Raw genomic sequence first — 54,804 nt, forward strand, 5'->3', positions numbered from 1 at the left:
ATAACTCATTGAATCTCAAGGAGTTTTTCGTTTCGACTGCGCCGGAAGTGGGGCGAATTATAGGCTTCCAGAATCTGCCGTCAACCGTTAATTTCGCTTTTCTATCAATCACTTGCAGATCGGTTAAAAAACATCCAGATCCGCCTCTAACCAGGATCGAAACACCATTCCTCTATATAGAAGAAATGGTCAGAGCACCCCCTCCTCCTTCAGCGTAGCAACCGCTCCCGCCTCCAAACCCAATACCCGCTGTAATACCTCCAGCGTGTGCTCACCCAATAAAGGAGGCGCTCGGCGATACTCGACCGGGGTCTGCGACATCCGAATAGGGCTCGCCACCTGGGGTACCATCCCTGCCAACGCGTGCGGCAACTCAATCGCCAACCCCCGCGCCTTCACTTGCGGATCATCAAATACCTGCGACAGATCGTTGATCGGCCCACACGGCACACCCGCCAGCTCCAACTGGGCCACCCATTCAGCCGTAGTCTTGAACACCGTCGCCTGTCGGATGAGGGGAATCAGCACCGCCCGGTTCGCCACCCGCAGCTTATTAGTAGCGAATCGCGGATCATCAGCCCACTGCGGCTGCCCCGCCACTTCCGCGAATTTGCGGAACTGACCGTCATTACCCACGGTAAGAATGAAATCACCATCAGCCGTCGGGAAGTCCTGATAAGGCACGATGTTGGGATGCGCATTGCCAAGACGCTTAGGCGCATTGCCAGTGGTCAGGTAGTTCATCGCCTGGTTAGCCAGGCAGGCAACCTGCACATCCAGCAATGCCATATCGATATGCTGTCCACCACCATCGTGATCTCGATGAGCCAGTGCCGCAAGGATCGCCACGGTCGAATAGAGACCGGTCAAAATATCCGTCAACGCCACACCAACCTTCACCGGTCCAGCGCCCTCATCACCCTCAGGCCGGCCAGTCAGGCTCATCAGCCCGCCCAGCCCCTGGATCATGAAGTCATAGCCCGCACGCTTGGCATAGGGACCGGTCTGACCGAACCCGGTGATCGAGCAATAGATCAGATCCGGATTGATCGCCTTCAGCGACTCGTAATCCAATCCATAAGCCGCCAGGCCACCGACTTTGAAGTTCTCGATCAGGATGTCCGACTTGGCTGCCAACTCCCGTACAAGCTTCTGCCCTTCGGGACGCGTGAAGTCGATGGTCACCGATTGCTTGTTGCGGTTAGCCGACAGGTAGTAAGCCGCCTCTGACGTGTTCTCGCCATAGGCGTCTTTAAGGAAGGGCGGCCCCCAGGCGCGAGTGTCGTCACCATTGCCCGGGCGCTCGACCTTGATCACCTCGGCGCCAAGGTCGGCGAGGATCTGCCCGGCCCACGGTCCGGCCAATACTCGCGATAAATCCAGTACCCGCAGATGCGACAGCGCGCCCATGGTCGCTCTCCTATTAATAGAACGCCTGCAGACCGGTTTGCGCACGTCCGAGGATCAGCGCGTGAACGTCGTGGGTTCCTTCATAGGTATTCACCACTTCCAGGTTGACCAGATGACGGGCCACGCCGAATTCATCGGAGATACCATTGCCGCCCAGCATGTCGCGAGCCATACGGGCGATATCCAGTGACTTGCCGCACGAGTTGCGCTTCATGATCGAAGTGATCTCAACCGCCGCAGTGCCCTCATCCTTCATACGACCCAGACGCAGGCAGCCTTGCAGCGCCAGAGTGATCTCGGTCTGCATGTCGGCGAGCTTCTTCTGGATCAACTGAGTAGCGGCCAATGGGCGACCGAACTGGTGGCGATCCAAGGTGTATTGGCGGGCGGTGTGCCAGCAGAACTCAGCAGCACCCAGCGCCCCCCAGGAGATGCCATAACGTGCGGAGTTGAGGCAAGTGAACGGACCTTTCAAACCGCGCACGTCCGGGAAGATGTTTTCTTGCGGCACGAATACGTTGTCCATCACGATCTCACCGGTGATCGAAGCACGCAGGCCGACCTTGCCGTGAATCGCCGGTGCGCTCAGACCTTTCCAGCCTTTCTCCAGCACGAAGCCACGGATGTCGCCAGCATCGTCCTTGGCCCACACCACGAACACGTCGGCGATCGGGCTGTTGGTGATCCACATCTTCGCGCCGGTCAGGCTGTAACCGCCGTCGACCTTGCGAGCCCGGGTAATCATCGCGCCCGGGTCGGAACCGTGGTTCGGCTCGGTCAGACCGAAGCAGCCGATCCATTCGCCGGACGCCAGTTTTGGCAGGTATTTCTGTTTCTGCGCTTCGGTGCCGAATTCGTTGATCGGCACCATCACCAGCGAGGACTGCACGCTCATCATCGAGCGATAGCCGGAATCGACACGCTCCACTTCACGGGCAATCAAGCCGTAGCTGACATAGTTGAGGCCGCTGCCACCGTATTGCTCTGGGATGGTTGCGCCCAACAGGCCGACCTCGCCCATCTCGCGGAAGATCGCCGGGTCAGTCTTCTCATGGCGGAAGGCTTCGAGGACACGCGGTGCGAGGCTCTGTTGAGCGAACTGCTCGGCGGTGTCGCGGATCATGCGCTCTTCTTCGGTGAGCTGTTGATCCAGCAGCAGGGGATCGATCCAGTTGAAGCTAGCTTTACCGCCCATGAGTGTGTCCTCGCAAATCGGTGAATTAACGTGGCATTGATCCTAGGCGCGGTTCGTCGTCACGGCAAACGAGGATTTCGCATTCTGTTGTGCTAATTTCTCACTCCGAAACGTCGCTGAATGCCTTTTATGCGGCGCATTAGTGAGGTTGATGTACATGCGCAGAAAGATCCCCAGCACAACTGCCCTGATCAGCTTCGAGGCCGCCGCTCGCCATGAGAGCTTTACCAAGGCTGCCGAAGAGCTTTCCCTCACACAGGGGGCCATTTGCCGACAGATCGCCAGCCTTGAGGAGTTCCTTAGCGTGGAACTGTTCCGACGCTCGCGACGCGGAGTGAAGCTGACCGAGGCGGGACTTTCCTACAGCCGCCGCGTGGCGACCCAACTCGATGCGGTTGAACGGGACACGCTGTCGGTGATGGGCCAACAGGGGACCAACGTGATCGAGTTGGCGGTGGTGCCGACCTTCGGCACGCAATGGCTGTTGCCACGACTGAAGGACTTCCAGTTCAAGCATCCCGAAGTGACCGTCAACCTGACCAACCGCACCCGGCCGTTCCTGTTTGCCGACACCGAGTTCGACGCCGCGATCTACTTCGGCGACGCGGATTGGTCGGGTACCGAATCCCACAGGTTGATGGGCGAGAATCCGATGCCGGTGTGCAGCCCCGCCCTACTCGGCAACAAGACACACCTGACAGCCCAAGAAATCGCCGATCTACCTTTACTGCAGCAAACCACTCGTCCCTATGCCTGGCGACAGTGGTTCAACTCCCAGCACTTGAATATCCCTCGCGACATGACGGGGCCACGCTACGAGCTATTCTCCATGCTCGCCCAAGCGGCCATGCACGACATGGGCATCGCGCTGATTCCGCCCTTCCTGATTCAGCGGGAATTGAGGGAGAAGCGCTTGGTGATTGCCAACCCGCAGGCCCTGTCCAGCATCAAAGCTTATTACCTGATGATTCCGGAGCGAAAGGTCGAATCAGCGTCTCTCAAGGCATTTCGCGATTGGCTGGTGAATCAGGCGAATAGCTACAGCCTTGAAGGATAAAGGCTCTCCGCCGTAGCTGACCTCGTAGTCAACAAATCAAAAGCGCTACAGATGTAAGTATTTGTCGCATTTTCACAGACTGTATCCGAAAGTCGTACAGACGTCCCAAAAGCGCCTGAAAACGTGGCTTTGAGCCTCCATGCACGACTCATTACGGCCTATTCACGTCGCCGATGAGAAATTTTTTCAAATTCAGCCAGAATCCTTGCAAGGCAAGGCCTGCAAGGGATTCAACCGGCCATCTGCGACATTCGGTCACGGGATGACTTGTAGTTAATTTTCCGTCACCCGTCATAATCCCTTGAAGGGCATAAAGTTCGCCTGCAAAATGCCGCGCCCCGCCCTGATTTGGCGGGATCGTGCTGATCGGCCGCCCCAGTCGCACCATCCGCAGTGCCTGGGTTTACTCAATAAGATCACGCAGGAGATTTGACGTGCACATTGGTGTTCCTCTCGAAACCCAGACCGGTGAAACACGGGTTGCTGCAACCCCTGAAACCATTAAGAAGCTGATCGGCCAAGGTCATAAGGTCACTGTGCAAACCGGCGCCGGCGTTAAAGCCAGTGTTGTCGACAGTGCTTATGAAGCGGCGGGCGCAACGATTGGCAGTGCCAACGATGCGTTTGGCGCCGAGCTGATTCTCAAAGTGGTCGCCCCAAGCGACGCCGAACTGACGCTGATCAAGCGCGGCACGGTGCTGGTTGGCATGCTCAACCCGTTCAATAACGACACCATCGCCAAAATGGCCGAGTGCGGGATTACCGCGTTTGCCCTGGAAGCGGCGCCGCGCACCTCTCGGGCGCAGAGTCTCGATGTGTTGTCGTCCCAGGCGAACATTGCCGGCTATAAAGCCGTGTTGCTGGCCGCTCATTACTATCCACGCTTCATGCCGATGCTGATGACCGCTGCGGGCACCGTGAAAGCGGCGCGCGTGCTGATCCTCGGCGCAGGTGTGGCCGGGTTGCAGGCGATTGCTACGGCGAAACGTCTGGGTGCGGTGATCGAAGCGTCTGACGTGCGTCCGGCGGTGAAGGAACAAATCGAATCCCTCGGCGCCAAGTTCGTCGATGTTCCGTACGAGACCGATGAAGAGCGCGAGTGCGCCGTGGGTGTCGGCGGTTACGCGCGGCCGATGCCGGCGAGCTGGATGCAGCGCCAGGCCCAGGCCGTGCATGAACGCGCCAAGCAGGCTGACATCGTGATCACCACCGCGCTGATTCCGGGCCGCAAGGCGCCGACGCTGTTGAGTGCGGAGACCGTGGCGCAGATGAAACCAGGGTCGGTGGTCATTGACCTCGCGGCGGCTCAGGGTGGCAACTGCCCGCTGACCGTGGCCGATCAGGTCGTGATCGAGAACGGCGTGACCCTTTGCGGCCCGACCAATCTGGCCGGTGAAGTCGCCGCAGACGCTTCGGCGCTGTATGCGCGCAACCTGCTGGACTTCCTGAAACTGGTGTTCACCAAAGAAGGCCAGTTCGACGTCAACCTCGAAGACGATATCGTCGCCGCGTGCCTGATGTGCCGCGACGGCCAAGTCATCCGCAAAAACGCCTAAGCAGGGATTCAGACGATGGAAGAGCTTATCTCCCCCGGTATCTACAACCTGATCATCTTCGTGCTGGCGATTTATGTCGGTTACCACGTGGTCTGGAACGTTACGCCTGCGCTGCACACGCCATTGATGGCGGTGACTAACGCCATTTCAGCCATTGTGATCGTCGGTGCCATGCTCGCCGCTGCGCTGACCGTCACGCCGCTGGGCAAAACCATGGGCACCCTCGCCGTGGCGCTGGCCGCGGTCAATGTGTTCGGTGGCTTCCTGGTCACCCGCCGCATGCTTGAGATGTTCAAGAAGAAAGCCCCGAAAGCAAAAGAAGAGGCGCCGAAGTAATGAGCATGAATCTCGTCACGACGCTCTACCTGATCGCGTCGATCTGCTTCATACAGGCCCTCAAAGGCCTGTCGCACCCCACCACATCGCGGCGCGGCAACCTGTTTGGCATGCTTGGCATGGCGCTGGCCATCCTCACCACCGTCGGCCTCATCTATAAGCTGGGCGCTGAGCTGGCAACTGCCGGTATCGGCTACGTGATCGTCGGCCTGCTGATCGGCGGCACTGCCGGTTCGATCATGGCCAAGCGCGTTGAAATGACCAAAATGCCGGAACTGGTTGCGTTCATGCACAGCATGATCGGTCTGGCCGCGGTGTTCATCGCCATTGCCGCAGTGGTCGAGCCGCAGTCGCTGGGCATCGTTAAACACTTGGGCGACTCGATTCCGGCGGGCAATCGTCTGGAGTTGTTCCTCGGTGCAGCCATCGGTGCAATCACCTTCTCCGGTTCGGTGATCGCGTTCGGCAAGCTCTCGGGCAAGTACAAGTTCCGTCTGTTCCAGGGTGCACCGGTACAGTTTGCCGGTCAGCACAAGCTAAACGCCGTGTTGGGTCTGGCGACTCTGGGCCTCGGTGTGACGTTCATGCTCACCGGCAACCTCACAGCGTTCGCGCTGATGCTGGCACTGGCGTTCGTGATGGGTGTGCTGATCATCATCCCGATCGGCGGCGCCGACATGCCGGTGGTGGTGTCGATGCTCAACAGTTACTCAGGCTGGGCAGCGGCGGGTATCGGTTTCTCGCTGAACAACTCGATGCTGATCATCGCCGGTTCGCTGGTGGGTTCGAGCGGTGCAATCCTCTCGTACATCATGTGCAAGGCGATGAACCGTTCCTTCTTTAATGTATTGCTTGGCGGTTTCGGTAACACGGTTGACGCTGGCCCGGCCGGTGCGAAAGAAGCGCGTCCGGTGAAATCCGGCTCGGCAGATGACGCAACGTTCCTGCTGACCAACGCCGACACCGTGATCATCGTGCCGGGCTACGGTCTGGCGGTGGCCCGCGCGCAGCATGCTCTGAAAGAATTGACCGAGAAGCTGACACACCGTGGCGTGACTGTGAAGTACGCGATCCACCCGGTTGCCGGCCGTATGCCTGGCCACATGAACGTGCTGCTCGCCGAGGCCGAAGTGCCTTACGATCAGGTGTTCGAGATGGAAGACATTAACTCCGAGTTCGGTCAGGCCGACGTGGTGTTGGTACTCGGCGCCAACGACGTGGTCAACCCGGCCGCCAAGAACGATCCGAAGTCGCCGATTGCCGGCATGCCGATTCTCGAAGCGTTCAAGGCCAAGACCATCATCGTCAACAAGCGCTCGATGGCCAGCGGCTATGCCGGGCTGGACAACGAACTGTTCTACCTGGACAAGACCATGATGGTGTTCGGCGACGCGAAAAAAGTCATCGAAGACATGGTCAAAGCGGTCGAGTAACTCGCCGCTGCAATACCGAACGCCCCGACTTGTCGGGGCGTTTTTGTTTGTGCAAAACGTCGGACACTATGCCGCGTTGTTGCAGATCCGGTAACGGTGTTTTACTTCAAACCCGCTAAATAGACGCCTCTTTTGCGACCTTGGTAGCGGGACAGGCGCCTGGGAAATTCACTAGACTGCGCATCCTGCTACTCGCTTCCCGAGATAATAATCCATGTACCGTGACCGTATTCGCCTGCCTTCGTTGTTGGATAAAGTGATGAGCGCCGCCGACGCCGCCGCTCTGATTGAGGACGGCATGACCGTCGGCATGAGCGGATTCACCCGCGCCGGCGAAGCCAAAGCCGTCCCTCACGCGTTGGCCGAGCGAGCCAAGGTCACGCCGCTGAAGATCAGCCTGATGACCGGCGCGAGCCTGGGTAACGACCTCGACAAGCAACTGACCGAAGCCGGCGTACTCTCACGGCGCATGCCGTTTCAGGTCGACAGCACCTTGCGCAAGGCGATCAACGCCGGCCAAGTGATGTTCATTGACCAGCATCTATCGGAAACCGTCGAGCAACTGCGCAACCAGCAACTGAAGCTGCCGGACATCGCGGTGATCGAAGCCGTGGCGATCACTGAACAGGGCCACATCGTGCCGACCACCTCGGTGGGTAACTCAGCGAGCTTCGCGATTTTCGCCAAACAGGTCATCGTCGAGATCAACCTGGCGCACAACGCCAATCTCGAAGGTCTGCATGACATCTATATCCCGACGTATCGTCCGACGCGCACGCCAATTCCACTGGTGAAGGTCGACGACCGCATTGGCAGCACCGCGATTCCGATTCCGCCAGAGAAGATCGTTGCCATTGTCATCACCCAGCAAGCGGATTCGCCGTCGACCGTGTCGTCGCCGGATGCCGACACCAACGCCATTGCCGATCACCTGATCACCTTCTTCAAGCAGGAAGTCGATGCCGGGCGCATGACCAACAAGCTCGGCCCGCTGCAAGCCGGGATCGGCAACATCGCCAACGCGGTGATGTGCGGCCTGATCGACTCGCCGTTCGAAGAACTGACCATGTACTCCGAAGTGCTGCAGGATTCGACGTTCGACCTGATCGACGCCGGCAAGCTGAGCTTCGCCTCGGGCAGCTCGATCACCCTGTCCGAGCGACGCAACAGCGACGTGTTCGGCAATCTGGAGAAGTACAAGGACAAACTGGTGCTGCGTCCGCAGGAGATTTCCAACCATCCGGAAGTGGTGCGGCGTCTCGGGATCATCGGGATCAACACCGCGCTGGAGTTCGATATCTACGGCAACGTCAACTCTACCCATGTCTGCGGTACGCGGATGATGAACGGCATCGGTGGCTCCGGTGACTTCGCGCGCAACGCGCATCTGGCGGTGTTCGTGACCAAATCGATTGCCAAGGGTGGCGCGATTTCCAGCGTGGTGCCGATGGTCAGCCACGTCGACCATACTGAGCACGACGTTGACATTCTGGTGACCGAGGTGGGTCTGGCGGACCTGCGTGGGCTGGCCCCAAGAGAGCGCGCGCGGGTAATCATCGATAATTGTGTGCATCCGGACTTTCGTCAGGCGCTGGATGACTACTTCACCGCTGCCTGTGCAATCGGCGGTCACACCCCGCATATCCTGCGTGAAGCCTTGAGCTGGCACATTAACCTGGAAGAAACCGGACGCATGCTGGCGGTGTGATTCGCACAGATATTCCACCGACGCAAACACAGTTTGCGTCGGTGGATTTTTCAAAAGCGCTTTCTTTGCAAAAACTGTACTTCTGTACTGGTCATTTCCTACAGCATTTACCTACAAATACTCGCTCTCAGTGCGAAAATGCACCGAGTTAGTGCGGACAGGTACAGTTTGCTCAATTTTGACCCGTACACCCCCTTTAAACAGTTAACTGGTCACTCACAATACAGTTGAACTGTATCTAGAGAGACTAGGCAAACGAGAGGATCATGGGCACCAGTTAAACCACTACCTAATCCCGCCACAAGCGGAAGGATGTCAACCATGGAACGTACACTCAGTTCCGAACTGTTCTTCGAAGACAAAGCTGCAAAAACCCAGGCTTCCCTGCCTCTGCGCGTTATCGCCAACCTGATGTTGTGGCAGCGCCGCATCTCCAGCCGCCACCAACTGGCTCGTCTGGATTCGCGTCTGCTGGCTGACGCCGGTATCAGCGAAGCACAACGCTACGAAGAGCTGAGCAAGCCGTTCTGGCGCTAAGTAGCGTCGCTGGCTCTGGTCGTTAGACCCACCGCCAGCAACCCGAATTGAACAAACAAAACCCGTCGCGGGAAACCGCGACGGGTTTTGTCGTTTCAGGCGAGGAAAACATGCATTACAGGTGGCGGCTACAAACAACAGTACAGTTATAAGATTACCAAATCTGAACCAGTACAATTTAACGCTGGTGTATCTGCCCCGTTGCCTGCATCGGGTTCAACATGACTGTCCGACTTCGCCGGCAAAAAGGAATCAGTCATGAATGGCTTACAGGATGTTTCAGCAGTTTCTTTACAACCCGCCCTTCGCCGCAACCTCGTAAAACGCCTGTTGAGCCGCTTATGCCAAGGCCTTGAGCGAGCCAGGACGCGGCGTCTATTGACGCAACTGGATGGGCGGGATCTCGCGGATCTGGGTCTCAGCCACGCCGATCGGCTGAATGAACTGGAGAAACCCTTCTGGCGCTAGCATTCTGCCCACTGTGCGAACTTCGTCTGCAGGCCTAATATCCACGCAGAACGTGGCGAATGCTGTGCCATTGGCGTCTGACTCCTCAGATACCGAGCCACCTCTCAATACGGTTTATCCACAGGAGATACATCATGTCCCGTCTTCGCCTGCTCAGCGCTGCCGCCCTGCTGGCCGTGGCTGCCAACGCCAGCGCCTCCAGCTTCATCGTGACCACCGACGCCGTCGTTGGCGCGCTCAAATCTTCTTCCGACGCTACCTCCGATGCCACCTCGTCGTTGCGTGACAACAAAACAGTGCTCGCCGCCCGTGACGACGCGGCCAGCTTCGTTGCCAGCGAAGGCCAGATCCGTGGTGTGAAGCTGGAAAGCGCGCTGGATCTTATCCGCCATCAAGCGCCGCAGTTGAGCGCGACCGATGCACAACTGGCCCAAGCGATTCTTGCGATCTGAATCAGCGTGGCATGAAGGGACACGCCGGTCGTGTCCCGATGCTTTTGGCGCTGGCTCCGGCCCGGGCATTGCGCTAGCCTTGCGGCTCGCTAACAGTTACCGAGTCTTATGCACTTTCTTCAAAAACTGCTTATCCCTTCCGTATTGTTAACCGCCTGCTGGGTGACACCGGCCAATGCCTTCGATGTCTCCACGCAGAACACCGTAGTGAGCCTTTGGGCGACCGGCATGGTGTCTTCCGCGCCATTCGACCGTAAACTGGTGCTCGCCGCTCACGATGACGCGGCTGCGTTTGTTGCCACTGACGGTGAATTGCGAGGCGCTCGACTGGAATCAGCACTGCATTACCTGCGCAAAACCCGGCCGAAACTTCATGTAAGCGACCGTGAACTGGCGCAGGCAATTCTCGTCCAATAGCTATCCTTGTCCTTCCGGAGTCGTTCCATGCGTAGCCCGCTGATCGCTGCCACCCTTGGCCTGTTTTTGTTGGCCGACGTGGCCCAGGCGCACACCCTGGTAGCCACCAGTAACATCATCGTTCGTGCCTCCCAGCGCAGCATCGATTTCACGTCCGATACCACCACCTCGATTCGCGACTCGAAAATCATCCGCGAAGCTCACGACGATGCCGCCAGTTTTGTCGCCAGCAACGGTGATATCCGCGGCGCACACCTGGAAGCCGCGCTCAACACCTTGCGCACTCGCGTGCCGGAAGCTCGCGACGCCAGCGATCAGGTACTCGCCGAAGCCATCCTCGCACTGTGAAATCACTCGGCGCCTGGCTGCTGGCCGGGACGTTGTTGCTGCTTGGCAACAACGCCCACGCCGGCCTGCAATTGCGGCTCAAGACCGATGGTCTGACGCCCGCCCAACAACAGGCCAGCCAGACGCTGATAGATGAAGCCATGCGCGCGCTGCCGCCGAGCTTCATCGAGCGGCTGGACCGGCGCATCGACGTCGGCTGGACCGACGACATGCCCGGCAATGCCTACGGCCAGGCCACGCTGGTCGCCGAGCTCGATCTGAACCGCAAACTGCTCGACAGCCTCACAGATGGCAGTGCAGCGAAAGAAAAAACCAATCGCCCCCACGGCACTGTGCGCCAGGAACTGCTCGCCACGGTGCTGCACGAAATCACCCACATTTATGACCGCGCGCGTTTGTGGCCGAGCGCCGAACGTACGCTGATCCAGCGCTGCACCCGGCTTTTCAACAGCGCCGGGCTGATCGGTATTCCCGATGAGTGCCGTGGCCAGAACGGCCGCCGCTTCACCCTCAGTGATGACCCGCGCCTGCTCGACCTCGCCGGCTGGCAGCAATACGTCGGCCGTCGCGGCGAACGCGAGCAACACAACCGCCAGATCGCCCGTAGCCCGGATCTGTACGAGATCTCCAGTCCGAAAGAGTTCGTCGCGGTCAACATGGAGTATTTCCTCCTCGACCCGAGCTACGCCTGCCGCCGCCCGGCGCTGTACCGCTATTACAAGGAACACTTTGGCTGGGCGCCGCCTGCCAAGGACACTTGCAGCAAGAGTTTCGCGTTTCTCAATGCGGGCAACGACTTCGCCAAGCAGCCGCTAGGACAAGTCGATCCGGAGCGGGTGTACGCCGTCGACTACCTGCTCGCCGAGGCCAATCAGAACTGGGTCAGCCGTTGGGGCCACAGCATGTTGCGTCTGGTGATCTGCGCACCGGGTCGGCCACGTGGCCCGGATTGCCGGCTCGATCTGGACCAGCATCTGGTGCTGTCCTACCGCGCCTTCGTGGGCGATGTGCAACTGTCGAGTTGGGACGGCTTGGTCGGCAAATACCCCTCGCGGCTGTTCGTCTTGCCACTGGCGCAGGTCATCGATGAATACACCAAAACCGAGCTGCGCAGCCTTGCATCGGTGCCGCTGAACCTGTCACGCAGCGAGATTGAAGGCGTGGTCGAACACGCCGCCGAGATGCACTGGAGCTACGACGGCAACTACTTCTTCCTGTCCAACAACTGCGCGGTGGAAGGCCTGAAGCTGTTGCGCAGCGGCAGCAACAACGCTCAGCTCGTCGGTCTGGACAGCATCATGCCCAATGGTTTGCTGGAAGTGCTTAAAGGGCGCGGCCTCGCCGACACCAGTGTGCTGGACGATCCAAAAGAGGCCCTGCGCCTGGGCTATCGCTTCGACTCGTTCCGCGATCGCTATCAAGCGATGTTCGCTGTACTGAAGAAGCAATTACCGATCAAACAGAACAGCGTCGAGGAGTGGCTATCGTTGTCGGCCGAGGAACGCCGTCCGTGGTTTGATCGCGCCGACCTGCGCACCAGCGCCGCACTGCTGCTGTTGGAGCAGGCCAGTTTTCGTCGGCAACTGCTGCTGGCTCAGGACGAGGTCAAGCAGCGCTACCTCGGTGAACGCGAGCTGGATAACGGTGGGATGGACAAGGCCAACGCGACTTTGCAGGAAATCCTCGCCAACAGCGGCTTCCTCAGTCGTCCGGCAGAATTGCTCGATTCCAAGGGTTACGGTTTGCCGCAACCGAGCGAGTTCAGCCGACTGCAAGCGGAAAGCAGCCAGCGGCAAAAAAAGCTCTTGGCGCTTTCCGGCGATCTGGACACGGAGGTGCGCAAGCTGCTTGAACCCAAGCGTGCGGCCGAGATTGCCGCGAGCGAAGCCAACGTGAAACAGATTGGCGAGCATTTGCGCAAACTGCACAAAGCCTCGGGCGGGCTGGAGTTGCCCTGACGCGAAAGATCGCAGCCTGGGCTGCGATCTTTTTTATTGCCTGTGAATCAGTACAAAACCCCATCCAGAATTTCATAAATGATCCCGGTACCCACCGCGATCAGCACGATATCGCGCCCGGCCCGGCGCCATTCGTAACCTGGATAGACCGGTAAACGACCTAACGCACGACCCTCCAGGCGCTCACCGTAATAACCGTGGGGCAGCGGCCGGCCTCGTACCAGATGGATGCCCGGAGGCGGCGGTGCGCCGCGCACGAAGTAGCCATGGTTGTCGCGAATGGTCTGGCGTACCGGGCCGAAGTCGCGCGGCGGGCCACCTCGGTGGTTGTTCTGTGGGCCACGGTGATCGTTGCCGCGATTATCCCCACGGTTATCGTAATGGCCCTGCTGCGGGCCGCCGCGGTCGTGATCATCGCGCTGATCGGCGCTGGCCAGCAGCGGTGTCGCGCTGATCATCAGCACGCCCAGACTGGCAATCAGACGTTTCGGCATTTTCATGGGAGTTTCCTCACTGCACTAACAGCAAAAAGGGATTCAGAACGCGGTTCTGAATCCCTCGGTCTTGCTTGATTAGTCTGTGCCGCGAGGTGCTAATTCCTCTGTATCAGGAACTTTACCTTCAACTGACGCGGGCCTTACGCACGCCTTCAGCCAGCGCCGAGCACAGGCTCAGCACGCCGTCGATCGCCTGATCGGGCGTCGTGGCATTGGCAATGTGATCGATCAGCGCCGACCCCACGACAACACCGTCTGCCAGACGCGCAATGGCCGCCGCTTGTTCCGGCGTACGAATGCCGAAACCGACGCTGATCGGCAGATCCGTGTGGCGGCGCAGGCGAGTGACCGCCTCTTCGACGTGTTCCAGCGTCGCGGCACCGGCACCGGTGACACCGGCCACCGAGACGTAGTAAACAAATCCGGAACTGCCGTTAAGCACCTTCGGCAGACGCGCGTCATCCGTGGTCGGAGTCGTCAGACGGATGAAGTCCAGACCGGCAGCCTGGGCCGGGTCGCACAGCTCTTCGTTGTGCTCCGGTGGCATGTCGACCACGATCAGACCGTCGACGCCTGCCTCTTTCGCGTCGGCAATGAAGTTCGGCACGCCATACATGTGGATCGGGTTGAAGTAGCCCATCAGCACCAACGGCGTGTCGCTGTTGCCTTCACGGAATTCGCGAACCATTTGCAGGGTTTTCGCCAGATTCTGCCTGGCACCCAGCGCACGGATGTTGGCCAGTTGGATGGCCGGGCCGTCAGCCATCGGATCGGTGAACGGCATGCCCAATTCGATCACATCGGCACCGGCTTTCGGCAGGCCTTTGAGGATCGCCAGCGAGGTGTCGTAGTCCGGGTCACCGGCGGTGACGAAGGTCACCAGCGCAGCGCGATTGTGTTCCTTGAGTTCAGCAAAACGGGTTTGCAGGCGGCTCATCAGTGTTTCTCCTGCTGCGACTGTTCCATATGGTGCATCACGGTCTGCATGTCTTTGTCGCCACGACCGGAGAGGTTGACCACCATCAGGTGATCCTTCGGCAGCTTCGGTGCGCGTTTGAACACTTCAGCCAGGGCATGAGCGCTTTCCAGGGCAGGAATGATCCCTTCCAGGCGGCAGCATTTGTGGAACGCGGCGAGGGCTTCATCGTCAGTCACCGAGGTGTACTGCACGCGGCCGATGTCATGCAACCAGGCATGTTCCGGACCGATGCCCGGATAGTCGAGACCGGCGGAAATCGAGTGCGCGTCAATGATCTGGCCGTCGTCGTCCTGCAGCAGGAAGGTACGGTTGCCGTGCAATACACCCGGTACGCCGCCGTTGAGGCTGGCCGCATGCTTGCCGGTTTCGATGCCGTAACCGGCCGCTTCAACACCGATGATTTCAACGCTCTTGTCGTCGAGGAACGGGTGAAACAGGCCCATGGCATTGGAGCCGCCGCCGATGCAGGCCACCAGGCTATCCGGCAGGCGACCTTCCTGGGCTTGCAGTTGGTCGCGGGTTTCCTTGCCGATTACGGCCTGGAAGTCGCGAACCATCGCGGGATACGGGTGCGGCCCGGCCACGGTGCCGATCAGGTAGAAAGTGCTGTCGACATTGGTCACCCAGTCACGCAGGGCTTCGTTCATCGCGTCCTTCAGGGTGCCGGTGCCGGCGACCACCGGGATCACTTCGGCGCCCAGCAACTTCATGCGGAACACGTTGGCCTGCTGACGTTCGATGTCAGTGGTGCCCATGTAAATCACACAGTCCAGACCGAAGCGCGCAGCCACGGTGGCAGTTGCCACGCCGTGCATGCCGGCGCCGGTCTCGGCGATGATGCGTTTTTTGCCCATGCGCCGCGCCAGCAGGATCTGGCCGATGCAGTTGTTGATCTTGTGCGCACCAGTGTGGTTCAGCTCTTCACGCTTGAGGTAGATCTTGGCGCCACCGCAGAACTCGGTCAGACGCTCGGCGAAGTACAGCGGGCTCGGACGTCCGACGTAATCGCGCTGGAAGTAGGCCAATTCTTCTTTGAATGCAGGATCTTCCTTGGCCGTTTCGTATTCGCGGGCCAGATCGAGGATCAACGGCATCAGGGTTTCGGCGACGTAGCGGCCACCGAACGAGCCGAACAGGCCGTTGGCGTCAGGGCCGTTACGCAGATCGGCGTGGTGCGAAGTCTGGGTCATGGTTTGCTCCAGGGGGTCAAAAGACAATGACGACCACTCTACCCCTGACCTTCTATGCTGAAAACCGATAAGATCGCCGCAACCTGTCAGGAAAACTCACAGATACCATGAGCCATGACCTTCCTCCGCTGAACGCTTTGCGCGCCTTCGAAGCCACCGCACGCCTGAACAGCGTCAGTCAGGCGGCCGAACAACTGCACGTCACCCATGGTGCGGTCAGTCGTCAGCTCAAGGTGCTGGAAGAGCACCTAGGCCTCAGCCTGTTCATCAAGGATGGACGCGGCTTGAAACTCACAGATGCAGGCGTGCGTCTACGCGACGCCAGCGCTGAAGCGTTTGATCGGTTGCGCAGTGTTTGCACCGAATTAACCCAAAGCACGGCCGACGCGCCATTTGTGCTCGGTTGTTCCGGAAGCCTGCTGGCGCGCTGGTTTATTCCACGCTTGGGACGACTGAATGCCGACCTGCCGGATTTACGCCTGCATCTGTCGGCCGGTGAGGGCGATCTTGACCCTCGACGTCCCGGACTCGATGCTTTGCTGTTGTTCGCCGAGCCACCATGGCCGGCGGACATGCAGGTGTATGAATTAGCTGCCGAGCGCATCGGCCCGGTGATGAGCCCACTATTCAGCGGCTATCAACGCCTGCAAAGGGCATCTGCCAAGGCTTTGCTCGATGAGCCAGTGCTGCACACCACATCGCGCCCGCAAGCCTGGCCGAGCTGGGCACAGCAAAACCACCTCGACGCCAAGGCGTTGAAGCTCGGGCAAGGTTTCGAGCATTTGTATTACTTACTGGAGGCCGCAGTGGCAGGTCTTGGCGTGGCAATCGCGCCGGAGCCGCTGGTGGCTGAAGACTTGAGGGCCGGTCGCCTGGTTGCGCCATGGGGCTTCTGTGAAACCCCGGCGCAACTGGCGTTGTGGCTACCCAAACGCGCCGCAGACGGGCGCGCCCGGCAACTGGCGCAATGGCTCAAAAACGAGCTGCGCCAGCCGGATCATTCGCCGCGCTTGAACAGCAAGTAGGCCGCGAGCAGGCCCATTGCACCGACCGCCACACCGGCAGTTGTCCACGGATGTTCCTGAGCGTAATCACGGGTGGCGAGCCCGGTCTCGCGGGTTTTCACTTTGACTTCTTCATAGGCATCGCTGAGCAGGTGGCGCGAGTGTTTCAGCGCACTTTCGGCGTTGCTTTTGAGCGCCTTGAGGGTCTTGCGCGACTCGTCCGAAGCGTCGTCTTTGAGGCTTTCCAACGATTTGAGCAGACTCTCGATCTCGGCTTCCATGCTTTGCAACGAGGCTTTACGTAAAGAGGTGTTGGCCATGGTGGCTCTCCTGCATTGGTGATGAGTGGCGTGTGTTGATTGGGACTTCAGCGGTTTGAGAAAGTGCAGAAAATCTGAACTTCGCTTGCGTGTAGCCGCCGAAATCAACAGTGCAATTCACTGCTAGTCTCAAATCCACACGCCTAGGAGATCGTCATGAGTGACCATCACACGTACAAGAAAGTCGAGCTGGTCGGTTCTTCCACCAACAGCATTGAAGAGGCCATCAACAACGCGCTGGCCGAAGCGAACAAAAGCATCAAGCATCTTGAGTGGTTCGAAGTGATCGAAACCCGCGGTCACATCAAGGACGGCAAGGCCGCGCACTTTCAAGTGACGCTCAAAGTCGGCTTCCGGATCGCCAGTAGCTGAGTTGGGTCTACACTTCTGAACTTGCGCGCTGGCCGAGTGCCATAGGAATGGCAAAGCGCTACAGGGTGAGCGCATCGGGCCAATGCTCCGATGCCCGCCTCTATTAATCCGACCAGGAGTGCGACCGATGAAGAAGTTCATATTGGCAGTAGGTTTGTTGAGCCTTGCCGGTGGTGCGTTTGCTGCCGGCAAGCCTTGTGACGAGCTCAAGAGCGAGATTGCGGCGAAGCTGGATGCCAAGGGGGTTGCCGGGTATTCGCTGGAGATCGTCGATAAGGGTGCGGCGGCTGGCGGCGATGTGGTCGGCAGTTGTGAAGGCGGCACCAAGGAAATCGTCTACAAGCGCGGTTGATCGTGCCTGAAATGCAAAAAGCCGACGCTCATGCGTCGGCTTTTTTGTGGTCAACACGTTTCCAATGGGGGACGGTGCACCGTCTCAGCCCTTCATCACCTGCGCCAGCAACTCGTAGGAATGCAGACGATCAGCATGCTCGTACAGATCGCAGGTGAAAATCAGCTCATCGGCCTGCGTCTGCTCAACCAGCATTTCCAGTTTGGCGCGGATCTTCTGCGGGCTGCCGACCATTGCCAGACCGAGGAAATCGCCCACAGCCTCGCGCTCGTGGGGCAGCCACAGCCCGTCCATGGTTTTCACGGGAGGGCGCTGAACCAGACTTTGCCCACGCATCAGCGCAAGAATGCGCTGGTACACCGAGGTCGCCAGGTAATCCGCTTGCTCATCGGTATCAGCGGCCACCAGCGGCACACCGAGCATCACATACGGCTTGTCGAGCACTGCCGACGGTTTGAAGTGATTGCGGTAGACGCGGATCGCCTCATGCATCAAGCGCGGTGCGAAATGTGAGGCGAAGGCGTAGGGCAAACCGCGCTCGCCGGCCAGTTGTGCACTGAACAGGCTGGAACCAAGGAGCCAGATCGGCACATGGGTGCCGGTGCCGGGCATCGCGATGACTCGTTGCTCCGGGGTGCGCGGGCCGAGGAAGCGCGCCAACTCGGCAACATCTTCGGGGAAATCGTCGGCGCTGCCGGAGCGCTCGCGGCGCAGGGCACGGGCAGTCATTTGATCGGAGCCGGGCGCGCGGCCCAGCCCCAAGTCGATCCGCCCCGGATACAGGCTTTCCAGCGTGCCGAACTGCTCGGCGATCACTAGCGGTGCGTGGTTGGGCAGCATGACGCCGCCGGAGCCGACGCGGATGGTCGACGTACCACCGGCCAGATAACCGAGCAGCACTGAAGTGGCGGAACTGGCGATGCCGTCCATGTTGTGGTGTTCAGCCACCCAGAACCGCGTATAGCCGAGTTTCTCGACATGCTGCGCCAGGTTCAGCGAGTTGCGCAGCGATTGCGCGGGGCTGCCGTTCTCGCGCACTGGCACCAGATCGAGGGTAGAAAATTTTACGTCTGAGAGTTGCTTCATAAACCTGCTTCTCCGAGTGAGGAGGCAGGTTTTTCTTGCGAACGAAAACCTGCCGAATCATAAGCGTGTTTTGTGCAATGAGGGCATATACCCGAGTTTCAATAGCAGAACGAAAAATCCTACTAAAAAAGTCAACGATTCAGACGAGCTGAACTTTGTCCCGGCGTCTATCCTCAGAAGCCTTGCAAGCAAAATTCATAACGGCGCGGTGTTCCGCGCCCGATCTTGAGGAGGCAGCATGGCTATCGTTAAGAAAGCATCCGCACATTGGGCAGGTGATCTGAAAACCGGTATCGGCTCGATTTCTACTGAAACCGGCGTCCTCAGAGAAGCACCCTACGGTTTCAAGGCCCGTTTCGAAGGCGGTAAGGGCACCAACCCGGAAGAACTGATCGGCGCCGCACATGCCGGTTGTTTCTCCATGGCGTTTTCGATGATTCTCGGCGATGCAGGCCTGAAGGCCGACAGCATCGACACCGACGCTGAAGTCACCCTCGACCAGGTCGATGGCGGTTTTGCGATCACGGCGGTGAAGCTGATTCTCAAGGCGAAGATCCCGGGAGCCAGTCAGGCGCAGTTTGAAGAACTGAGCAACAAGGCCAAGGAAGGGTGCCCGGTGTCCAAGGTACTCAATGCGAAGATCACCCTTGAGGCATCGCTGGTCGCATAAGCAGGCGTTGGCTGAGCCGACGTCTTCGCGAGCAAGCCCGCTCCCACAACAGATCTTGTGAACACCAAAGATCCTCTGTGGGAGCGGGCTTGCTCGCGAAGGCGACCTGAAAATCCCCACGAAGCCTGAGCCGATTAACAAGACCTGTGAGCGAAGTCAGAACTCGCTGAGCGATAGTATGGTCGAATAAATGACAGCAGCTTCAGCGCACATCCGTGCGCGCTGCCTCAGGGAGCTTCAATCATGAAACGTATTGGCTTGGCGATTCTTTGCAGTGCACTGGCCACCTCGGCTCTTGCCGCACCCAAAGACTGTGAAGAATTGAAGAACGAGATCGAAATCAAAATCCAGGCGAATGCCGTGCCCTCCTACACGCTGGAAATCGTCAGCAAGGAAGAGGCCGCAAAACACGACATCGCCATGGTCGTAGGCTCGTGTGAAAACGGCACCAAAGCGATCATCTATCAGAAAAACGACAGTTGAAGTCGATCAAGGCACGCAGTTGACCTGCCGTTCTTCGGCAACGATCTGCCCTTGGTGATTGATCAACCGGGCGCTTGGCGTAAATGCCAGTGACCTGGCTTCAAGACGATAACGTTGCCCGGCCTCGAAATGATCGTAACGCACGGTCAGGTAACACAGCCGCTCCTGCGGATCGGTGTTCATGCTCATGCCACCGCCGAACACCTCGAAATCAAAGCGAACCGTCAACTCGTGACTGCCCGGCGTGACCTGGAAAAACCGTCCGTCCGGCATTCTCTGTTTGTCCAGCCGTTCCGCCATCAGCACTTTGCCGCCAGGGGTGGGCATGGCGAAGTCGACCCAGGCCTTACCAGGGTCAGCCGCTGGCATCGGGCTCTGGCAGCCGGCAACCACACTTGCAGCAAGCAACAACGTCAACCTGCGCATGATCAATGTCCTTTGGATGGGACATTGAGCATAGCGCCGATCAAGTCTTCTGACAGCCCGCCGGAGTGCCCTGCCCCACAACCTTGCGCTGCTCGTCATAGAGCTTGGCCCAAGGTCGGAAACCGATACTGCCGGCCTGCAATTGATAACGCTGGCCGGCGTTGAAACCGTTGAATTTCACGTTCAACTGGCAATCGCGCCAGAGCGGCTCGGCGTCGGGACCAATATTGGTGGCCTCCACCGGAAACTGATAACGCACCGTCAGCTCATGACTGCCGGGCTGCACCTCGAAATAGCGTCTGTCGATGGCAGCCTTGCGGTCGACTTGCAGCGCTTGCAGTGCCGTGTCCTGCTGCCGGGCATTCAGATCGATCCAGGCCTGCGAGGGGTCAGGATCCGGCACTCCAAATCCGGCACATCCGGCCAGCGTCAGCAGGCCTCCTGTCAGCATCAACATACGCATAGCGCAGCTCCAATGGGCGGGATAGTCTTGCGGGCAGACTTTCCAGGGGTTTCTTATTTTGATCAGGCCGCTTTCAAGCCATCGGTTACTTGATCGCGTTTTTCGGATTTTGTTTCCGGGTGTGATGTTTTTGTTGCTCAACGGTTGCGCCAGCGTCAGCTACTACGGCCAGTTGGCCAGCGGTCAATGGCAATTGCTGCGGGCCCGCGAGCCGGTGGCCGAGGTAATTGCCGACCCAAGCCGCGACGTAAAGTTACGCGCACACTTGGCGCAGTCACAAAAGGCCCGCACCTTCGCCAGCCAGCACTTGCACCTTCCGGATAACCAGAGCTATCGCCTGTACGCCGACATTGGAAGGCCGTTTGTGGTGTGGAATGTGTTCGCCACCCAAGAGTTTTCGCTGACCCCGCAAAACCACTGTTTCCCGATTGCCGGATGCGTGGCCTATCGCGGTTACTACAGCCAGAGCGCGGCCCGGGGCGAAGCCGCGATCCAACGCCTGCAGGGCATGGACGTGTCGATCGGCGGCGTCGAGGCGTACTCCACGCTGGGCTGGTTCAACGACCCGATCCTCAATTCGATGATGGGTTGGGGCGACGAGCGGTTGGCCACACTGATTTTTCATGAGTTGGCCCATCAGCGCTTCTATGTGAAGGACGACACCGAGTTCAACGAGTCCTTCGCCACGTTCGTCGAGCAGGAAGGCACCCGGCAATGGCGGGCGTTTCGCGGATTGCCAGCGGATAACGACTCAAAACTCAAACAGCGTGACCAGTTCATTGCACTGGTGCTCGATACCCGTTCACGTCTGGAAAAGCTCTACGCCCAGTCATTGCCGGCCGAGCAGATGCGTGAGCGCAAAGCGGCGCAGTTCGAACAGTTTCGCCGGGATTACCGGGTGATGCGGGATAGTCAGTGGGCCGGGGACAAGCGCTTTGACGCCTGGGTCTATGCGCCGCTGAACAATGCGCGGCTGTTGCCGTTTGGACTGTACGACCAGTGGGTGCCGGCGTTTGCTGCGCTGTTCAGGCAGGAGGGAGGGGATTGGGTGAGGTTTTATTCAGAGGTCGAGAGGCTGGGGAATTTACCGGTACTCGAGCGTAAGGCGGCATTGAAAACGCTGGCAGATTCTTGATTTCTGGCTGGCTGAACGGGCCTATTCGCGAGCAAGCCCGCTCCCACACTGGACTTGTATACGACATACATGCCCTACAGGAGCGGGCTTGCTCGCGAAAGCAATTTCATCTGTTGTGCAAAAACGCCTGATGCAACTCATCCAGCGTTTCAAAGTGATAAGCCGGCGCTTCAGCGTTCAACTCTTCAAAACTGCCAAACCCATAGCCCACCGCCGCCGCATCCAGGCCATTGCTGCGCGCACCGATCAGGTCATGTTTACGATCGCCGATCATCAGCGTGTCCGCCGGATTCAGCCCTTCCTCGGCGATCAAATGGGCAATCAACTCGACTTTGTTGGTCCGCGTGCCATCCAGCTCACTGCCGTAGATCACCTTGAAGTGCCGGGCAAAGTCGAAGTGCCGGGCGATCTCGCGGGCGAACACCCATGGCTTGGACGTCGCGATATACAGCTGCCGCCCTTGGCCACTCAGGGTTTCCAGCAACGGCGTGACACCGTCGAACACGCGGTTCTCGTACAGTCCCGTCACCTTGAAACGCTCGCGGTAGAAATTCACCGCCTCCCAGGCCTTGACCTCGTCGAAATCGTAGAACTGCATGAACGCCTGCAACAGCGGCGGGCCGATGAAATGCTCAAGTTTTGTCAGGTCCGGCTCGTCGATTCCGAGCTTGCCGAGGGCGAACTGAATGGAACGAGTGATGCCCTCACGCGGGTCGGTCAGGGTGCCATCGAGGTCGAACAGTACGGTCTGGTAATGCATGAGAAATCCTGAGCAGGTGTAAGTCGATTCAGAGCTGGTCGTAGCCTTCAGCCAGGTGCAGATCCTTGAGCTTCACGTAATTCGCCGCGCTGTAGGTGAAGAAGGCGTTTTCCTTGTCGGTCAGCGCACGGACCTGTTTCACCGGGCTGCCCACATACAGAAAACCGCTTTCCAGACGTTTGCCCGGCGGCACCAGGCTGCCAGCGCCGATGATCACATCGTCCTCGACCACCGCGCCGTCCATGACAATGCTGCCCATGCCGATCAACACGCGGCTGCCAACCGTGCAGCCGTGAAGCATGACTTTGTGGGCAATGGTCACGTCGTCGCCAATCAGCAGCGCGAAGCCGTCCGGGTTGAACGGGCCGGCGTGGGTGATGTGCAATACGCAACCGTCCTGCACGCTGGTGCGCGCACCAATGCGGATGCGGTGCATGTCGCCACGAATGACCGTCAGCGGCCAGACGGAGCTGTCTTCACCGATTTCGACATCGCCGATCACCACCGCCGAGCCGTCGACAAATGCGCCGTTGCTCAACTGCGGGGTGTGATTCTGGTATTTGCGAAGGGACACGATTAGTTCTCTCTCTGTCGCCGATAGCTGCGGTGAGTGTCGATTGTAATTAAGATGGGCGCATGTTTCTTCCAGCCAAGGTGCCAACCGTGAGCGTGAACAACCCTCTTCTGCAGTCCTACGACCTGCCGCCGTTCTCCACGATCCGTGCCGAACACGTCCTGCCGGCCATTGAAACCATCCTGGCCGACAACCGCGCCGCCATCGCCGACATCCTCAAGACCCAAGGTCAGAACCCGACATGGGCCGGCCTGGTACTGGCAATGGACGAACTCAATGACCGCCTCGGTGCGGCATGGAGCCCGGTCAGCCACCTCAACGCCGTGTGCAACAGCGCCGAACTGCGTGATGCCTACGAGTCATGTCTGCCAGCCCTGAGCGCCTACTCCACCGAGATGGGCCAGAACCGCGAATTGTTCCAGGCCTATGAAGCCCTGGCCAACAGCCCGCAAGCTGCCGGTTTCGACGTGGCGCAAAAAACCATTCTGGAACACGCCCTGCGCGACTTCCGCCTGTCGGGTATCGACCTGCCGGAAGCTGAACAGAAGCGCTACGCCGAAGTGCAGAGCAAACTGTCCGAGCTGGGCAGCCGCTTCTCCAACCAACTGCTCGACGCCACCCAGGCCTGGAGCAAGCACGTCACCGACGAAGCCGCCCTCGCCAGCCTGACCGATTCGGCCAAGGCGCAAATGGCTGCCGCCGCACAGGCTAAAGGTCTGGACGGCTGGCTGATCACCCTGGAATTCCCGAGCTACTACGCGGTGATGACCTATGCCCAAGACCGTGCGCTGCGCGAAGAAGTCTACGCCGCCTACTGCACCCGCGCCTCGGATCAAGGCCCGAATGCCGGCCAGAACGACAACGGCCCGGTGATGGAAGAGATTCTGGATCTGCGTCAGGAACTGGCCAGGCTGTTGGGTTTCGCCAGTTTCTCCGAGTTGAGCCTGGCGACGAAAATGGCCGAGTCCAGCGATCAGGTGCTGAGCTTCCTGCGCGACCTGGCCAAGCGCAGCAAACCGTTTGCCGCGCAGGATCTGCAACAATTGCGTGCCTACGCCGCCGAACAGGGCTGCGCCGATCTGCAAAGCTGGGACAGCGGTTTCTACGGCGAAAAACTCCGTGAACAACGCTACAGCGTCGCCCAGGAAACCCTGCGCGCGTACTTCCCGATCGACAAGGTCCTGGGCGGCCTGTTCGCCATCGTTCAACGCCTGTACGGCATCGAGATTGCCGAGCTCAAAGGCTTCGACACCTGGCACCCGGACGTGCGCCTGTTCGAGATCAAGGAAAACGGCCAGCACGTCGGCCGCTTCTTCTTCGACCTCTATGCCCGTGCCAACAAGCGTGGCGGTGCATGGATGGACGGCGCTCGTGACCGTCGTCGTACCGTCGACGGCGTGCTGCAAAGCCCGGTGGCCAATCTGGTGTGCAACTTCACCCCGGCCGACAGCGGCAAGCCTGCGCTGCTGACCCACGATGAAGTGACCACCCTGTTCCACGAATTCGGCCATGGCCTGCACCACCTGCTGACCCGTGTCGATCATGCCGGCGTGTCAGGGATCAACGGCGTGGCGTGGGACGCCGTCGAGCTGCCAAGCCAGTTCATGGAAAACTGGTGCTGGGAGCCGGAAGGCCTGGCGCTGATTTCCGGTCACTACGAAACCGGCGAGCCGCTGCCACAGGACCTGCTGGAAAAAATGCTCGCGGCGAAAAACTTCCAGTCTGGCCTGATGATGGTGCGTCAGCTGGAGTTCTCGCTCTTCGACTTCGAACTGCACGCCACCCACGGTGACGGTCGCAGCGCCGCGCAGGTGCTCGAAGGCGTACGCGACGAGGTGTCGGTGATGCGTCCACCGGCCTACAACCGCTTCCCCAACAGCTTTGCGCACATCTTTGCCGGCGGTTACGCGGCGGGTTACTACAGCTACAAGTGGGCCGAAGTGCTGTCGGCGGATGCTTTCTCCAAATTCGAAGAAGACGGCGTGCTCAACGCTGAAACCGGCCGCGCTTTCCGCGAAGCGATTCTGGCGCGTGGCGGTTCGCAGGCGCCGATGGTGCTGTTCGTCGACTTCCGTGGTCGCGAGCCGTCGATTGACGCACTCTTGCGCCACAGCGGCCTGAGTGAGGACGCGGCAGCATGAGTGAGGGGCCTGTGATTACCAAGAAGCGCTTTATCGCCGGGGCGGTTTGCCCGGCGTGCAGCGAGCCGGACAAGTTGATGATGTGGAACGAGGACAGCGTGCCACACCGCGAATGCGTGGCCTGCGGTTACTGCGACACGCTCAACGAGCAAGGGCTGTCGGTGCCCAAAGAGCTGGGCACGCGGGTCAACACCAGCGCGCTCAAACCGCCAGCGGACAAGAAAGTCCAGGCGGTGCAGTTCTTCCCGAATCCAAAATTGAAGAAGAAACCCGACGAGCAACACTGAGTCAGTGCCACCTTCCACCGATTGCGGTGGAAGGTGGTAACTATGTACCGCCCCTCTTTCACGCTTCCTGCTTAGGCTGGCACTTTCAGCCATCGCTCAAGGAAGACGCCATGCTCCACACCAATCCCCTTTTACAACACTGGACCCTGCCACCGTGGTCGGCGATACGCGCCGAACATCTGCTGCCAGCCATCAACGCGATCGTGACCGATAACCGCCAGGTCATTGCCAGGGTGATCACCAGCCAGACCGAGCATCCGGGCTGGGACGATCTGGTCGTGGCCATCGACGAAGCCGATGCACGTCTGAGTGAGGCCATGGCCGTTATCGAGACGCTTTCGACGGTCAAATCCAACGATATCGACTGGCTCAGGGAAAGCGCGTTGTGCAGCGTCGTTGCCGCTCAGTACAGAGCCGACAAGACCGCTGACCTGGCGCTGTACCGCAGTTATCAACGACTGGCGAAGAGTTCGGTCGCCACCGGTTTCGACGATCAACGCAAAGCGTCGCTGGCGAAAATTCTGCGCAAATTCCGGTTGTCCGGCATCGAACTGCCGCTCGCACAACAGCGCAAACTTGCCCGTTTGAATGGCGAGATCCGGCTTACGGAGCAACGCTTTCGAAGTCATCTGGAGCTGGCCAACGCCGCGTGGAGCCAACGCATAGACGATGTCACTCAGCTCGAAGGCTTGTCAGCAGCAGTGAAGGCGCGCCTGGCACTCAACGCCAAAGAGGCAGGACACGAGTGCTGGCGGCTGACGCTGGAGCAAAACACCTACCGGCAAATCATGACCCACGCGCAAAACCGGGCGCTGCGTGAGGCCTATTTCACGGCCTGGATCAACCGGGCGTCCGATCTAGGCCCACAGGCGAAAAAACTCGATAACGATCCGGTACTCAAAGTGCTGATCGCATTGCGTCACGAGAAAGCCCAATTGTTGGGCTTCGAGAATCTCGTTCAGTTGCGTCTCGAAAACCGCATGGCCACCTCTGCTGCACAGGTTGAAGCTTTTTTGCGCCAGCAAGTGGCGTTGAATACGCCGGCCCTGCGGCGCGATGCCCAAGCCCTGAAAGCGTTTGCGCACACCCAAGGGATTGTGGACATCCAGGCGTGGGATGAAGACTTCCTCGCCGAGCAATTACGCCTCCAGCAGTTGAACGGTGCGCTGAAAGGCTTGCGTGAGTACTTCCCGCTGGAGGGCACGTTGCGCCGACTTTGTCTGTTCAGCGAGCGCATGTTCGGGATCAGCATCGTCGAACAAACGACCGTCAGCCACTGGCATGAAAGCGTACGGCTATTGGAAGTCAGTGAACATGGGCAGGTGATCGGGCATATCTATGTCGACCCCTATCACCGTGAAGACGCGGCCGACTACGCCTTCACCTCCGTCTTGCGCACCCGTCGAATCAATGCCGAGGGACGGCCGTCACTGCCGATTGCTTGCCTCTACTGCAATTTCAGCCCTGCCACCGACGAGCACCCGTGCCTGCTCTCCCATGAAAACCTGCGGGTGCTGTTCCACGAATTCGGCCATTGCCTGCAGCATGTGCTGACGCGCTCGCCCCATCGCAACTTGTCGGGGGTTTCCCAACTGGCGCGTGATACCGCCGAATTTGCCGGGCAGTTGTTTGAACACTGGTGCCTGTCGTCCGAGTTTCTGGTGTGGCTGGCGGCGCATTACCAGAGCGGCGAACGCCTGACAGAAGCGCGGGTCAACACCGCGCTGGCCGCCATTGGCGCCCACACCAGTCGGACCACCGCGATGTTACTGATGACGGCGCTGTTTGATCTGGAGTTGCACCACACTCATGGCGATGGCCGAAGCATCGAACAAGTGTTCGAGGATGTACAACGCGAAATTCCTCATCTAGGAATGTCGGGTTATCACCGCTTCGCCTATGGCTTTGACTATTTAGTGACCGGTTACGAGGCGTCAGTCTATGCCTACAAATGGTCTGGCGTGCTGGCAACTGAAGTGTTCAAGCGGTTTCAGCGAGACTGGGTGTTCGACGCACAAACGGGGCGGGATTTTCGCGAGGCGTTCTTTTCCCCCGGTGACTCACGTTCGTTGCTGAGCGCGGCGCAGGCGTTTCTCGGCGAACCGGTCAACGCGCAATTTTTTGCAGCCGCGCCTCAATGAATTCTCCGCTCACTTGAGATTGACGGTCTGAAACCAGCTCTTCATCGAGCAGGTGGCGAACGCGCTGGTGCTGCAATCACCATTGGCCAGCGCAGTGCGCAGTTTGTCGACATCGGCCTGCATCATGTAGCGAACACCATCCTTGAAATGGCCGCTTTCGCCGAAACCACCTTGGGTCATCTCGTTCAAGGCATCCTCTTTGCTCCAGCCTTGCACCACCACGCGGTACATCGCTGCCATCAGGCCGGTGCGGTCAGAACCGTGTTTGCAATGCATCAACACCGGGCCCTTGGCTTCGGCGCTCTGGATGGCGCGCAAAGTCTTGAGCACATCGCTGTCATCAACGTGATTGGTGCGATAGGACAACTGCACTTGATTGATGCCTGGCTCGGACAGCCAGCGACTATCGGCCTCCGGCAAGAAGTTGATCACCGTTGCCACTTTGAGATTTTTCAACAGCGGCACTGCGCCGCTATCGGGCAATGCACTGCGATAGAGGGTCGGCGACATCTGGAACAGGTTGTATTGCACCTCGACCGGCTGCGCCCACTCCTCCGGACGGGAAGGCACGGTATCAGCCGCCTGGGCCGGGATCAGGTGCAGCATTGCTACAAGCGACAAACACAAAGCGGGGAAAAGACGCACTCGAGACATGCTGGGTAGACCGTGTCGGGTTTTTGAAGAATTGAAGCTTCAAGGTTTGCCGGTCAAAGCCCCGTGAGCCGTCTGTCAAAGAAATGTGAATCGGCATCAATCCGGTGAAAAGCGGGTCAGCCATTTCGGCTTTTTTCGACTGAAACGATTCATCTCAATGCTTAGGCTGCTACCATTTGTCACATCATGTTGCAGCTCTCCGGATCATCCCGGCCACGTCGCGACGAAAAATCCTCAAGCCGTTCGCAGAAACGGCTGACCACCCTTGATGCCCGATGAGGTGCCCCCCCATGTCTGATGAAGATCGAGACAACCCGCGGCGTGAGTTTTTGCGCAAATCCCTGACCCTGATTCCCGTCGTCACCCTGGCCGGTACCGGTCTGGGCAGCAGCGTGCTGCAAGCCGCGCCTGAAGCTGCGCCCGCAACGCAACCGGTTCGCGCTGACGCCGACGATTATCAGCCAAGCTATTTCACCGCCGAAGAATGGGCCTTCATCCATGCCGCCGTGGCGCAACTGATCCCCAACGACGATCAAGGCCCGGGAGCGCTGGAAGCTGGCGTGCCGCAATACATCGATCGTCAGATGAACACCCCGTATGCCGCTGGCGCCCTTTGGTACATGCAAGGCCCCTTCAACGCCGACGCGGCGCCGGAGATGGGCTGGCAGAGCAAACTCGTACCAAAAGAGATCTATCGCCTCGGCATCGCCGCCACGGATCAGTGGGCAAAATCCATCAACGGTAAAGTATTTGCTGACCAAGACAGCGCTACCCGAGACGATTTACTCAAACAACTCGAAGCCGGAAAACCGCAATTCGATACCGTCCCCGCGAAGATTTTCTTCAACCTGCTGCTGCAAAACACCAAGGAAGGATTCTTCTGCGACCCGATCCACGGCGGCAATAAAGGCATGGTCGGCTGGACCATGATCGGCTTTCCCGGCGCCCGCGCCGATTTCATGGATTGGGTGGAACGCAACGAGCAATACCCCTTCCCGGCAGTTTCGATTCGCGGCGAGAGGGCGTGAGCATGGCAACGGTAATGAAGAAGGTCGACGCAGTGATCGTCGGTTTCGGCTGGACGGGCGCGATCATGGCCAAAGAGCTGACCGAGGCTGGGCTCAACGTGCTGGCGCTGGAGCGCGGGCCGATGCAGGACACCTATCCCGACGGCAACTATCCACAGGTGATTGACGAACTGACCTACAGCGTGCGGAAAAAACTCTTCCAGGACATTTCCAAAGAGACCGTGACCATTCGCCATAGCGTCAACGACATTGCCTTGCCCAACCGCCAATTGGGCGCGTTCCTCCCGGGCAACGGCGTCGGCGGCGCCGGGCTGCACTGGTCGGGTGTGCACTTTCGTGTCGACCCGATCGAGTTGCGCATGCGCAGCCATTACGAAGAGCGTTACGGCAAAAGCTTCATCCCCAAAGACATGACCATCCAGGACTTCGGCGTCAGCTATGAAGAGCTGGAACCGTTCTTCGATTTCGCCGAAAAGGTCTTCGGCACGTCGGGCCAGGCCTGGACCGTGAAAGGTCAATTGGTCGGTCAGGGCAAGGGGGGCAACCCTTACGCACCGGATCGCTCCAACCCGTTCCCGCTGCAGGCACAGAAAAACACCGTGTCCGCACAGCTGTTCGGCAAAGCGGCTACGCAGGTTGGTTACAAACCCTACAACCTGCCTTCGGCCAATACCTCGGGCCCGTACACCAATCCCTACGGCGCGCAGATGGGCCCGTGCAATTTCTGCGGGTTCTGCAGCGGTTACGTTTGCTACATGTATTCCAAGGCCTCGCCGAACGTGAACATTCTGCCGGCGCTCAAGCCGCTGCCGAATTTCGAATTGCGACCCAATGCCCATGTGCTGCGGATCAACCTCGACAGCACCAAAACCAAAGCCACCGGCGTCACTTACGTCGACAGCCAGGGCCGCGAGATCGAGCAACCGGCGGACCTGGTGATCCTCGGCGCTTTCCAGTTGCACAACGTGCGTCTGATGCTGCTTTCCGGGATTGGCAAACCTTACGACCCCATCAGCGGCGAAGGTGTGGTGGGGCGTAACTTCGCCTACCAGAACATGGCGACCATCAAGGCGTTCTTCGACAAGGACACCCACACCAACAACTTCATCGGCGCCGGCGGTAACGGCGTGGCGCTGGATGACTTCAACGCCGACAACTTCGACCACGGCCCGCACGGCTTCGTCGGCGGTTCGCCAATGTGGGTCAACCAGGCTGGCAGCCGACCGATTGCCGGCACCTCCAACCCACCGGGCACTCCGGCCTGGGGCAGTGCCTGGAAACGCGCGACCGCCGATTACTACACCCACCAGGTGTCGATGGACGCTCACGGCGCGCATCAATCCTACAGAGGCAACTACCTCGATCTCGACCCGGTGTACCGCGATGCCTACGGCTTGCCCCTGCTGCGGATGACGTTCGACTGGCAGGAAAACGACATCAAAATGAACCGCTTCATGGTCGAGAAAATGGGCAAAGTCGCCGAGGCGATGGGCCCGAAAGCCATTGCGGTGATTGGCAAGAAAGTTGGCGATCACTTCAACACCGCGGCCTACCAGACCACGCACCTCAACGGTGGCGCGATCATGGGCACCGATCCGAAGACCAGCGCGCTGAACCGCTACTTGCAGAGCTGGGACGTGCATAACGTCTTCGTGCCGGGCGCTTCAGCGTTCCCGCAGGGCCTGGGTTACAACCCGACCGGGCTGGTGGCTGCATTGACCTACTGGTCGGCAAAAGCGATCCGCGAGCAATACCTGAAAAACCCCGGCCCGCTGGTTCAGGCTTAAGGAGCGATGACCATGAAAAATCTTGTTATCGCGACCTTGGCCCTGCTCGGCAGCGCCTCTTTGCAGGCCGCCGAAGTCGATCAATCTTTGATCAAAAAGGGCGAATACCTCGCCCGTGCCGGCGACTGTGTGGCTTGCCACACTGCAAAAAACGGTAAGCCGTTCGCTGGTGGCCTGCCGATGGAAACCCCGATCGGCACGATCTATTCGACCAACATCACTCCGGATAAAACCGGCATCGGTGATTACAGCTTCGAGGACTTTGATCAGGCCGTACGTCATGGTGTCGCTAAAAACGGTAGTACGTTGTACCCGGCGATGCCGTATCCGTCCTACGCCCGTGTCAGCCAAACCGACATGAAAGCGCTGTACGCGTATTTCATGCAAGGCGTAGAACCGGTGGCGCAACAGAACAAGGCCAGCGACATTCCATGGCCGTTGAGCATGCGCTGGCCGCTGATGGGCTGGCGCTGGATGTTTGCGCCGAAGGTCGAGGGCTATAAAGCGACATCGGATGATCCGGTGATCAGCCGTGGGGCGTACCTGGTGGAAGGCCTGGGCCATTGCGGCGCCTGCCACACGCCGCGTGCCCTGACTATGCAGGAAAAATCCCTGAGCGCGGCCGATGGCAGCACGTTCCTGGCCGGCAGCGCGCCACTGGAAGGCTGGATCGCCAAGAGCCTGCGCGGCGATCACAAGGACGGCCTCGGCAGTTGGAGCGAAGAGCAACTGGTGCAGTTCCTCAAGACCGGCCGCAGTGACCGCAGCGCAGTGTTCGGCGGCATGAGCGATGTGGTCACCCACAGCATGCAATACATGACCGACGCCGACCTGACTGCAATTGCTCGCTACCTGAAGTCGTTGCCAGCGACTGATCCGAACGATCAACCGCACTCGTACGATGAAAATGCCGCCAAGGCCCTATGGAACGGTGACGACAGCCAGCGCGGCGCGTCGGTTTACATCGACAACTGCGCGGCATGCCACCGCACCGACGGCCAAGGCTATACGCGGGTATTCCCGGCGCTGGCAGGTAATCCGGTGCTGCAATCGGAAGATCCAACCTCATTGATCCACATCGTGCTCAAGGGCGGGACATTGCCGGCAACGCACACCGCGCCTTCGACCTTCACCATGCCCGGCTTTGCCTGGCGGTTGTCGGATCAGGAAGTGGCGGATGTGGTGAGCTTCATTCGCGGCAGTTGGGGCAACAGGGGCGCGCCGGTGAACGCTGCCGATGTCGCGAGCCTGCGCAAGAACGATACGCAGACCACTTCCGGGGATGACCTGGGGCAAGTTACTGCGCAGTAACGAGGCTTGAATACCGCTGACATGGCATGGGGGTTTTCGCTGTGTCAGCGGGCAATTCAACGCGTGGACTGAAAGCCCTTGAATTGCGCAAAGGCATCGGCTAACTGCAGGTAGAGTTTTTTGTCGTATTTATCGACGTCACCATCGCCATCGGCGTCAACGGCGTCTTCGGAAATCAGGTCATAACGACCATTGCCTTCCGATGAAGAGGCGAAGAGCGAGTAGTCGTAGTCCATCATTTCGGTCGCGTCTTCATCGTAGTGATAAAACGCGACCTCAGGATTTCCGTCTCGGTCCATATCCGCAATTTCCAGCAATATCCTGATAGCCATTGATCAAGTCCTTTCAGTTGATTTCGCCCGTACAACCGACAATCGTGCCTAGGTTTCTGGACATTAAAGTTGGGGAGAAATCGGGTCTACTGTCAGACTTGACAGGATGTATACCCATACAGTCGTCTGGCCTGAACAATAACCACTGTAAATACTGACACCTGTCAACTCTGACAGTAGACACTCTTCTTTACGTTACTTAGGGTGCAAAGGGACGCAGACGCAATTGCCCTTAATATCGCCTTGGTATGGAGCACAAAGACATGAGCTATTCATTGCTATATGAGTTCAAAGACACGGATGGGGACGGAAAGGCAGAAGCGGTAATTTCCCGGTACAACAATGGAGATGCAGTTAATTCAATGCCCGACGTTGTGGTCACGGCGTACGCCAATACCGCCAACGGAAAATTTGACACGGTCACCGGAGTCGACGACGTCGAGGGCGACGGTGACATTGATGAGGATGACGAATCCTATTATGCCCTGGCAGGCGACCTCGCCTCTGCTTTGGTCGGTTTGAGTACCGTCGGTGCGGGCCGTCTTTATCGATGCATACTTATCTCATTTGGAGACAACGCCTCAGGGAGCAAACTTGCCGACGTCAACATTGGTTTGTTTAATGTCGCGAACTCCGATTTGACTCGCCCGGATTCAGTCGTGACCGTCACAGGTTATGACAAGGGTATGTATAAAAAAGTGTCAGGATCGACGGACGCAGACGGTGATGGCGATATTGATCTGGACGATGAGTTTATTTTCAGAAAAATCGCGGTCTCCTTTGCGTCAATGAGAGATTTTAAAGTTTGAAATAAGCGCTGACATGGTTGCTACGGTGTCGACGAAACACTGTCCGACAAAAAACCCTGCATGCGTGAATCATGCAGGGTTTTCTTGCATTTATCGCCGTGCGCCTTACGGATTAACGATACTTGCATAAGCCTTGGCCAGCGCCATCAACTTGGCTTTGTCATCGCCATCAATGTCACCGTCGCCGTCGACATCTTTCTTGTCCGTGCGGATGGTGAAGGACTTGCCACGATCAGCGGATACCGCGACCACGTAAATCGAATCGACCAACGCCTCAGTCGATAGTTGCTCCTCGGCATTCCAGCCCAGTTCCTTGCGGGCAAGTTGCATGGAAACAATCGTGTTGGGCTCCGATGGACCCGGCAGCATCATTTGTAAAAAAACACCACGTTGATTGAGGTACGACATACATAAAGTCCTTTTAATTTAAAATCAGGCGTCAGTACCTGAAAGTTGAACAAGACTATATTTGATAATTTTCATATACAACGGAACATATGTATCGCGGGCTTTCCATAGTTGTAGCTATTTAAGAAACCTATCAGCAGGCTGCATGGCTGAACGGTACTGGATCACGATGGGCATTACCGGATACTGTATGCATATACAGACCCGAGATTCTTCAATGATCAGCCATCTCCCTCCCCGCGGTCGCGGCACCGCCACCAACCCGCACAACCGTTTCGCGCCGAACCGTTCGGTGGTCGAGGACGACGGCTGGTATCAGGAAGTGCCCGAGACGCAGGGCACCGAGGTGATGATCGAAACCGCGAAGACCATCATCACTCGTAACACGTCGCCGGATCTGCCCTTTGATCGTTCGATCAATCCCTATCGTGGCTGCGAGCACGGCTGCATCTATTGCTACGCGCGGCCCAGCCACGCCTATTGGGATATGTCGCCGGGTCTGGATTTTGAAACGAAGCTGATCGCCAAGACCAATGCCGCACAGGTACTTGAAGAACAACTCGGGAAAAAAGGCTATCAATGCGCGCCGATCAATCTCGGTTCCAACACCGATCCGTATCAGCCGATCGAACGCGAACACAAGATCACTCGTCAGATCCTCGAAGTACTTTTGCGCTATCGACATCCGGTGACCATCGTCACCAAAGGTTCGCTGATCCTGCGCGATCTCGATCTACTGACCAAACTGGCGCAGCAACGGCTGGTGGCGGTGATGATCAGCCTCACGACGCTGGACGATGAGCTCAAGCGCATCCTAGAGCCCCGCGCAGCCGCGCCCAAGGCACGACTGCGGGCAATCCGGGTGATGCGCGAGGCGGGGATTCCGGTGGGCGTGTTGTGTTCGCCGATGATTGCGATGATCAACGACAGCGAGATCGAGAGCCTGCTCACCGAGGCCCACGCCGCCGGCGCGCAAAGCGCTGCGTACATGATGCTGCGCCTGCCGCTGGAAGTGGCGCCGCTGTTCGAGGAGTGGCTGCAAGCACACTATCCGCAACGGGCGGCGCATGTGCTGAGCCTGATCCGCCAGAGCCGTGGCGGCGAACTCTACGACAGCCGTTTCGGCGCACGGATGCGGGGCGAAGGGCCGTTTGCCGATCTGCTCGCGCAACGCTTTGCCAAGGCCATCAAGCGTCTTGGACTCAATCACCGCGAGGGCTACAACCTCGATTGCACAGCTTTCTGTCCGCCAGGACGGCAGATGTCATTGATTTAGCAAATGGGCCAATGCATGGATATAACGAGGCCTGTATGAGAACTCATACAGGCCTTGTCTTTATTTACACAATGACGATGCCACTGTAAGCCTTCGCCAACGCTATCAACTTCGCCCGGTCATGACGGTCAATATCACCGTCACCGTCCATATCGCCGTATGGCCCGACCTCAAAATTTTTGCCGTTATCGCGTGATATTGCAGCAATCTGTTTAATGTCAACCAACTTCTCGGTTATAAGCTTTGTTTCTGGATCCTGTTGTTTTTGTTTAGTTGCAAAGTTCATGATCACCATGATCTCTTTGCGAGGCAGCGAAATCTCCACCTTTTCTAGAAAAATACCTTTGATACTATTTGGACGCAAAACAGATGTCATAAAAAATCCCTTTTTTAATTTATTTGCCTTATTGAACGCCTTGGCACTTCGGATCATACGGGGCATCATCTTCAACGCCATTCAACATCTGTTTCATCAGGTTTCGTATCGTTAACCCAAGGACTGGCTCGGGCCATTGCTCTGGCCCCCAATGGCTAAGTGTCAGCGACGCCGCCACGACTTGTCGCGGCGAGGAAGGACTCACCCACCGCAAGGCCCGATAAAAATTGCACAGCCTTCTGTCCGCCGGGTCGCCAGATGTCGTTGATTTAGCGACAATTGACCTATGGTTGAGCGGTTGGAACCCCTCCGTCGAAATACCTCAGTCACGTTTTTTGTGACCTGGAACACACGTTCTAGAGCGCTTGATTCAGTTTGAGTTAAGTTTCGGCGGCTACCTTGTTCATCGAGTGACTGACGGGTCGGGATGACCCGGATGTTTAAACAGCCACTGGCTTCATACCGGAATACCGGGGCATGACTCCCTGAATCCGCCAAAGAGGATCAATCATGAGTGACAAGGATAAACAGCCGTTGGCTGCGTCGGCGCAAGCCCCTGAGGCGCAATCCGCTGATGCAGCGCTGCGACAGATCGTTGACGGCTTTTTGCATTTTCATCATGAGGTCTTCCCGCAGCAGGAAGAACTCTTCAAGAAACTCGCCACGGCCCAATCGCCACGGGCGATGTTCATTACCTGCGCCGATTCGCGCATCGTCCCCGAGCTGATCACTCAGAGTTCACCCGGCGACCTGTTCGTGACGCGTAACGTCGGCAACGTTGTTCCGCCGTACGGCCAGATGAACGGCGGCGTTTCCACCGCCATCGAATATGCGGTGCTGGCGCTGGGCGTGCAGCACATCATCATCTGCGGGCACTCCGATTGTGGCGCCATGCGTGCGGTGCTCAACCCGGACAGCCTGGAAAAAATGCCGACGGTCAAAGCCTGGCTGCGCCACGCTGAAGTCGCGAAAACCATGGTGCACGACAACTGTCACTGCGCCGACGAAAAAGAAAGCATGCCGATCCTCACCGAGGAAAACGTCATCGCCCAATTGCAGCACTTGCGTACCCATCCTTCGGTAGCCTCACGCATGGCGAACGGTCATCTGTTCATCCATGGCTGGGTCTACAACATCGAAACCAGCGAAATCAAAGCTTACGACGCGGATCAGAGTCGATTCCTGCCGCTCGACGGCAGCCATCCGATTCCGGTGGCGACGCCCAAAGCGCGCTTCTAAATCTTCCTAAAAATCTGTGTGGTTTGACGCCGGCCGCTGTTTCAGCGGCCCGGCCTTGCCACGCCTGAAGAAAACTTCGGGAGAATCACCATGCGTGCAGCTCAATTGAAAGCGGTGTTGCCACGGGAGCTGCTGGCTTCGGTGGTTGTGTTTCTGGTCGCCCTGCCGCTGTGCATGGGCATTGCGATTGCGTCGGGGCTGCCACCGGCCAAAGGGTTGATCACCGGGATCATCGGTGGTCTGGTGGTGGGTTGGCTGGCCGGTTCCCCTTTGCAGGTCAGTGGGCCTGCGGCGGGTTTGGCGGTGTTGGTGTTCGAACTGGTACGACAGCACGGCATCGAGATGCTCGGGCCGATTCTGCTGCTGGCCGGTTTTCTGCAATGGGTGGCCGGGCGCCTGAAGCTCGGTTGCTGGTTTCGGGTCACGGCACCAGCGGTGGTTTACGGCATGTTGGCCGGGATCGGCGTGTTGATCGTGCTCTCACAAATCCACGTAATGCTCGACGCCTCACCAAAGCCCTCCGGCCTGGATAACCTCACGGCCTTCCCCGGCGCAGTGGCGCAAGCCTTGCCGTCGTTAGGCTGGCAGGCCGGTCTGCTCGGGCTGTCAACCATTGCGGTGATGTGGCTGTGGGAGAAATTGCGCCCGCATTCGCTGCGCTTCATTCCCGGCGCATTGCTGGGGGTCGGTCTGGCCACGGGGGCCAGTCTGATGCTCGCTTTGCAGGTGAAACGGGTTGAAGTGCCGGCGAACCTGGCGCAAGCCATCGACTGGCTGAAACCTGCGGATCTGCTCAGTCTGGCGGATCCGACGCTGCTGATCGCTGCGCTTGCCGTAGCGTTTATCGCCAGCGCCGAAACCCTGTTGTCGGCGGCCGCGGTCGATCGGATGCACAGCGGCGTACGCTCGGACTTCGACCGTGAACTGTCGGCGCAGGGCGTGGGCAACATGCTCTGCGGTCTGGTCGGTGCGCTGCCGATGACCGGGGTGATCGTGCGCAGTTCGGCCAACGTTCAGGCCGGTGCGACCACGCGTTACTCAACGATTTTCCATGGCCTGTGGTTGCTGGCGTTCGTGCTGTTGTTATCGAGCGTGCTGCAAAGCATTCCGGTGGCGAGTCTGGCGGGTGTGCTGGTGTATACCGGTTTCAAACTGGTGGACCTGAAAGTCTTCCGTGGTCTGAGCCGTTATGGCCGGATGCCGATGTTCACTTACGCCGCGACGGCGCTGGCGATCATCTTCACGGATCTGCTGACCGGCGTACTGATCGGTTTCGGTCTGACCTTGCTGAAACTGGCGTTCAAGGCTTCACGACTGAAAATCAGCCTGATCGATCTGCCGCAGAAAGGCGAGATGGAGTTGCGTCTGCTCGGCGCGGCGACGTTCCTCAAGGTGCCGGCACTGACGCAGGTGCTGAACACGATTCCAACGGGCACGACGGTGCATGTGCCGCTCAATAACCTGAGCTACATCGACCATTCGTGTCTGGAGTTGCTGGAAGAGTGGGGCCGGGCGAATGCGGCGAAGGGGGCGAAGCTGTTGATCGAGTCGCGTGGGTTGAAGCGACGGCTTGAGGGGCGGGTCCGGACGAATGTCGGTATAGGGGCGGCTGGCTAAACACTTGGTTTGCAAATACCCCCTGTGGGAGGGGGCTTGCTCCCGAAAGCGGTGGATCAGTCGACATTGTTAGTGACTGACACACCGCCTTCGGGAGCAAGCCCCTCCCACATTGGCATTTGCGCACGCCTTTAAATCAGGCGGCGGGTTGATCCAGCTCCAGGCCCACGCCCAGTCGGCGGCCCATGCACGGCCAGCGTTTCCACGCGGCGCCGGTGTCCGGGCTGCTGAGTTTTTCGCGGTAGGCCTCTACCGACTCCAGCGCAAAACTCTCTTCGTTGAGCATCTCGTCGATGGCGTGATGCACTGCTTCGTCCAGTTGGTTGGCAAATTCCTCACCGATCAATTGGTGAGCAATCAGATTGGCGACCGTCATGTCCAAGGGGATCAGTGGCTGGCCGAAATGCTTGATGTAGAGGTCGTTGACCTCTTCGACAAAACGGTGCGCCAGATAGGCTTCGTCCAGCAGGCTGTCCAGGCCAACGTGCCCGGCCATGATGGCCGGCGGCTGGAGGAAATACTGCTCGGCGATTTTCAGCACCGGTTTGATCTGCGATTCGATTCCCGCTTCCCTGGCGACCTCATTGGCTGCATCCAGCAGGTCTGGCACTTCTTCGATGTAGGCGGCGACAAAACGCGTCAGCACGCCTTGGGCGTCGGCTTCCGGCAATTGGATCGCCGGATGTAAATGAGGCAGCTTGCTTTCCAGCTGACGAGTCAGCAGGCCGGTGTCTTTCTCATGTTGTTGGGCTGTTTGGATCTGCTCGCGCAATGCGGCGGTGTTCATGAAAACTCCAGGAAACAAGGCAATGAAATAGGGAAGACATAAGTTAGCTGGCTTACGAAAAATGCTAAGACGCATTTGTCATAATTATTTCATCCTTGATGCACCCTCGTTATATCCGTTTGCCACCACTCGTCTGCATCCTTCTCCATTCGTGCCCTCGAACGCAAGTCCTGGCTGTTTCAGATCATTTACGTCCTCACATTGCAATTTCCAGTCGCTGTCTATACTCGCCATTGAATGGAGTTAGCTGATGACGCCCGACTGCCCACGCAGCAAGGCCCGGCGATTCAAGTTCGTAGTCTGATGCAGCCGCTCCCTTGCCGCAGGCGTTGCGCCTACGGGATAACAAGAACGATAAGGGGAACCCGCAATGATGCGACATCCACACGTCTGGATGGGCCTCCTGTTGTGGTCGATTTTCAGCCAGGCTAATGCGGCCTGGACTGTGAATATGGCGCCTGGAGCGACTGAGATCAGTCACGCAGTATTCGACCTGCACATGACCATTTTCTGGATCTGTGTGGTGATCGGGGTCATCGTCTTCGGCGCCATGTTCTGGTCGATGATGGTGCACCGCCGTTCTACCGGGCAGGTCGCCGCAAAATTCCACGAAAGCACCACCGTCGAGATCCTCTGGACCATCGTGCCGTTCCTGATTCTGGTGGCGATGGCCGTTCCGGCGACCGCCACCCTGATCAAGATGTACGACACCAGTGAGCCGGATATCGATATCCAGATCACCGGGTATCAGTGGAAGTGGCACTACAAATACCTGGGCCAGGACGTTGAGTTCTTCAGCAACCTGGCCACCCCCGCCGAGCAGATCCACAACAAGGAAGCCAAGGGCGAGCACTACTTGCTTGAGGTCGACAAGCCGTTGGTGCTGCCAACCGGGGCCAAGGTGCGCTTCCTCGTAACCTCAGCCGACGTCATCCACTCGTGGTGGGTGCCGGCCTTCGCAGTCAAGCGCGATGCAATCCCGGGGTTCGTCAACGAAGCCTGGACGCGCATCGACAAGCCCGGCATTTACCGTGGCCAGTGCGCCGAATTGTGCGGCAAGGATCACGGCTTCATGCCGATCGTGGTCGAGGTCAAGGAAAAGGCCGACTACGACAAGTGGCTCGCCGAGCGTAAGGCCGAGGCCGCGCAGCTCAAAGAGCTGACCAGCAAAGAATGGACCCTCGACGAGCTCAAGGAGCGCGGCGACAAGGTCTATCACACCACTTGCGTGGCCTGTCACCAGGCTGAAGGCCAAGGCCTGCCGCCAATGTTCCCGGCACTCAAGGGCTCGAAAATCGCCACGGGGCCGAAAGAAGGTCACCTGAGCATTGTCTTCCACGGCAAACCCGGCACCGCGATGGCGGCGTTCGGCAAGCAACTGTCGGAAGTCGATATCGCAGCGGTCGTGACTTACGAACGTAACGCCTGGGGCAACAACAAGGGCGACATGGTCACGCCAAAAGAAGTGCTGGAGCTGAAACAGGCGCAAAGCAAATGAGCCGGTCTATCGCGTACTTCGTGAACCGGCCGGGGCAGCGTGCCCCGGCCAGCCCCGTCCACTCACGTAAAGGAGACCGGCCATGAGCGCTGTCATCGATGACCACGGTCATGCCGACCACACCCACGGCCCCGCCAAAGGCCTGATGCGCTGGGTGCTGACCACCAACCACAAGGACATCGGCACGCTGTATCTGTGGTTTGCGTTCTGCATGTTCCTGCTGGGCGGCTCGTTCGCCATGGTGATCCGCGCCGAGCTGTTCCAGCCCGGTTTGCAGATCGTCGAACCGGCGTTCTTCAACCAGATGACCACCATGCACGGTCTGGTGATGGTCTTCGGTGCGGTGATGCCGGCGTTCGTCGGCCTTGCCAACTGGATGATCCCGTTGATGATCGGCGCGCCGGACATGGCCCTGCCGCGCATGAATAACTTCAGCTTCTGGCTGCTCCCGGCGGCGTTCCTGCTGCTGGTCTCGACCCTGTTCACCCCCGGTGGCGGGCCGAACTTCGGCTGGACGTTTTACGCACCGCTGTCGACGACTTACGCACCGGAAAGCGTGACGTTCTTCATCTTCGCCATCCACTTGATGGGGATCAGCTCGATCATGGGCGCGATCAACGTAGTCGCGACCATCCTCAACCTGCGCGCTCCCGGCATGACGTTGATGAAAATGCCGCTGTTCGTCTGGACCTGGCTGATCACAGCATTCCTGCTGATCGCGGTGATGCCGGTGCTGGCCGGGTGCGTGACGATGATGCTGATGGACATCCATTTCGGCACCAGTTTCTTCAGTGCTGCCGGTGGCGGTGACCCGGTCTTGTTCCAGCATGTGTTCTGGTTCTTCGGCCACCCCGAGGTGTACATCATGATCCTGCCGGCCTTCGGTGCCGTCAGCTCGATCATCCCGACGTTTTCGCGCAAACCGCTGTTCGGCTACACCTCGATGGTCTATGCCACGGCGAGCATTGCGTTCCTGTCGTTCATTGTCTGGGCGCACCACATGTTTGTGGTCGGCATTCCGCTGGTGGGCGAGCTGTTCTTCATGTACGCCACGCTACTGATCGCCGTGCCTACCGGGGTCAAGGTGTTCAACTGGGCAAGCACCATGTGGCAAGGCTCGCTGACCTTCGAGACGCCGATGTTGTTTGCCGTGGCGTTCGTGATCCTGTTCTCGATCGGCGGGTTCTCCGGGCTGATGCTGGCCATCGCCCCGGCGGACTTCCAGTATCAGGACACCTACTTCGTGGTCGCGCATTTCCACTACGTGCTGGTGCCGGGGGCGATTTTCGGGATCTTCGCCTCCACGTACTACTGGCTGCCGAAATGGACCGGCCACATGTACGACGAAACCCTCGGCAAGCTGCACTTCTGGCTGTCGTTCGTCGGCATGAACCTGACCTTCTTCCCGATGCACTTTGTCGGCCTTGCGGGAATGCCGCGGCGGATTCCGGACTACAACCTGCAGTTCGCCGACTTCAACATGGTCTCGTCGATCGGCGCGTTCATGTTCGGCGCCACGCAGATTTTCTTCCTGTTCATCGTGATCAAGACCATTCGAGGCGGCGCGCCGGCACCGGCCAAGCCGTGGGATGGCGCCGAAGGTCTGGAATGGAGCGTGCCGTCACCGGCGCCGTATCACACCTTCACTACGCCGCCGGAAGTGAAATGAAACGCCTTGTCTTTGTGGGAGGGGGCTTGCTCCCGAATGCCAATTATCATTCAACAGGTAAGTTGACTGACCCGACGCATTCGCGAGCAAGCCCGCTCCCACAGGGGTTCTTGGTTGAGGGTTGGAACCATGGCTGACTCGATTTCGTTGAAGAAACTGGTCACCCGTCTACTCGGCGTGGTGGTGGCGATGTTTGTTTTCGGTTTCGCCCTGGTGCCGATCTACGACGTGATGTGCAAAGCCTTCGGTATCAATGGCAAGACCGCCGGGCAGTATGAGGGCGAGCAGGTCGTCGACACTTCGCGGCAGGTGCGCGTGCAGTTTTTGTCGACCAATAACGTCGACATGCCGTGGGACTTCTACCCCAAGCACGACGAGCTGACGGCCAACCCCGGGGCGGTGAACGAGATGATCTTCATCGCCCGCAACCCCACCGACAAACCGATGAGTGCGCAAGCCGTGCCGAGCATCGCGCCGAGCAACGCGGCGGCGTATTTCCACAAGACCGAGTGCTTTTGTTTTACCCAGCAGGTGCTGCAGCCCGGTGAGCAGATCGAAATGCCAGTGCGTTTCATTGTTGACCGCGACATGCCCAAGGATGTGAAGCACCTGACGCTGTCCTACACGCTGTTCGATATCACCGCCCGACATCCTCCGGTGGCTGTACACACTGGCGGTTGAGCGTGCCCGATAAGGAGAACAATAAATGGCAACTCATGAGCACTATTACGTTCCGGCCCAGAGCAAATGGCCGATCATCGCCACATTCGGCATGGCGATCACGGTGTATGGCTTGGCCACCTGGTTCAACGATCTGAAGGCGGCACGCCCTGAATCCCACGGGCCGTACATCTTTTTCGTCGGCGGACTGTTACTGGCCTACATGCTGTTCGGCTGGTTCGGCGCGGTGATCAAGGAAAGCCGCGCGGGGCTTTATAGCGCGCAGCTGGATCGTTCGTTCCGTTGGGGCATGAGTTGGTTCATCTTCTCCGAGGTGATGTTCTTCGCCGCCTTCTTCGGTGCGCTGTTTTACGTGCGGCACATCTCCGGCCCGGCGCTCGGCGGTGAAGGCCCCAAAGGCATTGCCCATATGCTGTGGCCGAACTTCCAGTTCACCTGGCCACTGCTGCACACCCCGGATCCGAAACTGTTCCCGCCACCCAAGGAAGTCATCAGCCCGTGGGGCCTGCCGCTGATCAACACGATTCTGCTGGTCAGCTCCAGCGTGACCATCACCATCGCCCACCATGCCTTGAAGAAGGGCCATCGCGGTGCACTGAAAATCTGGCTGGCGATCACCGTGCTGCTGGGCTGCGCGTTCCTCGGCTTCCAGGCTGAGGAATACATGCACGCCTACCACGAACTGGGCCTGACGCTGGGTTCGGGCATCTACGGTGCGACGTTCTTCATGCTCACCGGTTTCCACGGCGCCCACGTGACCATCGGCACGATCATGCTGTTCGTGATGCTGATGCGGATCATGAAGGGCCACTTCGACAACGAACATCAGTTCGGTTTCGAGGCGGCGAGCTGGTATTGGCACTTCGTCGACGTGGTGTGGATCGGCTTGTTCGTTTTCGTCTACGTGCTTTAAGCGCCCGCTACCAAGGCGCATGCGACACCAGTTGGCCGCTGTAAAAGCCCCAGGCAATCAAGCCGACAGTGGCAGCGGCCAAGGCCACCCGAACACTCAAGGCGATGACCAGGCGATTGGAACTGCTGTCGTCCTTGACCAGGAAAAACAGGCCGCTGAACAGGCTGATCACCGTGGCAATCAGCATCAGGACGATGGCTGTTTTGAGCATGGGAAGACTCCGGGGGACAGGCGATGTGTTTGAGTATAGCGATCACGACGACTGACTTTGTGGCACGGCCATGAAGCGCTTCCACCCGGGCGTCGTACCGACCGTGGTGGTGGCGTTGTTGCTGCCGTTGCTGGTGTCGCTGGGCTTCTGGCAACTGGGCCGTGGCGCAGAGAAAACCGCCCTGCTCGCCAGTTATGCCGAACGTCGTGCCGCCGAGCCGATGGCCAGCAGCGAGTTGCTGCACAGCGCCGATCCGGCCTTTCGCCGCGTACACCTTTACGGCCAGTTCGATACCGCGCACAGCCTGCTGCTCGACAACAGCCAGCGCAACGGCAAGGTCGGCGTGGAGTTGCTGCAACCGTTTCAGGATCAGCGCACGGGTCTGTGGCTGCTGGTCAATCGCGGCTGGCTGCCTTGGCCGGATCGGCGCGTAGCGCCGCAATTCAACACGCCTTCCGAGGCGCTGAATATCGACGCCTGGGTCTACATCGCCCCCGGCGCAACCTTCCAGCTGCACGCCGACCCGGTCAGCAATACCTGGCCACAAACCATCACCGCCGTCGAGCCGGCCAAGCTGTGGAAAACCCTCGAACGCGACGGCTTCGCTTATGAATTACGCGCCGAGCCCGGCCCGGCCAGCTATCAGGCCGATTGGCCGGTGGTTGCCATGGGCCCGGAAAAACACCTCGGTTACGCCGTGCAGTGGTTCGCCATGGCCACCGCCCTGCTCGGCCTCTACGTCTACCTCGGCTGGCACAACGCAAAGGAGAAACACCATGGGAACGGCCATGAATCCACCCAACATGTCTGAGGCGAAACCTGCCGCCAGCCGTCGTCGCGGACGCCTTCAACTGCTGCTGATTGTGCTCGGCGTGGTCGGCCCGATGATCCTCGCCACCGGCATGTACAAATTGCAGTTCTGGGTCCCGGAAGGTCGCAGCTATCACGGCGAACTGATCGGCAACGGCCAGACCCGCGCCGACCTTGGCGTGCAGGCGGATGAAGAGCGCTGGCAGATGCTAGTGACCGCACCGAAAGATTGCGCGGTGGATTGCCAGCAACTGGTGTATCTGGCGCGGCAAATCCAGATCGGCCTGGGCCGCGATGCCGGCCGCGCCAGCCACGCCCTCGCCGCCGCGCAACCGCTGAGCACCGACTACCAAGCCAAACTGACCCGCGAATACCCGCAATTGCAGCGCTATCCGCTGGACGCCGCCGTGTTCAGCAAGACGACGGGCGACAAGGCCACGCCGCAACTGTGGATCATCGACCCCCACGGCAACCTCGTGCTGCGTTACGACCCAAGCGTGAAGGGCAAGGATCTGCTCAACGATCTGCGCCACCTGCTGAAACTGTCGAACATCGGATAAGGGCATCGTCATGGCCAAACCTGGATTTCGCCTCGCGCTGTTTGCCACCCTGCTGGCACTGATTGTCGTGCTGCTCGGCGCCTACACGCGCCTGACCCACGCGGGCCTCGGCTGCCCGGACTGGCCAGGCTGCTACGGATTTATCAGCGTGCCGAAAAGCGAAACCCAACTGGCCCATGCCCAATTGCACTACCCCGACTCGCCGGTTGAGGCGCACAAGGGCTGGAACGAGATGATCCACCGCTATTTCGCCGGCACCCTTGGCCTGCTCATCTCGATCTTGGCCGCACGCGCCTGGGTCAATCGTCGGCACCCGGGACAACCGTTGAAATTACCGCTGTTTCTGTTGGCAGTGGTGTTCGCCCAAGCCGCGTTCGGCATGTGGACGGTGACGCTCAAGCTCTGGCCGCAAGTGGTCACCGGGCATTTGCTCGGCGGTTTTGCGACGTTGAGCCTGTTGTTTTTGCTGACCTTGAGATTGTCCGGCGTGCTACCGGCGCTGACCGTGCCCAAACGCTTGCAGTACTGGGCGACCGCTGGCCTGTTGCTGGTGATCGGCCAGATCGCGCTCGGTGGCTGGGTCAGCTCCAACTATGCCGCGGTGGCTTGCATCGACTTCCCGACCTGCCACGGCCAATGGCTACCGCCCGCCGATTTCGCCAACGGCTTTCACCTGACCCAACACATCGGCCCCAATTACCTGGGCGGACAACTCGACAGCGATGCGCGCACGGCGATTCACCTGACTCATCGCATCGGCGCGCTGCTGGTGACGCTGGTGCTGCTCGGCCTGGCCTGGCAACTGAAAGTGGTCGGCATGACGCGGCTGGCCGGGCTGGTGCTGATCGCCCTCGGCGCACAAATCACGCTTGGCATCAGCAACGTGATGTTCCATCTGCCACTGCCGGTGGCCGTGGCGCACAACGCCGGCGGCGCAGCGCTGTTGCTGACCTTGGTGCTGGTCAATTATCACGCGCGCACCAGTCTGGTCCGGGTCAGACAACCGGTGCTGGCGCGCTGGCGCCTGAGCCCACGTAAACACTGCGCTGCGCCCATCACCCTAAAAGGAGAAACGCCATGGCGATTCTGATTGGCGAACGTCCCACTCAGGCGATCTGGCGTGATTATCTGGAACTGACCAAACCAAAAGTCGTGGTGTTGATGCTGATCACCTCGCTGGTCGGCATGTTCCTCGCCACCCGCGCCGGGGTGCCGTGGACGGTGCTGGTGTTTGGCAATCTGGGTATTGCGCTGTGTGCCGGTGGCGCGGCGGCGGTTAATCATGTGGTGGATCGGCGTATCGATGCAGTGATGGCGCGCACACACAAACGGCCGCTGGCCGAAGGCCGGGTTTCGCCTGCCGCCGCATTGACCTTTGCGCTGGTACTGGCGCTGCTCGGTCAGGCGATGCTGCTGACTTTTACCAATGCGCTGACGGCGTGGCTGACGCTGGCCTCGTTGCTCGGTTACGCGGTGATCTACACCGGTTTTCTCAAACGCGCGACGCCGCAAAACATCGTCATCGGCGGCCTCGCCGGCGCCGCGCCACCGCTGCTCGGCTGGACCGCTGCCACCGGCCATGTCAGCGCCGAACCGTTACTGCTGGTGCTGATCATCTTCGCCTGGACCCCGCCGCACTTCTGGGCACTGGCGATCCACCGCAAAGAGGAATACGCCAAGGCCGATATTCCGATGCTGCCAGTCACCCACGGCGAGCACTACACCAAAGTGCACATTCTGCTGTACACCTTCGTTCTGCTGGCGGTCAGTCTGCTGCCGTATGTGATCCACATGAGCGGCGTGTTGTACCTGATCTGCGCCCTCGGTCTGGGCGCAAGGTTTCTGCAATGGGCCGTGGTGCTGTACCGTGGCACTCGGCCGCACGCGGCGATCAACACCTTCAAGTACTCTATTTATTACTTGTTCCTGTTGTTCATCGCCCTGCTCGTAGACCACTACTTACTGTTGAACCTATGACTCGAACCCAGAAAACCGTCTTCATCCTCGTCGCCGTGATCGCGCTGATCTTGGGCCTTACCGTTAACAAAGTGCTGAGCGGCAAGGGCCAGGGCGACCCCACCGCGCTGATCGACGCCGGTATCATCCTGCTGCCGCAAAGCCGCACCCTGCCGGACGTGACGATGACCGATCAGGACGGCAAACCGGTCGCGATCAATGAGCTCAAAGGCAAGTGGAGCCTGCTGTTCTTCGGCTACACCTTCTGCCCGGACATCTGCCCGACCACCCTCGCCCAACTGCGCCAGATCAAGAGCGAGTTGCCCAAAGAGGCTGTGGATAAGTTGCAGATCGTCCTGGTCAGCGTCGACCCGAATCGCGATAACCCCAAGCAGTTGAAGCAGTACCTGGGCTACTTCGATCCGCAGTTCATCGGCCTGACGCCGACCTCGATCGAAGAGCTGCAGAAAGTCGCCAACGCGGTGAGCATTCCGTTTATCCCGGCCGATACCAGCAAGCCTAATTACACGGTGGATCACAGCGGCAATCTGGCGGTAATCGGGCCGGACGGCACGCAGCGCGGGTTTATTCGGGCACCGTTGAACAACGCCAAACTGGTGGCGCAGTTGCCGGTGATGCTTAACCGCAAATAACACGCCACTGCCCCCTGTGGGAGCGAGCCTGCTCGCGAAGAGGTCGGCAGAGTCAACATCTACATTGCCTGACACACCGCTTTCGCGAGCAGGCTCGCTCCCACAAGGGACTGTGTTTTCGGGCACAAAAAAGGGGACGCACATGGCGTCCCCTTTTCGTTGCAGCAATCTGAATCAGAACGCCGGCAATACCGCGCCTTTGTACTTCTCGAGAATGAAGGCTTTGACTTCCGGGCTGTGCAGGGCAGCAGCGAGTTTCTTCATCGCGTCGCTGTCCTTGTTGTCCTCGCGGGACACTAGGATGTTCACGTAAGGCGAGTCGTTGCCTTCGATCACCAGCGCGTCCTTGGACGGATCAAGCTTGGCTTCCAGCGCGTAGTTGGTGTTGATCAGCGCCAGGTCGACCTGAGTCAGCACGCGCGGAATGGTCGCGGCTTCCAGTTCACGGATCTTCAGGTCTTTCGGGTTTTCGACGATGTCTTTGACGGTCGACAGGATGTTGTTCGAATCCTTCAACTTGATCACGCCAGCCTTGGCCAGCAGCAACAGCGCACGGCCGCCGTTGGTGGCGTCGTTCGGGATCACCACATTGGCGCCGCTTGGCAGGTCTTTCAGATCCTTGATCTTGCTGGAGTAAGCGCCCAGCGGCTCCAGATGCACGCCGGTCACAGCCACCAGGTGGGTGCCCTTGGCTTTGTTGAACTCATCGAGGTACGGCTGGTGCTGGAAGAAGTTGGCGTCCAGACGCTTTTCCGCGACCTGCACGTTCGGCTGAACGTAGTCGGTGAAGACTTTGACCTTCAGATCCACGCCTTCTTTGGCCAGAGCCGGCTTCACGAACTCGAGGATTTCAGCGTGCGGCACCGGAGTGGCGGCAACGGTCAGGGTTTCTTCTGCCTGGGCCGAAAAAGCCGCCACGGCGGCGAGGGCAACGATCAGTTTTTTCATTCAGCTAACTCCATTTGAGGCACCCGCTTGCGGCGCCTGCCAGCGAATGGCCGGCTCATTTATTAATGACGAAACCGGTTACTTGCGCGAGAAATGCACGACCAGTCTGTCACCTACCATTTGCAACACTTGCACCAGGATCAGCAGCAACACAACGGTGACGATCATCACGTCAGTCTGGAAACGCTGATAGCCGAACCGGATCGCCAGGTCACCCAGACCACCAGCGCCCACGACACCGGCCATGGCCGTGTAGGACACCAGGGTAATCGCCGTCACCGTAATCGCTGCGAAGATGCCCGGACGGGCCTCTGGCAGCAAGGCGTTGACGATGATCTGCCGGGTCGTCGCGCCCATCGACTGGGTCGCTTCGATGATGCCGCGATCGACTTCACGCAGGGCGGTTTCCACCAGACGCGCGAAGAACGGCGTTGCACCCACCACCAACGGCGGAATCGCACCGGCCACACCCAGCGACGTGCCGGTGATCAGCACCGTGAACGGGATCATCACGATCAACAGAATAATGAACGGCAGCGAACGCAGAATGTTCACCGCCAGCGACAACATGGCGTAGACGCCTTTGGCTTCGAGTAACTGACGCGGGCTGCACAAGAACAGCAACACGCCCAGCGGCAAACCGAGCAACACGGTGAACAGCAGCGAACCGCCGAGCATCAGCAGGGTGTCGCCAGTCGCCAACCAGATTTCAAACCAGTCGATGTTTTCGAAGAAAGTCTTGAGCAGTTCCATTAACGCAGCACCTCCATGTGAACGTCAGCGGCAGTGAAACGGGCGAACGCCGCTTCCATGTCGCCACCGGTGACGGCGAGGGTCAATTGCCCGTACGGAATGTCTTTGATGCGGTCGATGCGACCGGCAAGGATGCTGTAGTCGACCCCGGTTTCCCGGGCGACGGTACCGAGCAACGGCGCGTAGGTCGCTTCGCCCTGGAAGGTCAGACGCACGATACGACCCGGCACATGAGCGAAGTCATCGCGCTGTTCGTTGTCGTCGACCTGCTCGCTTTCCTGAACGAAACGCTTGGTGGTCGGGTGCTGCGGGTGCAGGAACACATCAGCCACCGGACCTTGCTCGACGATCACGCCGGCATCCATCACGCCAACCTGGTCGCACACGCGACGGATCACATCCATCTCGTGAGTGATCAGGACGATGGTCAGTTTCAGCTCGCGATTGATCTCGGCCAGCAGTTGCAGGACCGACGCGGTGGTCTGCGGGTCAAGGGCGCTGGTGGCTTCGTCGCAGAGCAGAATCTTGGGTTTGGTCGCCAGGGCGCGGGCAATGCCGACGCGCTGCTTCTGGCCGCCGGACAATTGCGCCGGGTACTTCTTGGCGTGGTCGGACAGACCGACCCGCGCCAGCAACTCGGCCACACGCTTGTCGATTTCACTGCTCGACAGCTCGCCGGCCAGGGTCAGCGGCAGCGCAACGTTGTCAGCCACAGTCTTGGACGCGAGCAAGTTGAAGTGCTGGAAGATCATCCCGACTTGCTGACGGAAACGACGCAGGCCGTTGGCGTCCAGCGCGGTGACTTCTTCGCCGTCGACGATGATTTTGCCGCCACTGGATTCTTCCAGGCGATTGATCAGACGCAGCAGGGTACTTTTGCCCGCACCGGAATGACCGATCAGGCCAAAGACCTGACCGTTCTCGATCGAGAGGCTGGTCGGGTGCAGGGCGGGAATGTCCTTACCGGCGACGCGGTAAGTCTTGTGGACGTTTTGAAACTCGATCACGTAGCGAACCTTGTGGGGCGCGTTAGAAAAGGATCAGCGTTTAGCCGGGCGCGCATTTTAGCCTGTCCGTATAGAGGTTCTTAGCATTTATTTCTCAATTAACCTTCGATTTGGCAATAACAAGATCAAAGGTCATAAAAAAGGAACGCTCAAAATCCTCGTCAGTCACTAGGTAAGCGACTTGAAAACCCTGGGTGCCGTGCCCGGGAACCACTCAAGAGCCCCCGGCAAGCCTCGGGGTCAAACGAGGAGTTTACGTCTGATGAGCAGTAAGAAGCCCACCGCTGACAAAAGCCAACTGGCCGGAACCGATACCAAGGATCGCGCCAACACCAACGCCAAGCTCGAAAGCCTGGAGACATTCCGTTCTGACGCCACCGGCCAAGCTCTGCGCACCAATCAGGGCGTAAAAATTGCCGACAACCAGAACACCCTGACGGCCGGCGCCCGCGGGCCGTCGCTGCTCGAAGATTTCATCATGCGTGAAAAGATCACGCACTTTGACCACGAGCGGATTCCAGAACGCATCGTCCACGCCCGCGGCACCGGAGCCCATGGCTTCTTTCAGGCCTATGAAAATCATGCCGATCTGACCAAGGCTGGCTTCCTACAAGATCCGGGGAAGAAAACTCCGGTGTTCGTGCGTTTTTCCACGGTGCAGGGGCCACGCGGCTCCGGTGATACCGTGCGTGACGTGCGCGGTTTCGCGGTGAAGTTCTTCACCGATGAAGGTAACTTCGACCTGGTCGGCAACAACATGCCGGTGTTTTTCATTCAGGATGCGATCAAGTTTCCCGACTTCGTCCATGCGGTGAAACCCGAGCCCCACAACGAAATCCCTACCGGCGGTTCGGCCCATGACACCTTCTGGGATTTCGTCTCGCTGGTCCCGGAATCGGCGCACATGGTTATTTGGGCAATGTCCGACCGGGCGATCCCGAAAAGCCTGCGCAGCATGCAGGGCTTCGGCATCCACACCTTCCGTTTGATCAACGCCGAAGGCAAATCGCGCTTCGTCAAATTCCACTGGCGCCCTACCGCCGGCACTTGCTCGTTGGTGTGGGATGAGGCGCAGAAACTCGCCGGCAAGGACACGGACTACCACCGTCGCGACCTTTGGGAATCGATCGAGATGGGCGACTACCCGGAATGGGAACTGGGCGTACAGATCATCGAGGAGGAAAACGAGCACGACTTCGATTTCGACATCCTCGACCCGACCAAGTTGATCCCCGAAGAAATCGTGCCGATCACGCCGCTGGGCAAAATGACCCTCAACCGCAATCCGGACAATTACTTTGCCGAGACTGAACAGGTTGCGTTCTGTCCGGGCCACATCGTCCCGGGAATCGACTTTTCCAATGATCCATTGCTACAAGGTCGCCTGTTTTCCTACACCGACACGCAAATCAGCCGACTCGGCGGGCCGAATTTTCACGAACTGCCGATCAATCGCCCGGTGGCGCCGTTCCACAACGGTCAGCGCGATGCTCAGCACCGCACGGTGATCGACAAGGGCCGTGCGTCCTACGAGCCGAACTCGATTGATGGCGGCTGGCCGAAAGAAACCCCGCCGGCTGCGCAGGACGGTGGTTTCGAGAGCTATCCGGAACGCATTGACGCCAACAAGATCCGCCAGCGCAGCGAGTCGTTCAGCGATCACTTCTCTCAAGCACGGTTGTTCTTTCACAGCATGAGCAAGCATGAGCAAGAACACATCATTTCTGCTTACAGCTTTGAGTTGGGCAAGGTCGAGCGGGAATTCATCCGTGCGCGTCAGGTGAACGAAATTCTGGCCAACATCGACCTGGAACTGGCCAAGCGAGTGGCCGAGAACCTCGGTTTGCCGGCGCCAGCCAAAGGCACGATTGAGGTGCGCAAAACGTCACCGGATCGATCCCCGGCACTGAGTCAGGCGAATCTGTTGCCGGAGAACATCAAGACGCGAAAAGTAGCGATTCTTGCGGCCAACGGCGTCGATGGTGCGGCGATTGACGCCATGAAGAAAGCGCTTGAAGCACAAGGTGCGCACGCCAAACTGCTCGGGCCGACGTCGGCACCCGTCAAAACCGCTGATGGCAAAAGCCTGCCGGTGGATGCCTCGATGGAAGGTATGCCTTCGGTGATCTTTGATGCGGTGTTCGTACCGGGTGGCGCGGCATCGATCAAGGCGTTGAGCGGTGACGGCGTGGCGTTGCACTACCTGCTGGAGGCGTACAAGCATTTGAAGGCGATTGCGTTGCAGGGTGACGCCAAGCAGTTGCTGGATGTGCTGAAGCTGGAGGCGGATGCCGGGCTGCTTGAGGGCAAGGATGTTGGTGCGCTGACCAAACCGTTCTTTGCCGCGATCGGGCAGCATCGGGTTTGGGCGCGCGAGCCCAAGGCGAAAGCCATTCCGGCCTAAAAGTCATTCACTGACTGAAGGGACGCCTTCGCGAGCAAGCCCGCTCCCACTCTGGATCTGCGTCGAACACAAAATTTGTGGGCACAGAAGATCAAGGGTGGGAGCGGGCTTGCTTGCGAAGCTTTTAGGGCTTTTTCGGACTTAGAACCATCTGCGCCGGCACCGTGCGCAAAATCTGTTTCTCGATTTTCAGATCGAAATCCGGATTCAATTTCTTCACCCGCTTGGTCAGCAACGTCGCCAACCAAGGGTAATCATTGGTGCGGGGCGCCTGAATGCTCACTGCACATTCGTAATTCACCACATCGGCGGCGATCGCATCGAGTTGCCGACGAAGTTTGCGACTATCGGTGATGTTCAGCGCAACCGTAGTGCTCTCGGCGGTCGGATCAATCACCTTGGCTTTCGGCTTGGCTTCGGCTGCCAACAACGCTGCTTCGGCCTTTTCCAGCTCGGCCTTGCGCGCTTGGGTGATGGCACCGTTGACGCCACCGGTCAGCGCTGGCGCTTTCGGCATCAACGCACGCGCACGGCTCAACGCGGTAGCGGCAGCATTCACGTCACCCTTCTGCAGCACGATCTGGCTACGACGCAGATACGCCTCGGCCAATTGCCGCTGATAATGCTCAAGGGATTGATCGTTGGGGGTTTCGGCCTGCATGGCGGCCAACTGGTCTTCGGCAGTGGCCAATTCGCTGCTGGCCAGGCTTTGCTCCAGCTGTGCGATGGCCGTAGCTCGCGCATCGGGGACTTCAGCCACCGGTGGCGTGCTTTGGCAGGCGCCCAGCAGCAGTGAAAATGCGACAAGGAGCAGATAACGGGAGGCGAACGGCTTCATTCCTGCGACTCTCTATTTGCGCAAAAAGCGAGCAAGTCTACACCCCTCGACGGGGCAGAACAAAACTCAGCAGAAACAGTGCGGCCGCCGTCACAACGATTGACGGGCCGGCCGGGGTGTCCTTGAACCACGACAGCGCCAGGCCGCCACACACCGCGAGCATGCCCAGCAGGCTTGCGCCCACGGCCATTTGCTCCGGTGAACGGGCATGACGCTGTGCCGCAGCCGCCGGAATGATCAACAACGAGGTAATCAGCAACACACCGACGATTTTCATCGCCACCGCGATCACCACCGCAATCAACAGCATCAGCGCCATGCGCAGACCGGCCACCGGCAGGCCTTCGACTTTGGCCAACTCTTCATGCACGGTGATCGCCAGCAATGGGCGCCACAGTGCCACCAGCAACACCAGCACCGCCGCGCTGCCGCCGAGGATCCACGCCAGATCGGTCGGGCTGATCGCCAGCAGGTCGCCGAACAGATAGGCCATCAGGTCGATCCGCACTTCATGCATGAAGCTT

At 59.0% G+C, this 54,804-nt stretch carries 59 protein-coding genes (1 of these 59 only partly in view); 37 read left to right on the plus strand and 22 right to left on the minus strand.

The window, feature by feature from the left end:
* Window positions 1-189: 189 nt before the first annotated feature.
* Together ACIOU6_RS18345 and ACIOU6_RS18350 are read right to left on the minus strand one after the other, a co-directional pair.
* The gene (locus ACIOU6_RS18345) at window positions 190-1,410 is read right to left on the minus strand and encodes a CaiB/BaiF CoA-transferase family protein (protein WP_221732328.1); all 1,221 of its coding nucleotides are present in this window, start codon (window positions 1,408-1,410) and stop codon (window positions 190-192) included.
* A 13-nt stretch (window positions 1,411-1,423) separates the two neighbouring features.
* A complete protein-coding gene (locus ACIOU6_RS18350) occupies window positions 1,424-2,605 on the minus strand; it encodes an acyl-CoA dehydrogenase (protein ID WP_186531476.1) in 1,182 nt (393 codons plus the stop codon).
* A gap of 157 nt (window positions 2,606-2,762) precedes the next feature.
* Here ACIOU6_RS18350 and ACIOU6_RS18355 point away from each other — a divergent pair, with 157 nt between their 5' ends.
* The 11 genes from ACIOU6_RS18355 (at window position 2,763) to ACIOU6_RS18405 (ending at window position 12,875) form a co-directional block, all read left to right on the plus strand.
* Window positions 2,763-3,662: a LysR family transcriptional regulator gene (locus tag ACIOU6_RS18355; protein ID WP_221732327.1), complete on the plus strand. Its 900-nt coding sequence runs from the start codon at window positions 2,763-2,765 to the stop codon at window positions 3,660-3,662.
* A gap of 434 nt (window positions 3,663-4,096) precedes the next feature.
* Entirely contained in the window at window positions 4,097-5,218 is a 1,122-nt protein-coding gene (locus tag ACIOU6_RS18360) for a Re/Si-specific NAD(P)(+) transhydrogenase subunit alpha (protein ID WP_401138556.1), read from the plus strand.
* A 15-nt stretch (window positions 5,219-5,233) separates the two neighbouring features.
* Window positions 5,234-5,554 (plus strand): NAD(P) transhydrogenase subunit alpha, encoded by a 321-nt coding sequence (locus ACIOU6_RS18365; RefSeq protein WP_003220416.1) that lies wholly within the window; start codon window positions 5,234-5,236, stop codon window positions 5,552-5,554.
* A complete protein-coding gene (locus tag ACIOU6_RS18370) occupies window positions 5,554-6,987 on the plus strand; it encodes an NAD(P)(+) transhydrogenase (Re/Si-specific) subunit beta (RefSeq protein ID WP_221732325.1) in 1,434 nt (477 codons plus the stop codon). Before ACIOU6_RS18365 ends, ACIOU6_RS18370 begins: the two co-directional genes overlap by 1 nt.
* Window positions 6,988-7,201: 214 nt before the next feature.
* Window positions 7,202-8,695 carry an acetyl-CoA hydrolase/transferase family protein gene (locus ACIOU6_RS18375; protein WP_401138558.1) on the plus strand — a complete coding sequence of 498 codons (1,494 nt, stop codon included), beginning with the start codon at window positions 7,202-7,204 and terminating at the stop codon, window positions 8,693-8,695.
* 321 nt (window positions 8,696-9,016) lie between these two features.
* Window positions 9,017-9,232, plus strand: coding sequence for a DUF1127 domain-containing protein (locus ACIOU6_RS18380; protein ID WP_003220409.1), 216 nt, complete (start codon window positions 9,017-9,019; stop codon window positions 9,230-9,232).
* A gap of 258 nt (window positions 9,233-9,490) precedes the next feature.
* Window positions 9,491-9,700, plus strand: coding sequence for a DUF1127 domain-containing protein (locus tag ACIOU6_RS18385; protein WP_401138560.1), 210 nt, complete (start codon window positions 9,491-9,493; stop codon window positions 9,698-9,700).
* Window positions 9,701-9,834: 134 nt separating this feature from the next.
* Window positions 9,835-10,152: a DUF2388 domain-containing protein gene (locus ACIOU6_RS18390; protein ID WP_221732322.1), complete on the plus strand. Its 318-nt coding sequence runs from the start codon at window positions 9,835-9,837 to the stop codon at window positions 10,150-10,152.
* Between the two features lie 108 nt (window positions 10,153-10,260).
* Window positions 10,261-10,569, plus strand: a complete 309-nt coding sequence (locus ACIOU6_RS18395; RefSeq protein ID WP_221732321.1) for a DUF2388 domain-containing protein — start codon at window positions 10,261-10,263, stop codon at window positions 10,567-10,569.
* A 27-nt stretch (window positions 10,570-10,596) separates the two neighbouring features.
* Entirely contained in the window at window positions 10,597-10,917 is a 321-nt protein-coding gene (locus ACIOU6_RS18400; protein ID WP_221732320.1) for a DUF2388 domain-containing protein, read from the plus strand.
* Window positions 10,914-12,875: a DUF4105 domain-containing protein gene (locus ACIOU6_RS18405; protein WP_401138563.1), complete on the plus strand. Its 1,962-nt coding sequence runs from the start codon at window positions 10,914-10,916 to the stop codon at window positions 12,873-12,875. The genes ACIOU6_RS18400 and ACIOU6_RS18405 overlap by 4 nt, the downstream gene beginning before the upstream one ends.
* A gap of 47 nt (window positions 12,876-12,922) precedes the next feature.
* On the opposite strand, the gene ACIOU6_RS18410 is transcribed toward ACIOU6_RS18405, so the two are convergent.
* The 3 genes from ACIOU6_RS18410 to trpB form a co-directional block, all read right to left on the minus strand.
* Entirely contained in the window at window positions 12,923-13,375 is a 453-nt protein-coding gene (locus ACIOU6_RS18410; RefSeq protein WP_221732318.1) for an anti-virulence regulator CigR family protein, read from the minus strand.
* Window positions 13,376-13,496: 121 nt separating this feature from the next.
* Window positions 13,497-14,309, minus strand: coding sequence for a tryptophan synthase subunit alpha (gene trpA, locus ACIOU6_RS18415; protein WP_221732317.1), 813 nt, complete (start codon window positions 14,307-14,309; stop codon window positions 13,497-13,499).
* Window positions 14,309-15,541 (minus strand): tryptophan synthase subunit beta, encoded by a 1,233-nt coding sequence (gene trpB, locus ACIOU6_RS18420; RefSeq protein ID WP_221732316.1) that lies wholly within the window; start codon window positions 15,539-15,541, stop codon window positions 14,309-14,311. The genes trpA and trpB overlap by 1 nt, the downstream gene beginning before the upstream one ends.
* A 107-nt stretch (window positions 15,542-15,648) precedes the next feature.
* Between trpB and ACIOU6_RS18425 the strand changes: the two genes are divergently transcribed.
* Window positions 15,649-16,566, plus strand: a complete 918-nt coding sequence (locus ACIOU6_RS18425; RefSeq protein WP_221732315.1) for a LysR family transcriptional regulator — start codon at window positions 15,649-15,651, stop codon at window positions 16,564-16,566.
* On the opposite strand, the gene ACIOU6_RS18430 is transcribed toward ACIOU6_RS18425, so the two are convergent.
* On the minus strand, window positions 16,539-16,865 hold the full coding sequence (locus ACIOU6_RS18430) for a YqjD family protein (protein ID WP_221732314.1): 327 nt from the start codon (window positions 16,863-16,865) through the stop codon (window positions 16,539-16,541). The genes ACIOU6_RS18425 and ACIOU6_RS18430 overlap by 28 nt on opposite strands.
* 156 nt (window positions 16,866-17,021) lie before the next feature.
* Between ACIOU6_RS18430 and ACIOU6_RS18435 the strand changes: the two genes are divergently transcribed.
* Together ACIOU6_RS18435 and ACIOU6_RS18440 are read left to right on the plus strand one after the other, a co-directional pair.
* Window positions 17,022-17,237: a dodecin gene (locus tag ACIOU6_RS18435; protein ID WP_221732313.1), complete on the plus strand. Its 216-nt coding sequence runs from the start codon at window positions 17,022-17,024 to the stop codon at window positions 17,235-17,237.
* A gap of 127 nt (window positions 17,238-17,364) precedes the next feature.
* Window positions 17,365-17,589: a DUF1161 domain-containing protein gene (locus ACIOU6_RS18440; RefSeq protein ID WP_401138566.1), complete on the plus strand. Its 225-nt coding sequence runs from the start codon at window positions 17,365-17,367 to the stop codon at window positions 17,587-17,589.
* 84 nt (window positions 17,590-17,673) lie between these two features.
* On the opposite strand, the gene ACIOU6_RS18445 is transcribed toward ACIOU6_RS18440, so the two are convergent.
* Window positions 17,674-18,675: an LLM class flavin-dependent oxidoreductase gene (locus ACIOU6_RS18445; protein ID WP_221732311.1), complete on the minus strand. Its 1,002-nt coding sequence runs from the start codon at window positions 18,673-18,675 to the stop codon at window positions 17,674-17,676.
* A gap of 238 nt (window positions 18,676-18,913) precedes the next feature.
* On the opposite strand from ACIOU6_RS18445, the gene ACIOU6_RS18450 reads away from it, so the two are divergent.
* Both ACIOU6_RS18450 and ACIOU6_RS18455 read left to right on the plus strand, forming a co-directional pair.
* Window positions 18,914-19,345: an OsmC family protein gene (locus tag ACIOU6_RS18450; RefSeq protein WP_221732310.1), complete on the plus strand. Its 432-nt coding sequence runs from the start codon at window positions 18,914-18,916 to the stop codon at window positions 19,343-19,345.
* Window positions 19,346-19,588: 243 nt separating this feature from the next.
* A complete protein-coding gene (locus ACIOU6_RS18455; protein ID WP_221732309.1) occupies window positions 19,589-19,828 on the plus strand; it encodes a DUF1161 domain-containing protein in 240 nt (79 codons plus the stop codon).
* A 6-nt stretch (window positions 19,829-19,834) separates the two neighbouring features.
* Here the strand turns inward: ACIOU6_RS18455 and ACIOU6_RS18460 are convergent, their stop codons facing one another.
* Window positions 19,835-20,254: a hypothetical protein gene (locus ACIOU6_RS18460; protein ID WP_221732308.1), complete on the minus strand. Its 420-nt coding sequence runs from the start codon at window positions 20,252-20,254 to the stop codon at window positions 19,835-19,837.
* Window positions 20,255-20,294: 40 nt separating this feature from the next.
* Window positions 20,295-20,717, minus strand: coding sequence for a hypothetical protein (locus ACIOU6_RS18465; protein WP_221732307.1), 423 nt, complete (start codon window positions 20,715-20,717; stop codon window positions 20,295-20,297).
* Between the two features lie 58 nt (window positions 20,718-20,775).
* Here ACIOU6_RS18465 and ACIOU6_RS18470 point away from each other — a divergent pair, with 58 nt between their 5' ends.
* On the plus strand, window positions 20,776-21,852 hold the full coding sequence (locus ACIOU6_RS18470) for an aminopeptidase (protein WP_221732306.1): 1,077 nt from the start codon (window positions 20,776-20,778) through the stop codon (window positions 21,850-21,852).
* Window positions 21,853-21,958: 106 nt separating this feature from the next.
* On the opposite strand, the gene ACIOU6_RS18475 is transcribed toward ACIOU6_RS18470, so the two are convergent.
* Both ACIOU6_RS18475 and ACIOU6_RS18480 read right to left on the minus strand, forming a co-directional pair.
* Window positions 21,959-22,612, minus strand: a complete 654-nt coding sequence (locus ACIOU6_RS18475) for an HAD family hydrolase (protein WP_401138567.1) — start codon at window positions 22,610-22,612, stop codon at window positions 21,959-21,961.
* Window positions 22,613-22,640: 28 nt separating this feature from the next.
* Window positions 22,641-23,186 (minus strand): gamma carbonic anhydrase family protein, encoded by a 546-nt coding sequence (locus tag ACIOU6_RS18480; protein ID WP_221732304.1) that lies wholly within the window; start codon window positions 23,184-23,186, stop codon window positions 22,641-22,643.
* 62 nt (window positions 23,187-23,248) lie between these two features.
* Here ACIOU6_RS18480 and prlC point away from each other — a divergent pair, with 62 nt between their 5' ends.
* The 3 genes from prlC to ACIOU6_RS18495 all read left to right on the plus strand — a co-directional run bounded on the left by prlC (window position 23,249) and on the right by ACIOU6_RS18495 (window position 27,755).
* Window positions 23,249-25,327 (plus strand): oligopeptidase A, encoded by a 2,079-nt coding sequence (prlC, locus tag ACIOU6_RS18485; protein WP_401138568.1) that lies wholly within the window; start codon window positions 23,249-23,251, stop codon window positions 25,325-25,327.
* Window positions 25,324-25,614 carry a YheV family putative zinc ribbon protein gene (locus tag ACIOU6_RS18490; RefSeq protein ID WP_339494997.1) on the plus strand — a complete coding sequence of 97 codons (291 nt, stop codon included), beginning with the start codon at window positions 25,324-25,326 and terminating at the stop codon, window positions 25,612-25,614. Before prlC ends, ACIOU6_RS18490 begins: the two co-directional genes overlap by 4 nt.
* Window positions 25,615-25,724: 110 nt before the next feature.
* Window positions 25,725-27,755: a M3 family metallopeptidase gene (locus tag ACIOU6_RS18495; protein WP_401138569.1), complete on the plus strand. Its 2,031-nt coding sequence runs from the start codon at window positions 25,725-25,727 to the stop codon at window positions 27,753-27,755.
* A 9-nt stretch (window positions 27,756-27,764) separates the two neighbouring features.
* Here ACIOU6_RS18495 and ACIOU6_RS18500 read toward each other — a convergent pair whose 3' ends face one another.
* Window positions 27,765-28,409: a tyrosine-protein phosphatase gene (locus tag ACIOU6_RS18500; RefSeq protein ID WP_221732300.1), complete on the minus strand. Its 645-nt coding sequence runs from the start codon at window positions 28,407-28,409 to the stop codon at window positions 27,765-27,767.
* 290 nt (window positions 28,410-28,699) lie between these two features.
* Here ACIOU6_RS18500 and ACIOU6_RS18505 point away from each other — a divergent pair, with 290 nt between their 5' ends.
* The 3 genes from ACIOU6_RS18505 to ACIOU6_RS18515 are packed head-to-tail and all read left to right on the plus strand — an operon-like array spanning window position 28,700 to window position 32,535.
* Window positions 28,700-29,437, plus strand: coding sequence for a gluconate 2-dehydrogenase subunit 3 family protein (locus ACIOU6_RS18505; protein WP_401138570.1), 738 nt, complete (start codon window positions 28,700-28,702; stop codon window positions 29,435-29,437).
* A 2-nt stretch (window positions 29,438-29,439) separates the two neighbouring features.
* Window positions 29,440-31,224: a GMC family oxidoreductase gene (locus ACIOU6_RS18510; RefSeq protein WP_401138571.1), complete on the plus strand. Its 1,785-nt coding sequence runs from the start codon at window positions 29,440-29,442 to the stop codon at window positions 31,222-31,224.
* Window positions 31,225-31,236: 12 nt separating this feature from the next.
* The gene (locus ACIOU6_RS18515; protein WP_401138572.1) at window positions 31,237-32,535 is read left to right on the plus strand and encodes a c-type cytochrome; all 1,299 of its coding nucleotides are present in this window, start codon (window positions 31,237-31,239) and stop codon (window positions 32,533-32,535) included.
* A 56-nt stretch (window positions 32,536-32,591) separates the two neighbouring features.
* On the opposite strand, the gene ACIOU6_RS18520 is transcribed toward ACIOU6_RS18515, so the two are convergent.
* Window positions 32,592-32,867 carry a hypothetical protein gene (locus ACIOU6_RS18520; RefSeq protein ID WP_221732296.1) on the minus strand — a complete coding sequence of 92 codons (276 nt, stop codon included), beginning with the start codon at window positions 32,865-32,867 and terminating at the stop codon, window positions 32,592-32,594.
* Window positions 32,868-33,130: 263 nt separating this feature from the next.
* Here ACIOU6_RS18520 and ACIOU6_RS18525 point away from each other — a divergent pair, with 263 nt between their 5' ends.
* On the plus strand, window positions 33,131-33,676 hold the full coding sequence (locus tag ACIOU6_RS18525; protein ID WP_221732295.1) for a hypothetical protein: 546 nt from the start codon (window positions 33,131-33,133) through the stop codon (window positions 33,674-33,676).
* Between the two features lie 105 nt (window positions 33,677-33,781).
* Here the strand turns inward: ACIOU6_RS18525 and ACIOU6_RS18530 are convergent, their stop codons facing one another.
* Window positions 33,782-34,084, minus strand: coding sequence for a hypothetical protein (locus ACIOU6_RS18530; protein WP_221732294.1), 303 nt, complete (start codon window positions 34,082-34,084; stop codon window positions 33,782-33,784).
* 217 nt (window positions 34,085-34,301) lie between these two features.
* Between ACIOU6_RS18530 and ACIOU6_RS18535 the strand changes: the two genes are divergently transcribed.
* The gene (locus ACIOU6_RS18535; RefSeq protein WP_401138573.1) at window positions 34,302-35,360 is read left to right on the plus strand and encodes a PA0069 family radical SAM protein; all 1,059 of its coding nucleotides are present in this window, start codon (window positions 34,302-34,304) and stop codon (window positions 35,358-35,360) included.
* A gap of 64 nt (window positions 35,361-35,424) precedes the next feature.
* Here the strand turns inward: ACIOU6_RS18535 and ACIOU6_RS18540 are convergent, their stop codons facing one another.
* The gene (locus ACIOU6_RS18540; RefSeq protein ID WP_221732292.1) at window positions 35,425-35,817 is read right to left on the minus strand and encodes a hypothetical protein; all 393 of its coding nucleotides are present in this window, start codon (window positions 35,815-35,817) and stop codon (window positions 35,425-35,427) included.
* Between the two features lie 429 nt (window positions 35,818-36,246).
* Between ACIOU6_RS18540 and ACIOU6_RS18545 the strand changes: the two genes are divergently transcribed.
* Window positions 36,247-36,975: a carbonic anhydrase gene (locus ACIOU6_RS18545; protein ID WP_221732291.1), complete on the plus strand. Its 729-nt coding sequence runs from the start codon at window positions 36,247-36,249 to the stop codon at window positions 36,973-36,975.
* Between the two features lie 90 nt (window positions 36,976-37,065).
* Window positions 37,066-38,592 carry a SulP family inorganic anion transporter gene (locus tag ACIOU6_RS18550; protein ID WP_401138574.1) on the plus strand — a complete coding sequence of 509 codons (1,527 nt, stop codon included), beginning with the start codon at window positions 37,066-37,068 and terminating at the stop codon, window positions 38,590-38,592.
* Window positions 38,593-38,728: 136 nt separating this feature from the next.
* On the opposite strand, the gene ACIOU6_RS18555 is transcribed toward ACIOU6_RS18550, so the two are convergent.
* A complete protein-coding gene (locus ACIOU6_RS18555) occupies window positions 38,729-39,379 on the minus strand; it encodes a hypothetical protein (RefSeq protein WP_221732289.1) in 651 nt (216 codons plus the stop codon).
* A 370-nt stretch (window positions 39,380-39,749) separates the two neighbouring features.
* Here ACIOU6_RS18555 and coxB point away from each other — a divergent pair, with 370 nt between their 5' ends.
* The 4 genes from coxB (at window position 39,750) to ACIOU6_RS18575 (ending at window position 44,140) form a co-directional block, all read left to right on the plus strand.
* Complete coding sequence (coxB, locus tag ACIOU6_RS18560; RefSeq protein ID WP_221732288.1) at window positions 39,750-40,877, plus strand: cytochrome c oxidase subunit II; 1,128 nt, start codon at window positions 39,750-39,752, stop codon at window positions 40,875-40,877.
* 82 nt (window positions 40,878-40,959) lie between these two features.
* Window positions 40,960-42,546 (plus strand): cytochrome c oxidase subunit I, encoded by a 1,587-nt coding sequence (gene ctaD, locus ACIOU6_RS18565; protein ID WP_221732287.1) that lies wholly within the window; start codon window positions 40,960-40,962, stop codon window positions 42,544-42,546.
* Window positions 42,547-42,675: 129 nt separating this feature from the next.
* Window positions 42,676-43,227, plus strand: a complete 552-nt coding sequence (locus tag ACIOU6_RS18570) for a cytochrome c oxidase assembly protein (RefSeq protein ID WP_221732286.1) — start codon at window positions 42,676-42,678, stop codon at window positions 43,225-43,227.
* Window positions 43,228-43,252: 25 nt separating this feature from the next.
* Window positions 43,253-44,140 carry a cytochrome c oxidase subunit 3 gene (locus tag ACIOU6_RS18575; RefSeq protein WP_401138575.1) on the plus strand — a complete coding sequence of 296 codons (888 nt, stop codon included), beginning with the start codon at window positions 43,253-43,255 and terminating at the stop codon, window positions 44,138-44,140.
* A gap of 7 nt (window positions 44,141-44,147) precedes the next feature.
* Here the strand turns inward: ACIOU6_RS18575 and ACIOU6_RS18580 are convergent, their stop codons facing one another.
* Window positions 44,148-44,351, minus strand: coding sequence for a twin transmembrane helix small protein (locus ACIOU6_RS18580; protein ID WP_007911731.1), 204 nt, complete (start codon window positions 44,349-44,351; stop codon window positions 44,148-44,150).
* Between the two features lie 70 nt (window positions 44,352-44,421).
* On the opposite strand from ACIOU6_RS18580, the gene ACIOU6_RS18585 reads away from it, so the two are divergent.
* From ACIOU6_RS18585 to ACIOU6_RS18605, 5 genes are read left to right on the plus strand one after another with little or no spacing between them, the layout of a single operon-like run.
* Window positions 44,422-45,162 carry an SURF1 family protein gene (locus ACIOU6_RS18585; RefSeq protein ID WP_401138576.1) on the plus strand — a complete coding sequence of 247 codons (741 nt, stop codon included), beginning with the start codon at window positions 44,422-44,424 and terminating at the stop codon, window positions 45,160-45,162.
* Window positions 45,128-45,721, plus strand: coding sequence for a hypothetical protein (locus tag ACIOU6_RS18590; protein WP_401138577.1), 594 nt, complete (start codon window positions 45,128-45,130; stop codon window positions 45,719-45,721). Before ACIOU6_RS18585 ends, ACIOU6_RS18590 begins: the two co-directional genes overlap by 35 nt.
* A 10-nt stretch (window positions 45,722-45,731) precedes the next feature.
* Entirely contained in the window at window positions 45,732-46,811 is a 1,080-nt protein-coding gene (locus ACIOU6_RS18595; RefSeq protein WP_401138578.1) for a heme A synthase, read from the plus strand.
* The gene (gene cyoE / locus ACIOU6_RS18600; protein ID WP_221732281.1) at window positions 46,799-47,698 is read left to right on the plus strand and encodes a heme o synthase; all 900 of its coding nucleotides are present in this window, start codon (window positions 46,799-46,801) and stop codon (window positions 47,696-47,698) included. Before ACIOU6_RS18595 ends, cyoE begins: the two co-directional genes overlap by 13 nt.
* Window positions 47,695-48,330 (plus strand): SCO family protein, encoded by a 636-nt coding sequence (locus ACIOU6_RS18605; protein WP_221732280.1) that lies wholly within the window; start codon window positions 47,695-47,697, stop codon window positions 48,328-48,330. Before cyoE ends, ACIOU6_RS18605 begins: the two co-directional genes overlap by 4 nt.
* 174 nt (window positions 48,331-48,504) lie before the next feature.
* Here ACIOU6_RS18605 and ACIOU6_RS18610 read toward each other — a convergent pair whose 3' ends face one another.
* The 3 genes from ACIOU6_RS18610 to ACIOU6_RS18620 all read right to left on the minus strand — a co-directional run bounded on the left by ACIOU6_RS18610 (window position 48,505) and on the right by ACIOU6_RS18620 (window position 51,038).
* Entirely contained in the window at window positions 48,505-49,278 is a 774-nt protein-coding gene (locus tag ACIOU6_RS18610) for a MetQ/NlpA family ABC transporter substrate-binding protein (RefSeq protein ID WP_221732279.1), read from the minus strand.
* Between the two features lie 78 nt (window positions 49,279-49,356).
* On the minus strand, window positions 49,357-50,031 hold the full coding sequence (locus ACIOU6_RS18615; RefSeq protein ID WP_221732278.1) for a methionine ABC transporter permease: 675 nt from the start codon (window positions 50,029-50,031) through the stop codon (window positions 49,357-49,359).
* Window positions 50,031-51,038 (minus strand): methionine ABC transporter ATP-binding protein, encoded by a 1,008-nt coding sequence (locus tag ACIOU6_RS18620; protein WP_221732277.1) that lies wholly within the window; start codon window positions 51,036-51,038, stop codon window positions 50,031-50,033. Before ACIOU6_RS18620 ends, ACIOU6_RS18615 begins: the two co-directional genes overlap by 1 nt.
* Window positions 51,039-51,300: 262 nt before the next feature.
* Between ACIOU6_RS18620 and katE the strand changes: the two genes are divergently transcribed.
* The gene (katE, locus tag ACIOU6_RS18625) at window positions 51,301-53,442 is read left to right on the plus strand and encodes a catalase HPII (protein WP_221732276.1); all 2,142 of its coding nucleotides are present in this window, start codon (window positions 51,301-51,303) and stop codon (window positions 53,440-53,442) included.
* Between the two features lie 124 nt (window positions 53,443-53,566).
* Here katE and ACIOU6_RS18630 read toward each other — a convergent pair whose 3' ends face one another.
* Both ACIOU6_RS18630 and znuB read right to left on the minus strand, forming a co-directional pair.
* Window positions 53,567-54,280: a PA5502 family lipoprotein gene (locus ACIOU6_RS18630; protein ID WP_221732275.1), complete on the minus strand. Its 714-nt coding sequence runs from the start codon at window positions 54,278-54,280 to the stop codon at window positions 53,567-53,569.
* Between the two features lie 37 nt (window positions 54,281-54,317).
* A protein-coding gene (gene znuB, locus ACIOU6_RS18635; RefSeq protein WP_221732274.1) for a zinc ABC transporter permease subunit ZnuB crosses the window boundary here: on the minus strand, window positions 54,318-54,804 show its 3' portion. 302 nt of this gene lie beyond the right edge of the window; 487 of the gene's 789 nt are visible here — the last part of the coding sequence; its start codon lies beyond the right edge, outside the window — the gene reads right to left on this strand; its stop codon occupies window positions 54,318-54,320.

It is taken from the genome of Pseudomonas sp. NPDC087615 (assembly GCF_044743445.1).
Classification (GTDB): domain Bacteria; phylum Pseudomonadota; class Gammaproteobacteria; order Pseudomonadales; family Pseudomonadaceae; genus Aquipseudomonas; species Aquipseudomonas baetica_A.

Bases quoted from the DNA above. Each gene is read 5' to 3' on its own strand.
- ACIOU6_RS18345 (WP_221732328.1), bottom strand. From the start codon at position 1,410: ATGGGCGCGCTGTCGCATCTGCGGGTACTGGATTTATCGCGAGTATTG.
- ACIOU6_RS18350 (WP_186531476.1), bottom strand. From the start codon at position 2,605: ATGGGCGGTAAAGCTAGCTTCAACTGGATCGATCCCCTGCTGCTGGAT.
- ACIOU6_RS18355 (WP_221732327.1), top strand. From the start codon at position 2,763: ATGCGCAGAAAGATCCCCAGCACAACTGCCCTGATCAGCTTCGAGGCC.
- ACIOU6_RS18365 (WP_003220416.1), top strand. From the start codon at position 5,234: ATGGAAGAGCTTATCTCCCCCGGTATCTACAACCTGATCATCTTCGTG.
- ACIOU6_RS18370 (WP_221732325.1), top strand. From the start codon at position 5,554: ATGAGCATGAATCTCGTCACGACGCTCTACCTGATCGCGTCGATCTGC.
- ACIOU6_RS18375 (WP_401138558.1), top strand. From the start codon at position 7,202: ATGTACCGTGACCGTATTCGCCTGCCTTCGTTGTTGGATAAAGTGATG.
- ACIOU6_RS18380 (WP_003220409.1), top strand. From the start codon at position 9,017: ATGGAACGTACACTCAGTTCCGAACTGTTCTTCGAAGACAAAGCTGCA.
- ACIOU6_RS18385 (WP_401138560.1), top strand. From the start codon at position 9,491: ATGAATGGCTTACAGGATGTTTCAGCAGTTTCTTTACAACCCGCCCTT.
- ACIOU6_RS18390 (WP_221732322.1), top strand. From the start codon at position 9,835: ATGTCCCGTCTTCGCCTGCTCAGCGCTGCCGCCCTGCTGGCCGTGGCT.
- ACIOU6_RS18395 (WP_221732321.1), top strand. From the start codon at position 10,261: ATGCACTTTCTTCAAAAACTGCTTATCCCTTCCGTATTGTTAACCGCC.
- ACIOU6_RS18400 (WP_221732320.1), top strand. From the start codon at position 10,597: ATGCGTAGCCCGCTGATCGCTGCCACCCTTGGCCTGTTTTTGTTGGCC.
- ACIOU6_RS18410 (WP_221732318.1), bottom strand. From the start codon at position 13,375: ATGAAAATGCCGAAACGTCTGATTGCCAGTCTGGGCGTGCTGATGATC.
- trpA (WP_221732317.1), bottom strand. From the start codon at position 14,309: ATGAGCCGCCTGCAAACCCGTTTTGCTGAACTCAAGGAACACAATCGC.
- trpB (WP_221732316.1), bottom strand. From the start codon at position 15,541: ATGACCCAGACTTCGCACCACGCCGATCTGCGTAACGGCCCTGACGCC.
- ACIOU6_RS18425 (WP_221732315.1), top strand. From the start codon at position 15,649: ATGAGCCATGACCTTCCTCCGCTGAACGCTTTGCGCGCCTTCGAAGCC.
- ACIOU6_RS18430 (WP_221732314.1), bottom strand. From the start codon at position 16,865: ATGGCCAACACCTCTTTACGTAAAGCCTCGTTGCAAAGCATGGAAGCC.
- ACIOU6_RS18435 (WP_221732313.1), top strand. From the start codon at position 17,022: ATGAGTGACCATCACACGTACAAGAAAGTCGAGCTGGTCGGTTCTTCC.
- ACIOU6_RS18440 (WP_401138566.1), top strand. From the start codon at position 17,365: ATGAAGAAGTTCATATTGGCAGTAGGTTTGTTGAGCCTTGCCGGTGGT.
- ACIOU6_RS18445 (WP_221732311.1), bottom strand. From the start codon at position 18,675: ATGAAGCAACTCTCAGACGTAAAATTTTCTACCCTCGATCTGGTGCCA.
- ACIOU6_RS18450 (WP_221732310.1), top strand. From the start codon at position 18,914: ATGGCTATCGTTAAGAAAGCATCCGCACATTGGGCAGGTGATCTGAAA.
- ACIOU6_RS18455 (WP_221732309.1), top strand. From the start codon at position 19,589: ATGAAACGTATTGGCTTGGCGATTCTTTGCAGTGCACTGGCCACCTCG.
- ACIOU6_RS18460 (WP_221732308.1), bottom strand. From the start codon at position 20,254: ATGCGCAGGTTGACGTTGTTGCTTGCTGCAAGTGTGGTTGCCGGCTGC.
- ACIOU6_RS18465 (WP_221732307.1), bottom strand. From the start codon at position 20,717: ATGCGTATGTTGATGCTGACAGGAGGCCTGCTGACGCTGGCCGGATGT.
- ACIOU6_RS18475 (WP_401138567.1), bottom strand. From the start codon at position 22,612: ATGCATTACCAGACCGTACTGTTCGACCTCGATGGCACCCTGACCGAC.
- prlC (WP_401138568.1), top strand. From the start codon at position 23,249: ATGTTTCTTCCAGCCAAGGTGCCAACCGTGAGCGTGAACAACCCTCTT.
- ACIOU6_RS18490 (WP_339494997.1), top strand. From the start codon at position 25,324: ATGAGTGAGGGGCCTGTGATTACCAAGAAGCGCTTTATCGCCGGGGCG.
- ACIOU6_RS18495 (WP_401138569.1), top strand. From the start codon at position 25,725: ATGCTCCACACCAATCCCCTTTTACAACACTGGACCCTGCCACCGTGG.
- ACIOU6_RS18500 (WP_221732300.1), bottom strand. From the start codon at position 28,409: ATGTCTCGAGTGCGTCTTTTCCCCGCTTTGTGTTTGTCGCTTGTAGCA.
- ACIOU6_RS18505 (WP_401138570.1), top strand. From the start codon at position 28,700: ATGTCTGATGAAGATCGAGACAACCCGCGGCGTGAGTTTTTGCGCAAA.
- ACIOU6_RS18510 (WP_401138571.1), top strand. From the start codon at position 29,440: ATGGCAACGGTAATGAAGAAGGTCGACGCAGTGATCGTCGGTTTCGGC.
- ACIOU6_RS18515 (WP_401138572.1), top strand. From the start codon at position 31,237: ATGAAAAATCTTGTTATCGCGACCTTGGCCCTGCTCGGCAGCGCCTCT.
- ACIOU6_RS18520 (WP_221732296.1), bottom strand. From the start codon at position 32,867: ATGGCTATCAGGATATTGCTGGAAATTGCGGATATGGACCGAGACGGA.
- ACIOU6_RS18525 (WP_221732295.1), top strand. From the start codon at position 33,131: ATGAGCTATTCATTGCTATATGAGTTCAAAGACACGGATGGGGACGGA.
- ACIOU6_RS18530 (WP_221732294.1), bottom strand. From the start codon at position 34,084: ATGTCGTACCTCAATCAACGTGGTGTTTTTTTACAAATGATGCTGCCG.
- ACIOU6_RS18535 (WP_401138573.1), top strand. From the start codon at position 34,302: ATGATCAGCCATCTCCCTCCCCGCGGTCGCGGCACCGCCACCAACCCG.
- ACIOU6_RS18540 (WP_221732292.1), bottom strand. From the start codon at position 35,817: ATGGCGTTGAAGATGATGCCCCGTATGATCCGAAGTGCCAAGGCGTTC.
- ACIOU6_RS18545 (WP_221732291.1), top strand. From the start codon at position 36,247: ATGAGTGACAAGGATAAACAGCCGTTGGCTGCGTCGGCGCAAGCCCCT.
- ACIOU6_RS18550 (WP_401138574.1), top strand. From the start codon at position 37,066: ATGCGTGCAGCTCAATTGAAAGCGGTGTTGCCACGGGAGCTGCTGGCT.
- ACIOU6_RS18555 (WP_221732289.1), bottom strand. From the start codon at position 39,379: ATGAACACCGCCGCATTGCGCGAGCAGATCCAAACAGCCCAACAACAT.
- coxB (WP_221732288.1), top strand. From the start codon at position 39,750: ATGATGCGACATCCACACGTCTGGATGGGCCTCCTGTTGTGGTCGATT.
- ctaD (WP_221732287.1), top strand. From the start codon at position 40,960: ATGAGCGCTGTCATCGATGACCACGGTCATGCCGACCACACCCACGGC.
- ACIOU6_RS18570 (WP_221732286.1), top strand. From the start codon at position 42,676: ATGGCTGACTCGATTTCGTTGAAGAAACTGGTCACCCGTCTACTCGGC.
- ACIOU6_RS18575 (WP_401138575.1), top strand. From the start codon at position 43,253: ATGGCAACTCATGAGCACTATTACGTTCCGGCCCAGAGCAAATGGCCG.
- ACIOU6_RS18580 (WP_007911731.1), bottom strand. From the start codon at position 44,351: ATGCTCAAAACAGCCATCGTCCTGATGCTGATTGCCACGGTGATCAGC.
- ACIOU6_RS18585 (WP_401138576.1), top strand. From the start codon at position 44,422: ATGAAGCGCTTCCACCCGGGCGTCGTACCGACCGTGGTGGTGGCGTTG.
- ACIOU6_RS18590 (WP_401138577.1), top strand. From the start codon at position 45,128: ATGGGAACGGCCATGAATCCACCCAACATGTCTGAGGCGAAACCTGCC.
- ACIOU6_RS18595 (WP_401138578.1), top strand. From the start codon at position 45,732: ATGGCCAAACCTGGATTTCGCCTCGCGCTGTTTGCCACCCTGCTGGCA.
- cyoE (WP_221732281.1), top strand. From the start codon at position 46,799: ATGGCGATTCTGATTGGCGAACGTCCCACTCAGGCGATCTGGCGTGAT.
- ACIOU6_RS18605 (WP_221732280.1), top strand. From the start codon at position 47,695: ATGACTCGAACCCAGAAAACCGTCTTCATCCTCGTCGCCGTGATCGCG.
- ACIOU6_RS18610 (WP_221732279.1), bottom strand. From the start codon at position 49,278: ATGAAAAAACTGATCGTTGCCCTCGCCGCCGTGGCGGCTTTTTCGGCC.
- ACIOU6_RS18615 (WP_221732278.1), bottom strand. From the start codon at position 50,031: ATGGAACTGCTCAAGACTTTCTTCGAAAACATCGACTGGTTTGAAATC.
- katE (WP_221732276.1), top strand. From the start codon at position 51,301: ATGAGCAGTAAGAAGCCCACCGCTGACAAAAGCCAACTGGCCGGAACC.
- ACIOU6_RS18630 (WP_221732275.1), bottom strand. From the start codon at position 54,280: ATGAAGCCGTTCGCCTCCCGTTATCTGCTCCTTGTCGCATTTTCACTG.